The sequence below is a fragment of the Bradyrhizobium sp. 4 genome (assembly GCF_023100905.1).
Classification (GTDB): Bacteria; Pseudomonadota; Alphaproteobacteria; order Rhizobiales; family Xanthobacteraceae; genus Bradyrhizobium.
Window position 1 is genome coordinate 6,290,654 of sequence record NZ_CP064686.1, and the last position, 54,946, is coordinate 6,345,599.

The 54,946-nt window shown below is 64.3% G+C and carries 60 protein-coding genes and 1 tRNA gene (2 of these 61 cut by a window edge); 31 read left to right on the forward strand and 30 right to left on the reverse strand.

Annotation, left to right across the window (positions count from 1 at the left end; all coding sequences use genetic code 11):
* Nucleotides 1–179, forward strand: the 3' portion of a protein-coding gene (locus IVB45_RS30015) for a DUF72 domain-containing protein (RefSeq protein WP_247358333.1). Its footprint begins 235 nt before the window's first position; only the last 179 of its 414 coding nucleotides appear in the window; its start codon lies off the left edge, out of view; the stop codon is at nt 177–179.
* 101 nt (nt 180–280) lie between these two features.
* Here IVB45_RS30015 and IVB45_RS30020 read toward each other — a convergent pair whose 3' ends face one another.
* The 5 genes from IVB45_RS30020 to mnmA form a co-directional block, all read right to left on the reverse strand.
* Nucleotides 281–550: a hypothetical protein gene (locus tag IVB45_RS30020; RefSeq protein ID WP_247358332.1), complete on the reverse strand. Its 270-nt coding sequence runs from the start codon at nt 548–550 to the stop codon at nt 281–283.
* 251 nt (nt 551–801) lie between these two features.
* Nucleotides 802–878, reverse strand: a tRNA-Met gene (locus IVB45_RS30025).
* A gap of 314 nt (nt 879–1,192) precedes the next feature.
* Nucleotides 1,193–1,546, reverse strand: a complete 354-nt coding sequence (locus IVB45_RS30030; RefSeq protein ID WP_247358331.1) for a hypothetical protein — start codon at nt 1,544–1,546, stop codon at nt 1,193–1,195.
* Nucleotides 1,547–1,590: 44 nt separating this feature from the next.
* The gene (locus tag IVB45_RS30035; RefSeq protein ID WP_007614059.1) at nt 1,591–2,229 is read right to left on the reverse strand and encodes a class I SAM-dependent methyltransferase; all 639 of its coding nucleotides are present in this window, start codon (nt 2,227–2,229) and stop codon (nt 1,591–1,593) included.
* 21 nt (nt 2,230–2,250) lie between these two features.
* Nucleotides 2,251–3,432, reverse strand: a complete 1,182-nt coding sequence (gene mnmA, locus IVB45_RS30040; protein WP_247358330.1) for a tRNA 2-thiouridine(34) synthase MnmA — start codon at nt 3,430–3,432, stop codon at nt 2,251–2,253.
* Between the two features lie 347 nt (nt 3,433–3,779).
* Here mnmA and IVB45_RS30045 point away from each other — a divergent pair, with 347 nt between their 5' ends.
* The 9 genes from IVB45_RS30045 to IVB45_RS30085 all read left to right on the forward strand — a co-directional run bounded on the left by IVB45_RS30045 (nt 3,780) and on the right by IVB45_RS30085 (nt 13,461).
* Nucleotides 3,780–5,414 carry a flagellar hook-length control protein FliK gene (locus IVB45_RS30045; RefSeq protein ID WP_247358329.1) on the forward strand — a complete coding sequence of 545 codons (1,635 nt, stop codon included), beginning with the start codon at nt 3,780–3,782 and terminating at the stop codon, nt 5,412–5,414.
* Between the two features lie 13 nt (nt 5,415–5,427).
* Nucleotides 5,428–6,135: a flagellar hook capping FlgD N-terminal domain-containing protein gene (locus IVB45_RS30050; RefSeq protein WP_027570434.1), complete on the forward strand. Its 708-nt coding sequence runs from the start codon at nt 5,428–5,430 to the stop codon at nt 6,133–6,135.
* A gap of 372 nt (nt 6,136–6,507) precedes the next feature.
* Nucleotides 6,508–6,783, forward strand: a complete 276-nt coding sequence (locus tag IVB45_RS30055; protein WP_002714638.1) for a DUF1153 domain-containing protein — start codon at nt 6,508–6,510, stop codon at nt 6,781–6,783.
* 192 nt (nt 6,784–6,975) lie between these two features.
* Entirely contained in the window at nt 6,976–8,583 is a 1,608-nt protein-coding gene (gene fliF / locus IVB45_RS30060) for a flagellar basal-body MS-ring/collar protein FliF (protein ID WP_027570433.1), read from the forward strand.
* A gap of 17 nt (nt 8,584–8,600) precedes the next feature.
* Nucleotides 8,601–9,692 (forward strand): flagellar motor switch protein FliG, encoded by a 1,092-nt coding sequence (fliG, locus tag IVB45_RS30065; RefSeq protein WP_007614076.1) that lies wholly within the window; start codon nt 8,601–8,603, stop codon nt 9,690–9,692.
* Nucleotides 9,692–10,312 carry a FliH/SctL family protein gene (locus tag IVB45_RS30070; protein ID WP_007614077.1) on the forward strand — a complete coding sequence of 207 codons (621 nt, stop codon included), beginning with the start codon at nt 9,692–9,694 and terminating at the stop codon, nt 10,310–10,312. The genes fliG and IVB45_RS30070 overlap by 1 nt, the downstream gene beginning before the upstream one ends.
* Before the next feature lie 3 nt (nt 10,313–10,315).
* The gene (fliN, locus tag IVB45_RS30075; protein ID WP_007596160.1) at nt 10,316–10,666 is read left to right on the forward strand and encodes a flagellar motor switch protein FliN; all 351 of its coding nucleotides are present in this window, start codon (nt 10,316–10,318) and stop codon (nt 10,664–10,666) included.
* A gap of 44 nt (nt 10,667–10,710) precedes the next feature.
* Nucleotides 10,711–12,096, forward strand: coding sequence for a sigma-54 dependent transcriptional regulator (locus IVB45_RS30080; protein ID WP_247358328.1), 1,386 nt, complete (start codon nt 10,711–10,713; stop codon nt 12,094–12,096).
* A gap of 216 nt (nt 12,097–12,312) precedes the next feature.
* Nucleotides 12,313–13,461: a M20 family metallopeptidase gene (locus IVB45_RS30085; RefSeq protein WP_247358327.1), complete on the forward strand. Its 1,149-nt coding sequence runs from the start codon at nt 12,313–12,315 to the stop codon at nt 13,459–13,461.
* Nucleotides 13,462–13,571: 110 nt separating this feature from the next.
* Here the strand turns inward: IVB45_RS30085 and IVB45_RS30090 are convergent, their stop codons facing one another.
* The 13 genes from IVB45_RS30090 to IVB45_RS30150 all read right to left on the reverse strand — a co-directional run bounded on the left by IVB45_RS30090 (nt 13,572) and on the right by IVB45_RS30150 (nt 24,854).
* Complete coding sequence (locus IVB45_RS30090; protein WP_018453881.1) at nt 13,572–13,730, reverse strand: hypothetical protein; 159 nt, start codon at nt 13,728–13,730, stop codon at nt 13,572–13,574.
* Nucleotides 13,731–13,825: 95 nt separating this feature from the next.
* Entirely contained in the window at nt 13,826–14,407 is a 582-nt protein-coding gene (locus IVB45_RS30095; protein WP_247358326.1) for a flavin reductase family protein, read from the reverse strand.
* 32 nt (nt 14,408–14,439) lie between these two features.
* On the reverse strand, nt 14,440–15,276 hold the full coding sequence (locus IVB45_RS30100; protein WP_027570429.1) for an ATP-binding cassette domain-containing protein: 837 nt from the start codon (nt 15,274–15,276) through the stop codon (nt 14,440–14,442).
* 20 nt (nt 15,277–15,296) lie between these two features.
* Nucleotides 15,297–16,103, reverse strand: coding sequence for an aliphatic sulfonate ABC transporter permease SsuC (gene ssuC / locus IVB45_RS30105; protein ID WP_027519919.1), 807 nt, complete (start codon nt 16,101–16,103; stop codon nt 15,297–15,299).
* On the reverse strand, nt 16,100–17,275 hold the full coding sequence (ssuD, locus tag IVB45_RS30110; protein ID WP_247358325.1) for an FMNH2-dependent alkanesulfonate monooxygenase: 1,176 nt from the start codon (nt 17,273–17,275) through the stop codon (nt 16,100–16,102). The genes ssuC and ssuD overlap by 4 nt, the downstream gene beginning before the upstream one ends.
* Nucleotides 17,272–18,225, reverse strand: a complete 954-nt coding sequence (locus tag IVB45_RS30115; RefSeq protein ID WP_247287685.1) for a sulfonate ABC transporter substrate-binding protein — start codon at nt 18,223–18,225, stop codon at nt 17,272–17,274. Before IVB45_RS30115 ends, ssuD begins: the two co-directional genes overlap by 4 nt.
* A gap of 38 nt (nt 18,226–18,263) precedes the next feature.
* Nucleotides 18,264–19,226 carry a sulfonate ABC transporter substrate-binding protein gene (locus IVB45_RS30120; protein WP_247358324.1) on the reverse strand — a complete coding sequence of 321 codons (963 nt, stop codon included), beginning with the start codon at nt 19,224–19,226 and terminating at the stop codon, nt 18,264–18,266.
* A 359-nt stretch (nt 19,227–19,585) separates the two neighbouring features.
* Nucleotides 19,586–20,752 (reverse strand): cytochrome P450, encoded by a 1,167-nt coding sequence (locus IVB45_RS30125; protein ID WP_247358323.1) that lies wholly within the window; start codon nt 20,750–20,752, stop codon nt 19,586–19,588.
* Between the two features lie 77 nt (nt 20,753–20,829).
* Nucleotides 20,830–21,618 carry a helix-turn-helix transcriptional regulator gene (locus IVB45_RS30130; protein WP_247358322.1) on the reverse strand — a complete coding sequence of 263 codons (789 nt, stop codon included), beginning with the start codon at nt 21,616–21,618 and terminating at the stop codon, nt 20,830–20,832.
* Between the two features lie 117 nt (nt 21,619–21,735).
* Nucleotides 21,736–22,095: a DUF2200 domain-containing protein gene (locus tag IVB45_RS30135; protein ID WP_247358321.1), complete on the reverse strand. Its 360-nt coding sequence runs from the start codon at nt 22,093–22,095 to the stop codon at nt 21,736–21,738.
* A 346-nt stretch (nt 22,096–22,441) separates the two neighbouring features.
* Nucleotides 22,442–23,149, reverse strand: coding sequence for a PRC-barrel domain-containing protein (locus tag IVB45_RS30140; protein WP_247358320.1), 708 nt, complete (start codon nt 23,147–23,149; stop codon nt 22,442–22,444).
* A 58-nt stretch (nt 23,150–23,207) separates the two neighbouring features.
* Nucleotides 23,208–23,585: a response regulator gene (locus tag IVB45_RS30145; protein WP_247358319.1), complete on the reverse strand. Its 378-nt coding sequence runs from the start codon at nt 23,583–23,585 to the stop codon at nt 23,208–23,210.
* A gap of 45 nt (nt 23,586–23,630) precedes the next feature.
* The gene (locus IVB45_RS30150) at nt 23,631–24,854 is read right to left on the reverse strand and encodes a histidine kinase dimerization/phosphoacceptor domain -containing protein (RefSeq protein ID WP_247358318.1); all 1,224 of its coding nucleotides are present in this window, start codon (nt 24,852–24,854) and stop codon (nt 23,631–23,633) included.
* 390 nt (nt 24,855–25,244) lie between these two features.
* Here IVB45_RS30150 and IVB45_RS30155 point away from each other — a divergent pair, with 390 nt between their 5' ends.
* A complete protein-coding gene (locus tag IVB45_RS30155) occupies nt 25,245–25,691 on the forward strand; it encodes a hypothetical protein (RefSeq protein WP_247358317.1) in 447 nt (148 codons plus the stop codon).
* A 164-nt stretch (nt 25,692–25,855) separates the two neighbouring features.
* Here the strand turns inward: IVB45_RS30155 and IVB45_RS30160 are convergent, their stop codons facing one another.
* The 3 genes from IVB45_RS30160 to IVB45_RS30170 form a co-directional block, all read right to left on the reverse strand.
* On the reverse strand, nt 25,856–27,061 hold the full coding sequence (locus IVB45_RS30160; RefSeq protein ID WP_247358316.1) for an LLM class flavin-dependent oxidoreductase: 1,206 nt from the start codon (nt 27,059–27,061) through the stop codon (nt 25,856–25,858).
* Nucleotides 27,062–27,142: 81 nt separating this feature from the next.
* Nucleotides 27,143–28,381 carry an acyltransferase family protein gene (locus tag IVB45_RS30165; RefSeq protein WP_247358315.1) on the reverse strand — a complete coding sequence of 413 codons (1,239 nt, stop codon included), beginning with the start codon at nt 28,379–28,381 and terminating at the stop codon, nt 27,143–27,145.
* An 87-nt stretch (nt 28,382–28,468) separates the two neighbouring features.
* Entirely contained in the window at nt 28,469–29,596 is a 1,128-nt protein-coding gene (locus IVB45_RS30170; RefSeq protein ID WP_247358314.1) for a helix-turn-helix domain-containing protein, read from the reverse strand.
* A 207-nt stretch (nt 29,597–29,803) separates the two neighbouring features.
* On the opposite strand from IVB45_RS30170, the gene napE reads away from it, so the two are divergent.
* From napE to IVB45_RS30200, 6 genes are all read left to right on the forward strand, one after another.
* Nucleotides 29,804–29,989 carry a periplasmic nitrate reductase, NapE protein gene (gene napE, locus IVB45_RS30175; RefSeq protein WP_007596178.1) on the forward strand — a complete coding sequence of 62 codons (186 nt, stop codon included), beginning with the start codon at nt 29,804–29,806 and terminating at the stop codon, nt 29,987–29,989.
* Nucleotides 29,990–30,016: 27 nt separating this feature from the next.
* Nucleotides 30,017–30,331, forward strand: coding sequence for a chaperone NapD (locus tag IVB45_RS30180; RefSeq protein ID WP_247358313.1), 315 nt, complete (start codon nt 30,017–30,019; stop codon nt 30,329–30,331).
* A 16-nt stretch (nt 30,332–30,347) separates the two neighbouring features.
* Complete coding sequence (gene napA, locus IVB45_RS30185; protein WP_027570414.1) at nt 30,348–32,861, forward strand: nitrate reductase catalytic subunit NapA; 2,514 nt, start codon at nt 30,348–30,350, stop codon at nt 32,859–32,861.
* Complete coding sequence (locus IVB45_RS30190; protein ID WP_247287669.1) at nt 32,858–33,328, forward strand: nitrate reductase cytochrome c-type subunit; 471 nt, start codon at nt 32,858–32,860, stop codon at nt 33,326–33,328. Before napA ends, IVB45_RS30190 begins: the two co-directional genes overlap by 4 nt.
* Nucleotides 33,325–33,978 (forward strand): NapC/NirT family cytochrome c, encoded by a 654-nt coding sequence (locus tag IVB45_RS30195; protein ID WP_247358312.1) that lies wholly within the window; start codon nt 33,325–33,327, stop codon nt 33,976–33,978. Before IVB45_RS30190 ends, IVB45_RS30195 begins: the two co-directional genes overlap by 4 nt.
* A gap of 88 nt (nt 33,979–34,066) precedes the next feature.
* Nucleotides 34,067–35,182 carry an ATP-dependent RecD-like DNA helicase gene (locus IVB45_RS30200; RefSeq protein ID WP_247358311.1) on the forward strand — a complete coding sequence of 372 codons (1,116 nt, stop codon included), beginning with the start codon at nt 34,067–34,069 and terminating at the stop codon, nt 35,180–35,182.
* A gap of 183 nt (nt 35,183–35,365) precedes the next feature.
* On the opposite strand, the gene IVB45_RS30205 is transcribed toward IVB45_RS30200, so the two are convergent.
* Complete coding sequence (locus IVB45_RS30205) at nt 35,366–37,063, reverse strand: caspase family protein (protein ID WP_247358310.1); 1,698 nt, start codon at nt 37,061–37,063, stop codon at nt 35,366–35,368.
* A 244-nt stretch (nt 37,064–37,307) separates the two neighbouring features.
* Between IVB45_RS30205 and msrA the strand changes: the two genes are divergently transcribed.
* The 4 genes from msrA to IVB45_RS30225 all read left to right on the forward strand — a co-directional run bounded on the left by msrA (nt 37,308) and on the right by IVB45_RS30225 (nt 39,251).
* The gene (msrA, locus tag IVB45_RS30210) at nt 37,308–38,012 is read left to right on the forward strand and encodes a peptide-methionine (S)-S-oxide reductase MsrA (protein ID WP_247287667.1); all 705 of its coding nucleotides are present in this window, start codon (nt 37,308–37,310) and stop codon (nt 38,010–38,012) included.
* Between the two features lie 43 nt (nt 38,013–38,055).
* Nucleotides 38,056–38,475, forward strand: coding sequence for a peptide-methionine (R)-S-oxide reductase MsrB (msrB, locus tag IVB45_RS30215; RefSeq protein ID WP_247287666.1), 420 nt, complete (start codon nt 38,056–38,058; stop codon nt 38,473–38,475).
* A gap of 106 nt (nt 38,476–38,581) precedes the next feature.
* Nucleotides 38,582–38,746, forward strand: a complete 165-nt coding sequence (locus tag IVB45_RS30220; protein WP_081747975.1) for a DUF3309 family protein — start codon at nt 38,582–38,584, stop codon at nt 38,744–38,746.
* A 211-nt stretch (nt 38,747–38,957) separates the two neighbouring features.
* Nucleotides 38,958–39,251 carry a hypothetical protein gene (locus IVB45_RS30225; protein ID WP_007596188.1) on the forward strand — a complete coding sequence of 98 codons (294 nt, stop codon included), beginning with the start codon at nt 38,958–38,960 and terminating at the stop codon, nt 39,249–39,251.
* Between the two features lie 71 nt (nt 39,252–39,322).
* Here the strand turns inward: IVB45_RS30225 and IVB45_RS30230 are convergent, their stop codons facing one another.
* Complete coding sequence (locus IVB45_RS30230; protein WP_247287665.1) at nt 39,323–39,880, reverse strand: DUF4112 domain-containing protein; 558 nt, start codon at nt 39,878–39,880, stop codon at nt 39,323–39,325.
* A gap of 61 nt (nt 39,881–39,941) precedes the next feature.
* The gene (locus tag IVB45_RS30235; RefSeq protein ID WP_027519939.1) at nt 39,942–40,367 is read right to left on the reverse strand and encodes a DUF5413 family protein; all 426 of its coding nucleotides are present in this window, start codon (nt 40,365–40,367) and stop codon (nt 39,942–39,944) included.
* A gap of 143 nt (nt 40,368–40,510) precedes the next feature.
* Here IVB45_RS30235 and IVB45_RS30240 point away from each other — a divergent pair, with 143 nt between their 5' ends.
* From IVB45_RS30240 to IVB45_RS30250, 3 genes are all read left to right on the forward strand, one after another.
* Nucleotides 40,511–40,756 (forward strand): hypothetical protein, encoded by a 246-nt coding sequence (locus IVB45_RS30240; RefSeq protein ID WP_247358309.1) that lies wholly within the window; start codon nt 40,511–40,513, stop codon nt 40,754–40,756.
* 37 nt (nt 40,757–40,793) lie between these two features.
* A complete protein-coding gene (locus IVB45_RS30245) occupies nt 40,794–41,021 on the forward strand; it encodes a hypothetical protein (RefSeq protein ID WP_007614124.1) in 228 nt (75 codons plus the stop codon).
* 259 nt (nt 41,022–41,280) lie between these two features.
* The gene (locus tag IVB45_RS30250; RefSeq protein ID WP_027519942.1) at nt 41,281–41,553 is read left to right on the forward strand and encodes a hypothetical protein; all 273 of its coding nucleotides are present in this window, start codon (nt 41,281–41,283) and stop codon (nt 41,551–41,553) included.
* Nucleotides 41,554–41,709: 156 nt separating this feature from the next.
* Here IVB45_RS30250 and IVB45_RS30255 read toward each other — a convergent pair whose 3' ends face one another.
* Nucleotides 41,710–43,335 carry a hypothetical protein gene (locus IVB45_RS30255; RefSeq protein WP_247358308.1) on the reverse strand — a complete coding sequence of 542 codons (1,626 nt, stop codon included), beginning with the start codon at nt 43,333–43,335 and terminating at the stop codon, nt 41,710–41,712.
* Between the two features lie 37 nt (nt 43,336–43,372).
* Nucleotides 43,373–44,665 (reverse strand): adenylosuccinate synthase, encoded by a 1,293-nt coding sequence (locus tag IVB45_RS30260; RefSeq protein ID WP_247358307.1) that lies wholly within the window; start codon nt 44,663–44,665, stop codon nt 43,373–43,375.
* A 365-nt stretch (nt 44,666–45,030) separates the two neighbouring features.
* Between IVB45_RS30260 and IVB45_RS30265 the strand changes: the two genes are divergently transcribed.
* Entirely contained in the window at nt 45,031–45,963 is a 933-nt protein-coding gene (locus tag IVB45_RS30265; protein ID WP_247359165.1) for a DMT family transporter, read from the forward strand.
* A 28-nt stretch (nt 45,964–45,991) separates the two neighbouring features.
* On the opposite strand, the gene IVB45_RS30270 is transcribed toward IVB45_RS30265, so the two are convergent.
* Both IVB45_RS30270 and IVB45_RS30275 read right to left on the reverse strand, forming a co-directional pair.
* Nucleotides 45,992–46,396 (reverse strand): VOC family protein, encoded by a 405-nt coding sequence (locus IVB45_RS30270; RefSeq protein ID WP_247358306.1) that lies wholly within the window; start codon nt 46,394–46,396, stop codon nt 45,992–45,994.
* Between the two features lie 85 nt (nt 46,397–46,481).
* Entirely contained in the window at nt 46,482–46,886 is a 405-nt protein-coding gene (locus IVB45_RS30275; protein WP_247358305.1) for a hypothetical protein, read from the reverse strand.
* Nucleotides 46,887–46,958: 72 nt separating this feature from the next.
* Between IVB45_RS30275 and IVB45_RS30280 the strand changes: the two genes are divergently transcribed.
* Nucleotides 46,959–47,591 (forward strand): TetR/AcrR family transcriptional regulator, encoded by a 633-nt coding sequence (locus IVB45_RS30280; RefSeq protein WP_247358304.1) that lies wholly within the window; start codon nt 46,959–46,961, stop codon nt 47,589–47,591.
* Between the two features lie 56 nt (nt 47,592–47,647).
* Here IVB45_RS30280 and IVB45_RS30285 read toward each other — a convergent pair whose 3' ends face one another.
* Nucleotides 47,648–48,049, reverse strand: a complete 402-nt coding sequence (locus tag IVB45_RS30285; protein ID WP_247358303.1) for a DUF1330 domain-containing protein — start codon at nt 48,047–48,049, stop codon at nt 47,648–47,650.
* Nucleotides 48,050–48,142: 93 nt separating this feature from the next.
* On the opposite strand from IVB45_RS30285, the gene IVB45_RS30290 reads away from it, so the two are divergent.
* Both IVB45_RS30290 and IVB45_RS30295 read left to right on the forward strand, forming a co-directional pair.
* The gene (locus tag IVB45_RS30290; RefSeq protein ID WP_007614154.1) at nt 48,143–49,078 is read left to right on the forward strand and encodes a DMT family transporter; all 936 of its coding nucleotides are present in this window, start codon (nt 48,143–48,145) and stop codon (nt 49,076–49,078) included.
* A 97-nt stretch (nt 49,079–49,175) separates the two neighbouring features.
* Nucleotides 49,176–50,153, forward strand: coding sequence for a tripartite tricarboxylate transporter substrate binding protein (locus IVB45_RS30295; RefSeq protein ID WP_247358302.1), 978 nt, complete (start codon nt 49,176–49,178; stop codon nt 50,151–50,153).
* Between the two features lie 120 nt (nt 50,154–50,273).
* Here the strand turns inward: IVB45_RS30295 and IVB45_RS30300 are convergent, their stop codons facing one another.
* The gene (locus tag IVB45_RS30300) at nt 50,274–51,959 is read right to left on the reverse strand and encodes a methyl-accepting chemotaxis protein (RefSeq protein WP_247358301.1); all 1,686 of its coding nucleotides are present in this window, start codon (nt 51,957–51,959) and stop codon (nt 50,274–50,276) included.
* 252 nt (nt 51,960–52,211) lie between these two features.
* Between IVB45_RS30300 and IVB45_RS30305 the strand changes: the two genes are divergently transcribed.
* The 3 genes from IVB45_RS30305 to IVB45_RS30315 all read left to right on the forward strand — a co-directional run.
* On the forward strand, nt 52,212–53,255 hold the full coding sequence (locus IVB45_RS30305; protein WP_247358300.1) for a C-terminal binding protein: 1,044 nt from the start codon (nt 52,212–52,214) through the stop codon (nt 53,253–53,255).
* An 88-nt stretch (nt 53,256–53,343) separates the two neighbouring features.
* Complete coding sequence (locus IVB45_RS30310) at nt 53,344–54,687, forward strand: extracellular solute-binding protein (RefSeq protein WP_247358299.1); 1,344 nt, start codon at nt 53,344–53,346, stop codon at nt 54,685–54,687.
* A 136-nt stretch (nt 54,688–54,823) separates the two neighbouring features.
* A protein-coding gene (locus tag IVB45_RS30315; protein ID WP_027570394.1) for a sugar ABC transporter permease crosses the window boundary here: on the forward strand, nt 54,824–54,946 show its 5' end (the start). 834 nt of this gene lie beyond the right edge of the window; only the first 123 of its 957 coding nucleotides appear in the window; its start codon is at nt 54,824–54,826; the stop codon falls past the right edge of the window.

The following is a 54,946-nucleotide window of genomic DNA, read 5'->3' on the forward strand; positions in this document are numbered from 1 at the left end:
TGCGCTATTTTCGACTGCATGGAGCGCCGCGCATTTACTACTCCGCTTACGACGGGGCGTTCCTGCGATCGCTGAAGGTGCGGCTCGGTGCTGCGTCGTCACCTAGTGAGACTTGGTGCATCTTCGACAACACCGCCGCCGGCGCAGCGATCGAGAACGCACTAGACTTGCTCGCTTGAAGGGCCTTTTAGCAAGCCCGCTCATATCCCTCACGTCCTCCACCCTTGTCGAAGGCCTTGAGGCTCGCGCGCGATCCGAGCGGCGCGATAGCGCAGGGGACCTAATCGGGACGTGGCGGGCACTCCGGGCACGTATCGCCGATCGAATGCAAAACCTCGCGCACTTGCCCGACGGCCTGATCCGGAGACAAGCCCTCGGGTGGCTCATGCCTGGCTATATCCAATGCGTGCTCGCGCGCATGCGGGTCGGCCCCGTCCTTCGCCCAGCCGTGCTCCTCGCATTCGTGGATGGCGCCCGCTTCCTGCAGCACGCTGAGCGCCCATCCGCGCAGCGTTCGGATCGCCGGTCGTCTTTCCTTCGTCATCAGCATCGAGCTTGCTCCTGCCGGAACGAATCCTCGGCCCGTCTTATCGTTCCGGCGGTTAGCACGCAGCAGGGATTCGTAGTCGGCAGAGCTGAGGTTTGTCCCCTTGTTCCGCGGCTCTGTGCACAAGCCGACTGCCGGCGCCGGCATGAGGCGCGCCCAGTGCTTCTGCAGGGTCGCGAATGGAGCCTAGAGCTCTCTCAAGGTGGCAGGCCGGACACGACGGCTCCCGAGCCTTGGATATCGCGTTGATTTTTTGGTAGCGGGAGAGGGACTCGAACCCCCGACCCCAGGATTATGATTCCCGTGCTCTAACCAGCTGAGCTACCCCGCCACAGGGTCGCGAGGGCCGAACAAGGCCATCTCGCGAACGCGCGGCATATAAGGAAGGGGGCGACGGGCTGTCAATCCGAGTTTGCTTCCGCTTTGGCTAAAGCTTCCGCCTGCGCCAAGGCTTCCGCCTTCGCTAAAGCTTCGGCGGGACATGTCGGCGGGGATTTGGGCCTTTTGGCGCTGAATCCGTCATGGCCGGGCTTGTCCCGGCCATCCACGGCCGTCGCGCGGCCACAAGAACGTGGATGCCCGGGACGAGCCCGGGCATGGGGATGCGGAACAGGCTCCGCCTACGCCAAGGCTTCGGCGCGACAGCTATTTCGGCCGTACCGTCGGGTCGCCGCCGGGACTGCCGGGGGGCGGGATGACGGGCATGGCGCCGTTCGTGCTGGGCGCCGGGGCGTGCATCTCGGGATCGACGCCGGAGGGCGGGCAGAGCACGCCATCCGATTTGGCCAATTTGTCGCCGAGCGGTTCCCGGGACTGGCCGGTGGTGCCGTCGGCTGAGCGGTTCGGCCGGTCCTGCGGCGTGCAACCGGTGGCGTGCTGCGGGGATGGCGGCGCGGTTTGTTGCGGCGGCGTCGCCGGGGCGGGCGGGGCCTGCGCGATCGCGCTGCCGGAGGCGGCGATCAGGAGGCTGGCCAGAATGATGTTTGATGTGGTGCGCATGGGAGGGAAACGCGCGGGTCAGCCCGCGTGTTCCGCGCCCCCGATCACGATTTGAGGTAGCGGATCAGCGAAAAGTGCCCCATCGGCGGCATCGGGCGGCGCTCAGCCAGGGTGACGCCGCCGTGTTTTGCGGCCCAGTCGACCAGGCGGGCCCACGGAAACTCCGGGCGCCAGCCGAGGCGGCGGGCCAAGGGCGCAAACGCCAGCTCGGACAGTTTGCGCAAACCCTTTTCGGCGCCGATGTGGTTGACCAGGATCAGCTCGCCGCCGGGCTTCAAGACGCGCACGAACTCGTCGAGCGTGCCTTCGGGATCGGGCACCGCCGTGATGACGTATTGTGCGACCACCGCGTCGAAGAAGTTTTCGGGGAAGGCGAGGTTTTTCGCGTCCATCACCGAGAGCACCTCGACATTGGACAGCCGCAAGCTCCGCACGCGCGATTGCGCCTTGCGCAGCATCGGCTCGGAGATGTCGACGCCGCAGATCTTGGTGGTGCGCGCATAGTCGGAGAGCGAAAGCCCGGTGCCGACGCCGACGTCGAGGATGCGGCCGCCGATGCGGTCGGCCTCGGCGATGGTCGACTGCCTTCCGGCGTCGAACACCTTGCCGAACACGAGATCATAGACCGGCGCCCAGCGGCCATAGGCCTTCTCGACCCCGGCCCGCGAGATGTCTGCTGCCATGCCCCTGCCCTATATATTTTTTTAGCCGCGGACCGCTTCTGCGAGCGGCCTCGTCGTGCTGCTTGCGGCCTTCGCGGCGGCGCTTTGAATGAAGCCGCCGCCGAGCACGCTGGCCTGACCACTGGCTGCGTCGTAAAACACGCAGGCCTGTCCCGGCGAAACGCCCTCTTCGCCGGCGACGAGCTCGACCTCGTAATGGCCGTTCGCGCCGCGCAGCCACGCCGGCTGGGGCGCGCGGGTCGAACGCACGCGCACGAACATTTCGAGGCCATTGCCGATGGCGCGGTCGATGTCGCCATCGCCGATCCAGTTGACGTCGCGCAACACGATGCGGTGCATCTTCAGCGCCTCGCGCGGGCCGACGACGACGCGGCGGTTGGCGGCCTCCAGCCGCACCACGAACAGCGGCGCGGCGGCTGCGATGCCGAGGCCGCGGCGCTGGCCGATGGTGAAATTGGCGATGCCGTTGTGCCGGCCGAGCACGCGGCCGTCGAGATCGACGATGTCGCCGGGGTCCATCGCGTTCGGCCGCAGGCGGGTGATGATGTCGGTGTAGCGGCCGGTGGGCACGAAGCAGATGTCCTGGCTGTCGTGCTTGTCGGCGACGGCAAGACCGAAGCGCCGCGCCAGCTCGCGCGTCTCGGGCTTGGTCATGTCGCCGAGCGGAAAGCGCAGATAATCGAGCTGCTCCTGCGTGGTCGCGAACAGGAAGTAGCTCTGGTCGCGCTCGGCGTCGGCGGAACACACCAGCGCGCGCGAGCCGTCGGCGCGGCGGCGCGAGGCGACGTAATGGCCGGTGGCGAGCGCGGTGGCGCCGAGTTCACGCGCGGTCTTCAAGAGGTCGCGAAACTTGACCGAGCGATTGCACTCGATGCAGGGCACCGGCGTCTCGCCGAGCGCGTAGCTGTCGGCGAAATTGTCGATGACGGACTCGCGAAAGCGGTCCTCGTAGTCGAGCACGTAATGGGGAATGCCGAGCTTGGCCGCGACGTCGCGGGCGTCGTGGATGTCCTGGCCGGCGCAGCAGGCGCCCTTGCGATGGGTGGCCGCACCGTGGTCGTAGAGCTGCAGCGTGATGCCGACGACGTCGTAGCCCTCCGCCTTCAAGAGCGCAGCCGTCGTCGATGAATCGACGCCGCCCGACATGGCAACGACGACCCTGGTATCCTCAGGACGGCCTTCGAGATCCAGACTGTTGAGCATGGGCCTTAAAGCGTTGTGGACGGCGGCGTTGGGCGATCCGCTGGGTGCATCCGGCGGGACAACGGCGACCCTGGGAACTGAGAGTTCCCGAATGGCGCGGCCTGCCCGGTCGGAAGCGGCTGAGAGCTGTCTCTTTAATATAGGCGGCCTTCCGGTGAAGCAATCACGGACCCCGCATGGTTTACGGCAATTCTTGCCGGGGAGGCAGAAATGGCGGGGCTTCGAGAGGCCTCGCGGCGGGAGCGCAAATTCGTCAAGCTATTGATTTAACTGAATAAAACTCCATCGCGCGAGGCTGGCCCGCTCCTTGCTACTTTTGATGGCGAAGATGTTTCAAGGGGTTGCCTGTGGTCGGTCGTACGTCAGATGTAGCGGCAAGCGTGCAAGTGCAGAGCGCGCAGCAAAAGCCTGCCCGGTCGCAAGCCCCGAAAGACAGCTCCGCCAACGATTCCTTCGGCTCGCTGGTGGACAGCAACACCCAGGCGATCAACGACAGCGCGGCGTCCTCCGCACAGGACACCCCGCGGCGGCCGGATTCATCGTCCTCCGCCTCGGACAAGAGCCCGCGCGATCGCGCGGCGGGCGACCAGTTCTCGCAGAGCAAGGCCAGCGACGACGCCGACAATTCCGCGTCCGCCAAAAACGACGCCAGGAACGACGCCAAGAACGACTCGACCGCCGATGCGGCCAAGGCTGATAGCAAGACCAAGGACAAGCCGAAGGCGTCCGACGCCAAATCGGCCGACAAGTCTGCGGACAAGTCCGACGAGACCAAAGCGGACAAGGCCGACGGCACCGATGGCCTCGCCGCCGCCGTCGATACCGCGGCCGCCGCGCAGATTGACGCGACGCAGGCCGCCGTGCCCGATCCGAATGCACTCGTGGTGGCCGTGCCGGTCGATCCCAACGCGACCGCGAACCAGGCCGCCGGCCCCGCCTCCTCGCCGCTGACGATTGCCGCCGCCGGCATCGCCGCCAGCGCATCCATCACGGCGCAGATCGCCGGCAGCAAGACCGATACCGCGACGCCGGGCGACAAGAGCGCCAAGACCGCGAGCGCCAAGGTCGATGCCGACACCTCGGCGACGCTGGCCGATGCCGCGACCGGCACGACCGATTCGACCGCGACCGATGCCAAGACCAATGGCGGCCTGATCGCCGCCGTCGACCAGGGCACGCCAAAAACCTCGTTCAAGGCCGCAGCCACTGCGCAAGGCGCGAGCGACGTCTCCCATATCGGTCAGGACACCGGCAAGGCGAACGCCGCGCAGATCTCGGCGACGGCAGCCTCCGCCACCACGGCGCATCCGCAAGCCGACAAGCCGCCGATCGACGCGAACGCGGCCGACACCAAGGCAGGGACTTCCGACCGCACCGCCGATGCCGCACCGGCGACGGCAACACCGCATGCCCACGCGGGCATGCAGGCCGCTATCCCCACCACCGACGCCAGCGCGCAGGCGGCCTCCGCCATCCAAGCGCCGCTGACCAATACCACTTCGGCCGCGACCGCTTCGACCGCGACGCTCACGGCGACCGCGGCGAATGCCAATGCCATACCGATCAGCGGCGTGCCGATCGAAATTGTCGCCGCCGCGCGCGCGGGCAAGACCCGGTTCGACATCAGCCTCGATCCGCTCGACCTCGGCCGCATCGACGTCCGCATCAATGTCGACCGCAACGGCCAGGTCACCTCGCATCTCACCGTCGAGAAGCCGGAGACGCTGCAGATGCTGCGGCAGGACGCGCCGCAATTGCAGCGCGCGCTCGACGATGCCGGCCTCAAGACCGGCAGCAACGGGCTGTCCTTCAGCCTGCGCGATCAGAATTCATCGGGCCAGAACTCCGGCCAGAACAACGACAATGGCGGCAATGCCCGCCGGCTGATCGTCAGCGACGAGGACGCAGTTCCCGCGGCCCCGGTCGGGCGCAGCTACGGCCGCATGCTCGGATCGAGCAGCGGCGTCGACATCAGAGTGTGAGGAGTATTCGATCATGACCACCACGAATGCCGCCACTGCCCCATCCGTCGTCTCCGGCACGACGGACCTGCCGAAATCCTCGTCGAACCCCGGCCTGGGCTCGACCACCGGCGCGACGCTCGCTGGCAACTTCCAGACCTTCCTGACGCTGCTGACGACGCAGCTGCAGAACCAGAACCCGCTCGATCCACTCGACACCAACCAGTTCACCCAGCAGCTGGTGCAGTTCGCCGGCGTCGAGCAGCAGCTCAAGACCAACGACTCGCTGTCCCAACTCGTCACCCTGCAACAGACCACTCAGGCGACCCAGGCGCTTGGCTTCGTCGGCAAGACCGCCCTGGTCGACGGCACCACCGGGACCATGACGAATTCGTCGGCGACCTGGCATCTCAACGTGCCGAGCGACGCCACCGTCGACATCACCATCGCCAATGCCAGCGGCCAGACCGTGTTCACCGGCAAATACACCGCCGGCGCGGGCACCGACGTCCCGTTCACCTGGAACGGAATGGGCAATGACGGCACGCAATGGCCCGACGGCAAGTACACGATCTCGGCCACGGGCAAGGATGTCGCCAACAACAATGTCGGCATCGCCGCGCAGGTGCAGGGCACGGTGTCATCCGTCGACCTGACCCAGTCGCCGCCGCTGCTGACCATCGACGGCTCCAGCTACACCTTGAGCCAGGTCAAGAGCATCATCGCGACGGCCAGCAATTAAAGGCGGAATGTCGCGACTGAATATTCGGTGTCGTCCTGGCGAAAGCCAGGACGCATAACCACCGCAAGTCGTTTTGGCGCGAGGACCTGACCCCGGGTCGTCGTAGCAACTCCTCCCTGGGTAATGGGTCCTGGCGTTCGCCAGGACGACAATTGGGGCCTTGCAGCGTCGCGCGCAGGCCTCGTTCGTTAGTAAAGTATTTACGAACACCCCCCTCGGCCCGCCTGGACGCACCGTCCCGCCGGTCGAGACGGCTGCGTTCCAGCCATTTTCAACGAGAATTGTATTGAAGCCTTAGGCTTAGCGGATTTTTAAGCCGGCGCGCGTAGGGTTCCTGAGTGAGTTCAGTGGTTGAGAGTTTGTGAGTACGCCATGACAGAACCCCATCGCCCGAGGGTAAAATACGTCATCGGGCCGGACGGTAGTCCGTTGACGATTGCGGATCTGCCTGCACCCGGCACCAAACGCTGGGTCATCCGCCGCAAGGCCGAGGTCGTCGCCGCAGTCCGTGGCGGTCTTCTCTCCCTTGAGGAGGCCTGCAGCCGTTATACCCTGACGGTTGACGAATTCCTCTCCTGGCAGTTTTCGATCGACCAGCATGGTCTGGCGGGACTTCGCACCACCCGTATCCAACAATATCGCCAGTAGGCAATCCGGAAATCTGCGGCTTTTGACGAAAATCGGCCTCGCCTTGCGAGGCCGATTTTTTTCATGTTTCGTTTTGGCGCGACTTTTGTCGCAGCTCTTAACCTTCGTTAACCATATCGAAACCATCACCTAGGCAATAATTGCCCAGTCGGCCTTTCCTGTGAAAGCAGCCGAATCTGTCGGGGCGGTTGCTTGCAAGGTCTTGCGGACTTTCTGAAGGGTATTGGAGCCGCCCGGTTCGGGGCGATGATCGCGGTCACCGCCGCGCTCGTCGGCTTCTTTGCGTTCGTCATCATGCGCGTCACCACGCCGCAGATGACGACGCTGTTCACCGACCTCAGCGTCGAGGACTCCTCGGGCATCATCAAGGACCTGGAGCGGCAGGGCATCCAGTTCGAGCTGCGCAACGAGGGCACCATCATCATGGTGCCCAAGGACAAGGTCACCCGCCTGCGGATGAAGCTCGCCGAGGGCGGCCTGCCCAAGGGCGGCGGCGTCGGCTACGAGGTGTTCGACAAGTCGGATGCGCTCGGCACCACCTCTTTCGTCCAGAACATCAACCATCTCCGCGCGTTGGAAGGCGAGCTCGCCCGCACCATCCGCGCCATCGACCGCATCCAGGCCGCCCGCGTCCATTTGGTGCTGCCCGAGCGCCCGCTGTTCTCGCGCGAGGCGCCGGAGCCGTCGGCCTCGATCGTGGTTCGGGTCCGCGGTGCGCTGGAAGCCCAGCAGATCCGCGCCATCCGCCACCTCGTGGCCTCGGCCGTGAACGGGCTGAAGCCGCAGCGGGTCTCGATCGTCGACGAGACTGGACAGCTGCTCGCCGACGGCGCGCAAACCGATCCGGACCAGCAGATCGGCGACGAGCGTCGCACCGCCTTCGAGAAGCGGATGCGCAAGCAGGTCGAGGACATCGTCTCGTCCGTGGTGGGGACGGGACGCGCCCGGGTCCAGCTCTCCGCCGATTTCGACTTCAACAAGATCACCCAGACCTCGGACAAGTACGACCCCGAAGGCCGCGTGCTGCGCTCGAGCCAGACCCGCGAAGAGCAGAGCATGACGGCCGACAACAACGGCCAGGTCACCGTCAACAACGAGTTGCCCGGCAACCAGCAGAACGGCGGCGTCGCGGCCAAGGACCAGAGCAAGAAGAGCGAAGAGACCAACAATTACGAGATCTCCCGCACCACCAAGACCGAGGTGACCGAGGCCGGCCGGGTCAACCGCATCTCGGTCGCGGTGCTGGTCGACGGCATCTACTCCAAGAACGAGAAGGGCGATCTGGCCTACCAGGACCGCACCAAGGAGCAGCTCGATCGGATCGCCACGCTGGTGCGCTCGGCGATCGGCTTCGACCAGAAGCGCGGCGACCAGGTCGAGGTCGTCAATCTGCGCTTTGCCGACGCCCCGTCCACCACCCCGATCGCGGAGCCGAGCGGCTTGCTCGGCATGCTCCAGTTCACCAAGGACGACGTCATGTACTTCGTCGAGCTTGGCGTGATGATGCTGCTCGGCCTGGTCGTGCTGTTCCTGGTCATCCGGCCGCTGGTCAAGCGCATCCTGGCATCGGACGAAGTCGCAGCCGCCATCTCCGGCGTCCTCACCGGTCCCGCGAGCGACGAGGCCGCGCCCGCCAGCCAGCCGCTCCTGCCGAGCGGCGCTGCGAGCGCGATCGACGTCGCCACCGTCCAGGGCCAGGTCCATGCCCAATCCGTCCATCGCGTCGGCGAACTCGCCGAGCGCAATCCCAACGAGACGGTCGCCATCATCCGCCAATGGCTGACCGAACCCGCGAAATAATCGAGAAGTGATCCGACATGGCCGCTGCCCTGCAAAACGCCAATTCCAACGACATCACCAGCGTGATCTCCACGCTCGGTCAGCGTGCCGTCGGCCGCGCGGGCGCCAAGACCGAAGCAGTACCGGGGCCGAAGCGCGCCGCGATCCTGATGCTGGCGCTCGGCGAGCAGTATGGCGGCAAGATCTGGGGCTTGCTCGACGACGACGAGGTGCGCCAGCTCTCCCTGGAGATGTCGACGCTCGGCACCGTCGAGGTCGACACGGTGGAGGACATGCTGCTCGAATTCGTCTCGCGGATGTCGGCCTCCGGCGCGCTGATGGGCAATTTCGACGCCACCGAGCGGCTGCTCCAGCAATACCTTGCCCCCGAGCGCGTCAACGGCATCATGGACGAAATCCGCGGCCCCGCCGGCCGTAACATGTGGGAGAAGCTCTCCAACGTGCAGGAAGAGGTGCTCGCCAACTATCTCAAGAACGAATATCCGCAGACCATCGCGGTGGTGCTGTCGAAGCTGAAGCCGGAACACGCCGCCCGCGTGCTCGGCATCTTCCCCGAGGATCTGGCGCTCGACGTCGTCAACCGCATGCTGAAGATGGAGGCGGTGCAGAAGGAGGTGATCGAGAGCGTGGAGAAGACGCTGCGGACCGAATTCATGTCCAATCTGTCCCAGACCCGCCGACGCGACGCCCACGAGGTGATGGCGGAAATCTTCAACAATTTCGACCGCCAGACCGAAACCCGCTTCATCACCTCGCTGGAAGAGGACAACCGCGAATCGGCCGAGCGCATCAAGGCGCTGATGTTCACCTTCGACGACCTCGTGAAGCTGGATTCCGGCTCCGCCCAGACCCTGATGCGCAACGTCGACAAGGACAAGCTCGGCGTCGCGCTCAAGAGCGCCAACGAGGACGTCCGCAACTTCTTCTTCGGCAACATGTCTTCTCGTGCGGCCAAAATGCTCCAGGACGACATGGCGGCGATGGGTCCGGTCCGCCTGCGCGACGTCGACGAGGCCCAGGCGCTGCTGGTCAATCTCGCCAAGGACCTCGCCGCCAAGGGCGAGATCATGCTGACCAAGAACCGCGCCGACGACGAGCTGGTGTATTGATGGCCGCTCCGGCAAAATTCCTGTTCGACAACGACTTCGCAGCGCCCGACCGGACGCGCGAGAAGGCCGCAACCGCGGCCGAGATCGCCCAGAAGGTCGCGGAAGCCGAGGCGCGCGCCTATCAGGACGGCTTCGCCGCTGGCCAGCGCGAGGCCAAGGCCGAGAGCGACCGCCGTGTCGCGCTCGCCATGGAAGAGATCAACATCGCCATCCGGGGCATCGCTTCGGGCATCGGCAACATCGAATCCAAGATGGAGACCGAGGCGGTCGACGTCGCGGTCGCGGTGGCGCGCAAGCTGTGCGCCGATCTGGTCGCCGCCGAGCCGCTCGGCGAGATCGTCGCGCTGGTCAAGGACTGCTTCTCGCATCTGGTCGCGACGCCGCATCTCGTCGTCCGCATCAACGACGCGCTCTACGATGCCGCGCGCGAGAACATCGAGCGGCTGGCCAGGCAGAACGGCTTCGAAGGCCGGCTGGTGATTCTGGCCGAGCCCGAGATTGCCACCGGCGACTGCCGGATCGAATGGGCCGATGGCGGCGTCGTGCTGGAGCGCGCCGCCATCGCGGCCAAGATCGACGAAATGGTGGGGCGCTACGTTGCGTCCCGCAGGGGGAGTTAAATCATGAGCGACACTGACGGACAGGTCCCGCTGCCCGATCTCAACGGCCCGATGCCGCCTACCGGCACCGACGTCGGCTACAACGAGGACGAATATGCGACGCGCGCCGCTGCCGACCTCGAGGCCGTATTCGACGTGCCGGTGCAGGTCTCGGCCGTGCTCGGCCGCTCCAAGATGGACGTCAGCGAGCTGTTGAAGCTCGGACCTGGGACCGTGCTCGAGCTCGACCGGCGCGTCGGCGAAGCCATCGACATCTACGTCAACAACAAGCTGGTCGCCCGCGGCGAAGTCGTCCTGGTGGAGGACAAGCTCGGCGTGACCATGACTGAAATCATCAAGACTGAACGCGCCTAAAGCGACGACGCGCGGCAGCGCGACCAGACGGACAGGAGACTGATATGCGGCTTCTCATCGTTGGCACATTGAAGGGCCAGCTCACCACCGCCACCAAGATCGCGATGGCGAACGGCGCTACCGTGACCCATGCCGAGGATCACGATCAGGCGATGCGCGTGCTGCGCGGCGGCAAGGGCGCCGACCTCCTGCTGGTCGACGTCGCCCTCGACATCCGCGATCTCGTGATGCGGCTGGAGGCCGAGCACATCCATGCGCCGATCGTCGCCTGCGGCATCACCAACGACGCCCGCGCCGCGGTCGCCGCGATCCGAGCCGGCGCCAAGGAATACATCCCGCTGCCGCCGGATCCGGAACTGATCGCTGCGGTGCTGGCCGCAGTCGCCAACGATTCCCGCGAGCTGGTCTATCGCGACGAGGCGATGGCCAAGGTGATCAAGCTCGCCCAGCAGATCGCGGGCTCGGACGCTTCGGTGATGATCACCGGCGAATCCGGGACAGGCAAGGAAGTGCTGGCTCGCTACGTCCACACCCGCTCGGGACGCGCCAAGCGCCCGTTCATCTCGATCAACTGCGCCGCGATCCCCGAGCATCTGCTGGAGTCCGAGCTGTTCGGCCACGAGAAGGGCGCCTTCACCGGGGCGATCGCCCGCCGCATCGGCAAGTTCGAGGAGGCGACCGGCGGCACGCTGCTGCTCGACGAAATCTCGGAGATGGACGTCCGCCTGCAATCGAAACTGCTCCGCGCCATCCAGGAGCGCGTGATCGACCGCGTCGGCGGCACCAAGCCGGTCCCGGTGGACATCCGCATCATCGCGACCTCGAACCGCAACCTGGTCGAGGCCGTGCGCGAGGGCGCGTTCCGCGAGGACCTCTTGTTCCGGCTCAACGTCGTGAATCTGAAGATCCCGCCGCTGCGCGAGCGTCCCCTCGACATTCTCGAGCTCGCCCAGCACTTCGTGAAGAAATACGCCGAAGCCAACGGCGTGCCGATGCGCCCGATCTCGGCGGAAGCGCGCCGCGTGCTCTCCACCAACCGCTGGCAGGGCAATGTCCGCGAACTCGAAAACACCATGCACCGGTCAGTCCTGATGGCACAGGGCGACGAGATCGGCGCCGATGCGATCCTCACGCCCGACGGCGACCGCCTCGACCTCGCCAAAACCGTGCCGGCCGTGGCGCATGCCACCATGGCCGCCGAGCAGGTGACGCGGGCCCTGGTCGGCCGCACCGTCGCCGATGTGGAGCGCGACCTGATCCTGGAGACGCTGAAGCACTGCCTCGGCAACCGGACCCATGCCGCCAATATCCTGGGCATCTCGATCCGGACGCTGCGCAACAAGCTCAACGAATATTCCGACGGCGGCATTCCGATCACGCCAGCCGGCACCCCGGGGGAGTATCCGCGCATGCCGATGGTAGGGGCGTAAGATCCACGCCGATTGAGAGAATGCGAATGCCCGGGATCAATCCCGGGCATTTTTGTTTGAGATAGAACGTCACCGCGCGCCACGCCCCAGTGTCGTCCCGGCGAAGGTGGAGAGATATCCCGCCTTGAACCGCGGCATGGCCGCACCGCATCCGGCGACTAGGTCAAGCCCCCACAAGGCCCTATAACCCCGCGTGAGAACCACGCGAGGGTCAACATGTCTCAAGCTCAAATCACGGACTGGCTGGCGACGCAGCGGCAGGCGATGATCGACCTGCTGCGCGATGTCGTGAACATCGATTCCGGATCCTATGACAAGGAAGGCGTCGATGCGGTCGGGGCGCGGTTCGAGCGGCATTTTGCCGAGCATGGCATTCCGTTCCGGCGCGAAAGCCACGGCACTTTCGGCGATGCGATCCACGCCGAGGTGGCAAAGCCCGGCAGCAACGAGAAGCCGGTGCTGTTGATGGGACATCGCGACACCGTGTTCGGCAAAGGCGAGGCCGCGCGGCGTCCGTTCACGATTCAAGACAAGCGCGCCTATGGTCCTGGTGTTGCGGACATGAAGTCCGGCGTCGTCATGAACATATTCGTGGCAACCGCCTTCCACAAATTCGGCGGCAATCCGCACCCGATCAAGCTGCTGATCACCTCGGACGAGGAGATCGGATCGCCCTCCTCACGGCCGGTGATCGAGCGCGAAGGACGCGCCGCGCGCGCCGTGTTCAATTCCGAGCCAGGCCGCCCGACCGGCAATATCGTCACCGGCCGCAAGGGCGGCATCTTCATGCATTTCGCCATCATCGGCAAAGCCGCGCATTCCGGCGCCAATTTCGCCGCCGGCGTCAGCGCAATCGGCGAGCTCGCGCACAAGATCGTGCATATCCACGCGCTGACTGATCTCGACAAGGGCATCACGCTCAATGTCGGCCTTGTCTCGGGCGGGCAGTCCGTCAACACGACCGCGCCTTACGCTGAAGGGCAGATCGACCTGCGCTACGTCGATCCGGCGGACCGCGCGAGGGTGATGGCCGCGATCGAGACCATCATCGCGACACCTTACGTGCCCGGCACCAGCGCGACGCTGACGGTCAAGGGCGAATTCGTGCCGGTGGTGCAGAGCGCCGATTCAAAGGCGTTGTTCGAGAACTATCAGGCCGCCGCAAAGCAGGCCGGCCTCACCACGCTCGAAGGCGAGTTCTCCGGCGGCTGCGCCGATTCCGGCTTCACCGCCGCGGTCGGAACGCCGACCATCTGCGGACTAGGCCCGGTCGGCGGGCTCGCGCACACGCCGGAGGAATATCTCGAGCTCGACAGCATCGTGCCGCGCGCGCAGGCGCTGGCGCTGGCGATCTCGCGGGGGTAGTCGCCACGCACTCCGCCGTCATGCCCGGGCTTGTCCCATCCACGTCTCTCCGGGAAGCGCGGCGGCGCGTGGATGGCCGGGCCAAGCCCGGCCATGACGAGGAGAGAACCTCACGAATAGCTCGGCGCATCCGGCCTGCGGAAGATCTGGATGGGGTCGCCCGGCACGATCGGATGGCCGCTGAACATCGCATAGGCATAGAGCGCGAGATAGGCGATCGCGAGCGCGCCGACCGCATAGAAAGCCCAGGTCGCGACGCGTTTCATCATTGCGCTCCATTGCTGTCCCGGCGGGAGGCTCAGGCAGCGCTTCTAGAGCGATGACGGGGAAAAGGCCAGCCTGCACGGCCTGTGGCCGGCGGCGATCAAACGCCGCGCCGGACCTGGGTGGGAACGCTGACGTCCGCAAGCCGGAGTGCGTCTTCGTCCTGATCCACCGCCACGTACTGGCCGTGCCAATAGGCCAGCGCAGCATTGCGGGTCGAATTCCTGACGTCTCGCACCCGCCCGATGATGATCCCATGCGAATGGCGCTCGAAGATCTCCTCGACTTCGCAATCGACGGCGGACAATGCGCCGACCAGCAGCGGAACACCCGAGACCGCCGTCACCCATCTGGCGCCCGCGAAACGATCGGCGCCCTTGAGCCCGCCCTTGCCGGCAAAGCGCTCGGCGATGTCGAGCTGATCGGCCGCGAGGATGTTCACGCCGAAAGCGCCGTGGCGCCGGATCAGCGGGAAGGAGGAGGCGTCGCGGTTGATGCTGACGATCAGCGTCGGCGGATCGACCGAGAACGAGCTGACCGAGGTGACGGTCATGCCGGTGATGTCCTTGCCCCGTCCGGCGGTGATGACGCTGACGCCGCCGGTGAGATGGCGCATGGCGCCGCGGAAATCGGCGGAGGAGACGACATTTTCGGTCATGAGATCGCGGGGCACTACATTCATGGCATCGTCCCCAAGCGGGGGTCCCTGTCTATCTAGGTACGATCGTCCGCCGACAAAAGGTGGCTCAGGATCGAGCCTTCGAGACCCGCGAGCTCGGCCGAGCCACGTTCGCGCGGCCGGGCCGTGTTAACCACGACGTCGTGGGCGATCCGCCCTTCCTCGATCACCAGCACCCGGTCGGCCAGCGCGACCGCCTCGGCGACATCGTGGGTTACCAGGATCGCGGTAAAGCCCTGGTCGCGCCAGACGCGCTCCAGCAACCGCTGCATCGAGATGCGGGTCAACGCGTCCAGCGCGCCAAGCGGCTCGTCGAAGGCGAGCACACGGGGACGCGAGACCAGCGCGCGGGCAAGAGCTACGCGCTGCTTCTGGCCGCCCGACAGTACCGAGGGCCACTGGTCGCGCTTGTCGGTCAGTCCGACTTCGGTCAACGCCTTATCGGCGCGTGTATGCGCATCACTGGATGAACGATCGCGACCGAGGCCGACCTCGACATTGGAGAGAACGCGGGCCCAAGGCAACAGCCGCGGCTCCTGGAACATCACGCGGATATCCTCGGGCTTCACGGCGTCGCCGAGCGAGATGCTGCCGGCGTCGAACTTCTCCAGGCCCGCGATGAGGCGCAGCAGCGTGCTCTTGCCGCAGCCGCTCTTGCCCACAATCGCGACGAACTGGCCGGCGGGGATGTGCAGGTCGATGCCGCGCAGCACCTCGTTGTCGCCGTAGGATTTGCGCAAGCCGCGGATGCTGAGCGGCAGGCCAGATGTCTGCACCGGGCGCTCCTCGCGCACGACGCGGGCGTGAGGCGCGAAATGGGCGCGGCTGGCGAGTTCGGTGTCCGGAAGGGAGGTACGAAGGGCTGTCTGCATGTGATTCCCAGTATGTCTGCTCAGCGTTTCCAATAAGCGGGGTGCCAGGAGAGCGTCAGGCGCTCCAGCACGCGGGAGGCGCTGTCGGCGAGCTTGCCGAGCAGCGCGTAGATCAGGATCGAGAGCACCACGACGTCGATCAGCATGAACTCGCGCGCCTGCATCGCCATGTAACCGAGGCCCGAGGACGCCGCGATGGTCTCGGCGACGATCAAGGTCAGCCACATGATGCCGAGCGCAAAACGGATGCCGACGAAGATCGAGGGCAGCGCGCCCGGAAAGATCACCCGGCGGAACAGCTCGCCGTCGGTCATGCCGTAAATGCGGCCCATCTCGATCAGCTGCGGGTCGACGGTGCGGATGCCGTGCAGCGTGTTGAGGTAGATCGGGAAGAACACGCCGAGCGCGACCAAAAACAGCTTCGCGCTCTCGTCGATGCCGAACCACAAAATGACAAGCGGGATCAGCGCCAGATGCGGCACGTTGCGCACCATCTGCAGCGTGGTATCGGTGAGCTTTGACGACAGTTGCGACAGGCCGTTGGCGAGGCCGAAGGCAAAGCCGATGCTGCCGCCGATCAGGAAGCCGATCGAGGCGCGCCAGAACGAGACCCAGATGTTGCGAACGAGCTCGCCGGAGAGCAGCAGCTTCCAGCCCGCAAGCAACACGTCGCTCGGCGCCGGCAGCACCCGCGTCGGCACGAAGCCGGTGACGCTGGCGACCTGCCAGATCGCGATGATGGCGAGCGGCACGATCCACTGAATCAGGCCGTCGACGCGCGGCAGGCGCAAACCGCGGGGAAGCGAAACGCTGTCGATCAGGCTCATGATTGCGACACCTGCTGCTGCGGACGATAATCGCTGCCGACCGTTTCACCAAAAGGGCCACCGTTGAAGTGAAGCCTGGTCACGTTGCTGGGCTGCTCCATCGAGAGCAGCGGGAACACCAGCTCGGCGAAACGATAGGCTTCCTCCAGATGCGGGTAGCCCGACATGATGAAGGTATCGATGCCGATGTCCTGATACTCCTTGATGCGGGCCGCGACCGTCTGGGCGTCACCGACCAGCGCCGTGCCGGCGCCGCCACGCACGAGACCGACACCGGCCCACAGATTCGGAGCGATCTCGAGCTTGTCGCGCTTGCCGCCATGGAGCTGCGCCATGCGCTGCTGGCCGACCGAATCCATCCGCTCAAAGTTCTTCTGCGCGGTCGCGATGGTCTCGTCGCTGACATGCTTGATCAGCTCATTCGCCGCACGCCAAGCCGCGTCGCTGGTCTCGCGGACAATCACGTGGAGCCGGATGCCGAAGGATAGTTTTCGACCGCGAGCCGCTGCGACTTCCCTCACCTTCGCGATCTTCTCCGCGACCAAGGCCGGCGGCTCGCCCCAGGTCAGATATTTGTCGACGGTATCGACGGCGACGTCGATGCCGGCATCCGACGAGCCGCCGAAATAGAGCGGCGGACGCGGCGACTGCACCGGAGGAAACAGCAGCTTGCCGCCTTCGACATGGATGTGCTTGCCCTCGACATTGACGGTCTTGCCAGCAAGCAGCTCGCTATAGACGCTGAGGAACTCGCGGGTGACCTCGTAGCGCTCGTCATGGGCGAGGAAGATGCCGTCGCCCTTGTTCTCGACGGGATCGCCGCCGGTGACGACGTTGACCAGGAGCCGGCCGTTGGTGATGCGGTCGAGCGTCGCGGTCATGCGCGCGGCTACGCTCGGCGATTGCAGGCCGGGCCTGACCGCCACGAGATAGCGCAGCCGCTCGGTGAACGGCGCGACCGAGGAGGCGACGATCCATGAATCCTCGCAAGACCGCCCGGTCGGCAGCAGCACGCCGAAATAGCCGAGCTGGTCGGCAGCCTGCGCGATCTGGCGCAGATAGTTGAAATTGACCTCGCGGCCGCCGATGCCGGTGCCGAGATAGCGGCCGTCGCCGTGGGTCGGCAGGAACCAGAGGATGTTGGCGTTCGCTTGCTTGCTGTGCGTGCTCATGATCCTGGCCTCCGCGCTACGTCGGAAATCTTGATGGATTTGGGGATCAGGTTGAGCGCGAAGAACGCGTCCGCAACCTGCTGCTGATCGGCGATGACGGCATCGGTCAGCGGCTTGATGCCGTAGGATTGCCGCTTCAGCGCGACCTCGACCACCGGGACTGACAAGCCGATCGACGGCGCCAGCTGCTCGGCAACCGCGTGGATATCACCCTTGGCCCAATCGTCGACCGCGCCCAGCTCGGCCAGCACAGCATCGACGATCTCAGGATGGGCTTCGAGGAATTTCTTCGAGGAGAAATAGAACTGGTAGTTCGCGACAATGTTCGTGCCGTCAGCGAGCGTGCGGGCGCCGGTCGCCGCTTCCGCGGCGGCCTGGAACGGATCCCAGATCACCCAGGCATCGACCGCGCCGCGCTCGAAGGCGGCGCGCGCATCGGCTGGCGCGAGAAACACAGGCTCGATCTCGGAATATTTGACGCCGACTTTCTCTAGCGCCTTGACCAGGAGGTAATGGACATTGGAGCCCTTGTTGAGCGCGACCTTCTTGCCTTTGAGGTCGGCGACCGATTTCAGCGGGCTATCCTTCGGCACCAGGATCGCCTCGCCCTTCGGCGCCGGCGGCTCGTAGGCGACATACTGGATCGGCGCGCCGGCAGCCTGCGCGAAGATCGGCGGGGCTTCGCCGGTGTTGCCGAAATCGATCGCGCCGACATTGAGCGCCTCGAGCAGCGGCGGGCCGGAGGGGAATTCGGTCCACACCACCTTGTAGCCGTCGGCCGCTAGCTTCGGCTCCAGCGTACCCTTGCTCTTGAGCAGCACCAGCTTGCCGTATTTCTGGTAGCCGATGCGAACGACCTTGTCCTGTCCGTAGGAGGTGCCGACCGCGGCGGCGACGATGCCGATCGACAGCACGATGGCCGCGATCAGACGCTGGATGATACGCCTCATGTTCAAACCCTTGGAGGTGGGGAGATTGGTGGGCACGATCAGGCCGCCGGGTTGCGCCAGACGATATCGCGGATCACGATCGGCTTCGGGATCAGCCCAAGCTTGTGGAAGCGGTCGGCGACACCCTGCTGGGTCGTGACGACGTCGTCGGTGACCGGGCCGACCACGAAATTCGCGCGATTGGCGGCGAGGGTCTGGATGTCCAACGGGACGCCGGTGATCGCGGCGAGCGATTTGGCGACCTCGTCGCGGTGCTGCTCGGCCCATTGACCGGCCGCGGTCGTCACATCGATGATCTGTTGCAGGACGGCGCCGTGATTCCTGGCGAACTCGCGGTTGGCGATGAAGAAGGAATTTGTCTTGGTGACGTCGCGCGCATTGATCAGGATGCGGCCGCCCTGCTTGGTCTCGCCGATCGCGAAATACGGATCCCAGATCGCCCAGGCTTCGATGCTGCCATTGGCAAAGGCGGGCCCGGCATCCGGCGGCGTCAGATAGACCGGCGTGATGTCGGCATAAGTGAGGCCGGCTTTCTCCAGCGTCTGCACCACGATGTTGTGGGCGCTGGAGCCCTTGGTGAAGCCGACGCGCTTGCCCTTCAGGTCGGCGATTGAGCGGATCGGCGAGTCCTTCGGCACCAGGATGCCCTGTCCGTTGGTGATGGGCTGGCCGGCGGCATAGACGATCGCCGCGCCCGCGGCCTGGGCGAACACCGGCGGAGAATCGCCGACCGCGCCGAAATCGACGCTGCCGACATTCATCGCCTCCATCATCGGAGGTCCCGACGAAAACTCGACCCATTTCACGTCGACGCCCAAGGGCGCGAAATGTTTTTCCAGGGCGGCCTGCTGACGCGTGATAACCAGCACGCCGGTCTTCTGGTAGCCGACACGAATTTCCTTTACCGCGCCTTGTGACGTTCCTTGCGCGTTGGCGCGCGAAGCGAATGCGGCGACTGCCGCAGTTCCAACGGATAGTTTGAGAAAGTCCCGACGTTGCATCCGACACTCCCGGCCGCGTGCGGCCGTCCTTCATTCGTGCTCGGGAATGATGGTGCGGCTGATCGAAGGTGTCGAGACGCGCGGAAAAATAGCGATGCAAGCACTGCGCGCATGGCGGAGCGCATGATTAATCTTTCAATCGGCGGAGCGAATGCAGGGGATATTTTTCCGCACGCGAATGTGAAAAACGCACGCGCCCGGCCAAGATTTAAAAAATCGCGAAAACAACCCCATGCACAGTAGCCGGGGCGTGCGAAAACAATGACTTACGCCTTATCCGAAATTGCTTTGACTCGTCGGGCAAAACAGGAGCAGGATGGCATCATGGCGGCGTTGCGGATGGACCGGTCCCTGCCGGACTAATGCAGCCATCTCACGGGCAGATTTTGCAGCCCGCGAAAGGCCCAGCCGCCGATCCGCACCGGTTCGTCGTCGGCGATCTCGAGCCGGCCGGCACGGGCGAACAAGGTCGGCAGTGCGACGTCGGCAATCATGGCGCGCGAGGCCCAGGCACCGGCGCAGAAATGCGGACCGGCGCCGAACGCGACGCTCTTGGCCGTATCACGCCGCACGTCGAACTGGTCGGCGCGCTCAAAATGCTTCTCGTCGCGGTTGGCGGAGCCGAACATGAGGAATACGCGTTCATCGGTTTCGAACGCGACGTCGCGGATCGTCCACGGCTTTGCGATGCGCCGCGGCGACATGCCGATCGGCGAGATCCAGCGGGCATATTCCTCGAAGGCCTGGAGCCACGTCACCTCGCCCTTGCGCACGAGATCGAGCTGGTCGGGATGGCTCAGCAGCGCCCATACCGTGCCGGCGATCGCCTTGCGCGGCTCGTTCTGGCCGCCTGAGATCGCGAGTTTGACGTTGGCGCGCACGCTCTCCATCGCCATGCCCGACGCGAGCAGCACGCCGAGGATGCTCTGGTCGGGATGCTTGCGCATCACAGGCAGGATGTCGTCGATGGCGGCATCGATGCCCGACGTCGCCGCATGGCAACGCGCCTCGACGGCTGCGTCGCCGCTGTAGTTGGCGATACCCTCGATCATGCCCTGTGACCAGGCGTCCATATCCGCAAAGCCGATATTGGTGAGGCCGGTAATCGACTTCAGGCATTCGCCGGAGAACGGCAACGCGAAGTCGCGCATGAAATCGATCCGCCCGGGCTCGATCGCGTCGATGATGCGATCGGCATGGGCCTGGAACAGCGCGGCCCAGTGCGCCTTTACCGTCTTCGGCGACACCGTCGGAAACATCGCGCGGCGCTCGACCTGATGCGCCTCGCCGTCCTTGCGCATCATGTTGTGGCCCATCAGCCGGTTCATCAGGCCCGCGGGCTGGTGCGAGGAGAACACGTCGATCTGCTTCTCGGAGATCGAGATATCGTCGCGGCTCGTCAGCAGCGTCGAGCCGAGCTGCGGCACTAAGGCGATTGGCGCCTCCTTGCGCATTGTCGCGAGCATCGGGTACGGGTCGGCCCAGAACGCGACAGGGTCGATGTCGATGCGCGGCGCGGTGCTCAAGCTTCGCTCCATTGCTGATCACCGCCAACGTTAGCGGCTTCAGGAGGCGCCGTCTGTCCCCAGCGATTGGGACAGCTTCAGTTCAGGCCGCGCGGGCCGGCGAGCAGGCGCAGCACGATCGCAAACAGCTCGCTCTGTGACGAGATGCCGAGCCGCTCATAGGCCCGTTTGCGATAGGTCAGGGTCGAATGCAGGCTGATGCCGAGCGCCTGCGAGATCGCCTCGGAGCTGAAGCCCGAGAGGATGCGCCGGCAAACGTCCTGCTCGCGCGGGGTGAGGCTGGCGAGCGGCGCGCGCGTCGCGAAGAGCGCGGCGAGAGACTGCTCGGTCGTCGCCGCCGAGCCGTGCTGGAAATGGCGTGCCACGCTCGCACTGATGGCCGGCGCGATGGCCTCAAGCCGCGCACGCTGGGCGTCGCTGAAGCGGCCCTGGACAGCGATGCGATAGAAATTGACGTAGAAACAGGTATCGTCGACCCAGATCGCGGTCGCGCATTTGTCGACGATGCCGGAATCCACAAAGAACATTTTGCGGTAGCGGGCGCCGTACATGCGCGGCGCGAAGGCGGGCAGCACGAGCGTCGCGCGGGCCTCGCCTTCGAACAACGCATCGCGGTTGGGATCGGATTGGTGGAACTGCCCGGCATAGGCCGCGCCGAGATCGCCGCCGATCGGGATGTTGCCGGCATCGAGCAGGCAGTGTGCGGCGCCGGCACGGCTCAACGCGAACACCATGCAATGGCCGACGCCGGCCTCCCGGCGCAGTGTATCGATCAGGATATCAGGGAAATCCGGGCGACCGATGGCAAGCACCGCGGGCGTGACATCCCCAACTGCCGGATTTGCGGGCGTCCCGCGAGGGCGCATCGTTTTCTCCCCATCGCCTTTTGACGAAATTTATCAGCAATGGCCGCGCAGCGAAAGGCGGGTGTCGCCGGATATCTGCCGTAACGTCGCCAAGCCAGGCGGACGAAGGATGCCCCCTTAGTCAGCACTTTTGCGCAAAATCTTGTCCATCGCTTTTCCCTTGGCCAGCTCATCGATCAGCTTGTCCAGGTAGCGGATCTCTCGCATCGTCGGCTCTTTGACATCCTCGACCCGGACGCCGCAAACCACGCCCTTGATCAGGGCTCGCGAAGGATTGAGTGTGGGGGCCTTCGCAAAGAAGGTCTCAAAGTCCGTCCGCTGTTCCAGTTGAGCTTCCAGCTCCTTCTGACCATAGCCAGTCAACCAGGAGATGACCTGATCGACCTCTGCTTTGGTGCGTCCTTTCTTCTCCGCCTTCGCAACGTAGAGCGGGTAAACGCTTGCGAAGCTCGTCGTATAGATCCGATGTTTTGCCATGACCGCTCCAGGGCATCGCTCATCAGGAACGTAGAGGCTTGAGACTATACCGTAATCCTTCGCCACCACATCCGCCGACGGTGGCCGACAGAGACCTGCCATCGATGGAGTTTGCCTGTAGAAGCTCTGACTGGAAAGTCCGTGGAACGAAAATGCTGCAAAACTTCCCCGTGCCACGATCGCTGTCGACGCCGCCAGTTCAGGTCACATGGTTCTCTACGGGACGGGCGGTGGTCTCAACCTGTCCGCTTTCGCCCTCACCGACGCAACGCTCTGCATGTGGAAGTGAACGAAGCTCTGGGCTAGCTAGTGATGCGCCGTTGCGTAAAAACGCGCCGCCGGTCGGCTACGGCTTTTCAAACAAGGCATCGTTATTGGCGCGCCAAGCCGGGTCGGAGAGCCACTTGTATTCCTGGTCAGGCATCACAGGCACCGTTTTCATGACTTCCTTCCCAATGGGAAGAAAGAAGCTTGATCGATCCTGCGTAACCTTCAGAGATCGGATCGGCACCACGATGCTATCCTTTCCAGTGGTGAAAAATCCGCCCGAGGCGACGATCGCGTAGTCCCTTCCATCTTTTGTGCCAAAGACGATGTTACGCACCTCGCCGACGATCTTGTCATCGGAACTGCGGACCTCCGCCCCAATCATCTCGTCGGTCCTCAAACCGGGCGTAAGTTGGTCGATCCTTATCAACGGTTTGGCGTCTTTCTTGTCACGGCTGCCTAAAGTCGCTCCGCGTCTGATTTTCGGTTCACGAGCAGCAATTTGCTTATCGGCCTCTTCCTCATCGTTGTCTCCCAACGACCCCATCGGCGGCCCCGCGATGAGTTCGCGAATGTTGGCGAGGAGACGCTCACAGTCGTCATGCCGTCCATAAGATCGAAGCGTGAAAGCGGCATCTCTTAGACTCCGAAGGTCGCGCACGGCCTGACTGTTGGCTGGTCCTCGAAACCGGGGATTTTGCTGAATGGCCTCCTCCAGCCTTGCGTCAGCAATTTGGCACTCAGCCAGCGCCTGGGTGACACCCCCGGCAACGATCAGCGCAGCCATGAACAAGGTCCGCATGGTCTTCATTGCAACTTACCTTCTTGGCAACTGGGGTAGTTCATTACGCCGCGCTGGTCAGCTCGCGGATCGCGTCGATGATTTGCACCGGCTGGTAGGGCTTGGGGATAAACCGGGCGTCCGCCGGAAGATCACCGGCTCGTATTTTGACGTGGCCCGAGGTTGCAACGATCCTGACTGGCGGCCAGCGGTCCCTGACAGCCGCCGCCAATTTCAAACCGTTCATTGAACCCGGCATATCGATGTCCGTGAATACAAGGCGGACATCAGAGTTGCGTTCGAGCATCTGAATGGCCTCGTCGGCGCCGGGTGCCTCTAGCACTTCAAATCCGGCCGCGCGGAGCACGTCAACTACGTCCATACGAATGAATGTTTCATCTTCGACAACAAGGACTCGGATGGTTGAAGTAGCCAACGCCATGTAAATAACTCTCAAGACTTCAAATGCCGAAACCCAGGATAGGATTCAGCTCGCATTGAGCGATTGTTCGGGCAGGTCAAGAGGGAGCCGGATTGTGAATAGCGCTCCCCTCGGTATATTTGTTGAGATCGTAAGCTCGCCCATCAACTGCCTGACCAGGCCGCTGACGACCCGGAATCCGAGACTCTTCCGCGGCTGGTTGATGTCAAACCCGTCGGGTAGCCCTGCGCCCTGATCGGAGATTTCGACCAGCAGATGTCCGTCGATCTCGCGGGCGTCTACAGCGATGACACCCGGCCCATCGACATAGGCATATTTAATCGCGTTTGTGACGAGCTCGTTCACCAGCAAGCCCAGAGGAATGGCCTTGTCCGCGGATATGACGATGGGATCCGAACGATATTGAAGCCTGTGTTCCGGCGCCGAACTCTGAAGATTTCTGCAAAGATGCTCGACGAAATCGGCAAGATCGACGAATCCGACCTTGCTGCCGCGCCAGAGATGATCATGCACTTCCGCGATCGAAGCGACGCGCATGGCGGCGTTTTCCAATGCGTGCTTCACATCGACGGAATCCGACCCACGTGCTTGCACACGTAGCAGGCCAACGACTGAGGTGAGGCTGTTCTTGACGCGATGACTCATCTCACGCGTGAGCAATGCTTCGTGCTCAAGAGCTTCCTGAAGCTTGGCGTCGGCGTGTTGGCGCTCAATCGCGATGCCGAGCAGGCCTGCGAAACCAGCCAGGAAATCCGCATCAGCGTCGTCGAATTGTCCGGGATCGTGACTATCGGCCTCGAGAACACCGAACGGCACGTCGCCCTCGCCACCTCGCCTGATAAGCACGTTGATCGCACGTTTGATGCCATGCTTGGCCAGAAGCGCCGGCGTCCGGAAACGTGTCTCTTCCTGCAAGTGATTGGAGATGACCGATTGGCCGGTCTGGTAGGCAAAGCCCGCGGGCGATTCGATATCAGCACCGAGCGTTACGTGATCTACTGTCCTCGCGGGCCAGCCGATCCCGGCACGCACGATCAAACGCTTCTCGTCGGGAAGATATTCCAGAACCTTGGCGTATGAGCATCCCAGACCGCGAGCACTGAGTTCTGCCGCATGCTGAAGAATTTGCCTGAAGTCACGGGTTTGCAGTGCAGCCGTACCGAACTCCCTGAGGAGAGCCTGTTGGCGGCGACGGTATGGAAGCTCATCCTGGCGATCGAGGGAGGCATCGGAGGCCATTCCTGAAACCAGCCTCGGTTCGGAGGGCATTAAACCGCCAATTCTGGATTGCGTCTTTCGCAGAAGCGCGGCGATACGCGGTGGCTTGAAGAAGCGCCGACCAATTCCTACAACGCCGCAAGCGGTTCTTTGTTCCCCCGGAGCAATCAATCGAGCTCGAAATGACTCGATGGCGGTTTCGAGGCTTTGGAAGGAACCCCCCAGCGGCCGTGTCAACCGCCACCGCGCAAGCCGTCTCAAAGCTTCGCTTTCCGCTCACAGAATACGCGGGAGTGTTTGGTGGCACACGTTGCCAACCCGCAGTGAAAGAAGCATCGCCATTCGCTCTGATGAATCCATTGAAACAAAAGGCTGACGATAAGCCTTAACAATGTCTTATGAGCTCCAACATCATTGGGGCCAGGTTTGATTGGAACGAAAATGGACGCCGAGCAGCTCGCCGAGAAGTTCCGACAGAAATTATCCGCAGCCGTCGTCGAAAAGGAGAGGCAGACGACTATCGCCGCGGAGAACAAGGACAAGCGAACCGCCGACATCGAGTACTGCAAGCAGGCGATGGAGCGCGAGGTAATACCTTTCCTGGAGGAGCTGAAGCATCATTTCGGCGAAGACCAATTCTCCTTTTCTCCTCAGATCGAGCGGCATGATCACCGTCCCGTCGGAGTTACTTTTACCGTGGGCAATGGTGCTCCAACGAGCATCTCAACTGCATTTGGCAACATCGTTGTGACTCGCATCGGCGGCAGCGGAACTAAGAAGGGTGTCCCCTTTGTGTATGCGCCGGATGTCGAGCCCTACATTTCAAACTCGGGTGATCTGACGCGGGACAAAATAGCGAAGCTGGTTGAGATGGTGATCGACGATTAGGCGAACACCAACACGGCTTTATGTTTAAGACACCATGGCTGTAGAAGGATGCGGACAGCGTCTTGAGAAAATCGCCGCCGAAAGCTCGTGCGCCGGCAGGTTGATGGTGCGGAGGCGCACTCGACTTCGTGGTCGTCCCTACCGCGGTGCCGCAACACGCTGCCCTACCCCGCCGCCGCCTTCGCCGGCCCCACGCTGACCGCGAGCTTGCCGTAGCGGTCGGTGAAGGCCTCGGTGTCGATTTCCTCGAGCTTGATCTCGCCGCTCATGACGCCCTGCTTCCAGGCCGCCTGCGCCGGATCATTCTGGAATTCCGGCATCACCTCGCGGCCGAACAGCTCCAGCGATTCGCAGATGTGCTCGTGGCTGTTCTTGCCCGCTTGGTTGAGCAAAATGACCTGGTCGATATGCGAGCCCTGGAAACGCTTCAGCTTCTTGCGGATGGTCTCGGGCGAGCCGATCAGGCCGCCGCGCAGCGCCGCCTCCTGCGCCTCCGGGTTGTCGCGTTTCCACTTGTTGTACTCGTCCCACATGTTGACGGTGTAGGGCGCCGGACGCTGGCGGTTCTGTGAGGCGCCGTAGAAGCGCAACGCGAACTGGAAGAAGGTGGCGCCGTCGGCGCGGGCGCGGGCCTCCTCGTCCGTCTTCGCGCACATGAAGAACGACACCAGCGCCATGTTCGGGTTGATCTCGTAGTCGGCGAGCTTGGCGAGACGCTTGGTCATGGCGTTGTAATAGGCGTGCACCCAGGCATGCGCGGCATCCGCGCTGACGAACTGGAAGCCGAGCGCGCCAAAGCCGTGGCGGCCGGCGCGCTCGATGGTCTGTAGTTGCGAGCAGGCCATCCACAATGGCGGATGCGGCTTCTGCACCGGTTTCGGCACGACGTTGCGCAAGGGGATGTCGAAATACTTGCCGTGATGCTCGCTGCCCGCGTCCTTGAACATCGGGAAGATCGCGGCGACGGCCTCCTCGAACACCTCTTTCTTGGTCTCCATGTCGCGGCCGAACGGTGTGAGCTCGGTGATGGATGCGCTCTCGCCCATGCCGAATTCGCAGCGCCCGTTCGAGAGCAGGTCGAGCACCGCGACGCGCTCGGCGACCCGCGCCGGATGGTTGGTGGTGAGCTGGAGGATGCCGTGGCCGAGCCGGATGTTCCTGGTGCGCTGGCTTGCGGCTGCGAGAAACGATTCCGGCGAGGGCGAGTGCGAGTACTCTTCGAGGAAGTGATGCTCGACGACCCAGGCGTGGTCGTAGCCGAGCTGGTCGGCCAGTTCCATCTGCGAGAGCGCGTTCTGGTAGAGGCTGAGCTCGTCGCCGGCGACCCACGGACGTGGCAGTTGCAGCTCATAGAAGATGCCGAACTTCATGACGCCTCTCCCAAGTTTTCTTGAGTATTCTTGCCGCTCATATTTTTGTTGCGGGCATCTTAATGGGTGGGGCGGCGCTGTCTACGCAGTCGCAATTCCGCCTTGCGGGAGAAGCCGCTTTTCGGCGCGGCGGCCATACAGGACCACACCGATAAAGGTGAAGCGCACCAGCAGATGATAGCTCGCAAGCATCGGAGGAAGCGCGACAAGGAGAATGATCGCGAACTTGGTCAGCCCGGGCCAGTCGAGCTGCGACAGCGCGACCTGCAGCGCCATCACGATCGGCAGGTGGATCAGATAGAGCCAGTAGGATGCATCGGCGAGGTAGCGCCACGTCCGACTGAAGCCTGACATGAAGCGGAGGGCGAGGCCGAGGACCGCGAATGTGGAAACCCAAATCGCCGATGCATAGAGGATGGCGGAGATCAGCCTGAGCGTGGCGAAGCTGACCGGCAGTTTCGGCGCGACAGGCAACGACAGCATCACGCCTGACACCGCGAAGCTGACCAGGATCAGGAAGAGCGCGAGCAGGACATGCGTCAGCCAGCGTCGCTCGATGAGCCGCAGCAGATCGACCTGCCGATGCAGGAGCCAGCCGATGCCGAATGCGGTGCCGAAGCCGATCCAGGCCTGCGCGTTGGTGACGAGCGATTGATCCGGCGTCCTCACGCCCATCACGTTGATCCATCGTGGATCGAGGCAGAAGGCGATGCCGATCGGTATTGCCAGAACCAGGGGAGCCAGCGGATTTCGCATGATCCGCGCGAAGACACGGTCAAACACCATGCGCAGCGTCCCTGATACATCAAGCCAGACCATTGCACTGCGCAGCAGCAGCGTCGCGACATAGAGCTCCAGCAGCACATACAGAAACCAGAGGTGGGTCAGGGGGAACTTAGGCAATGCCGGCAGCCAGCCGGACGTGGGGTGGATCGGACCGCCATTTGGAAAGTGAGATGCCCAGATCACGATCAGAGCTATCGGCATGAACACGAGCGGCCAGCCGATCACCAACGGCAGGCCGATCCGCTGCAGCCTGTCCCTGACGAAGCCCCAGCTCCCCCGGCGGTGAAAGCTCATGCGGGCAAAGAAGCCGGCCATCAGGAAGAAGGTCGTCATCCGGAAGACGTGGATGGTAAAGGACAGCAGACCCAGAGTAACGCTTGGATGGGTATCCTGAATGATCCAGAACCGGGGCGAGGCCGGCACAAACGACAATGTCGCGTGCAGGACGATGCCGAGCAGCAGCGCGCCACCCCTGACTGCGTCCAGAGCATGGAGCCTCTCCGACACAGGGGCGGCGGCGGTCGAGTGGGACATGGACAGGCTCATTCCGCTGGATGGGAGTTTATGCTTGGACCGTCTAACCAATCGGCGCAGGGTGTTCTCGCCTGATCCAAAAATCGGCTAGCCGATTTCGCGGCGCGGTTGGCTGAGTTCAGCGCTCTCGGGCCGGCTCAGCGCCTCGCGCCGGAATTCGGTCGGGGTCATGCCGGTTTCGGCCTTGAACGCGCGATTGAAAGGTCCGATCGACTGGAAGCCCGCATCCATGGCGATGGTCAGCACCGGGACATCCCGCTGCGTCACGTCGGACAGCGCCAGCCTGGCGTCCTCGATACGGTAGCGGTTGAGGAACGCATTGAAGTTGCGATGGCCCAGCCCTTCGTTGATCGCCTGGCGCAGCCGATGCTCGGGAACATCGAGCCGCGCCGCAAGCGCTCCGATCGCGAGGCCTTCCTGGCGGTAGCTTCGCTCCACCGTCATCAGATGGTCGAGGCGCCGCAGCAGGATCGGGTCGACGACGACCCGCCCCGCGGCGGCGCGGTCGGCGGCCGGGGCTTGCCTCCCCGCCTCGCCGGATGCGATCGCGGCCGTGGCGTCATCGACGGCCATCGCCGGCGCGCTGAACAGGCCGAGGCCGGCAAGCATGGCCACCACGAACAGCCCGAGCGCGGTCGGGAGACTGCCGGGCGCACCGGGAACCGCGACGGGAATTGCGGCGAAGCCGGCGACGCCGACGGTCGCGATGAGCACGACATTGATCGCAAGCATCGCCAGCCGCAGTCGGCGTCGCCGCGCGACCAGATCGGCGCGCCAGGTCTTGACCGTCTGAACCGCGGCAGCGAGGGCCAACACCAGGGTGGCCAAAGCCAGGACTCGCCCGCCTGCGCCGGCTAAAGCGGGCCAGTTCGCCCAGCCCAGCGTGATCGCAAACCCGAAAGCCACGATGCTCAGCCACAGGGCGCCGTGCCAACGCCTCAGCACGAAATCGTCGTCGAACGCCGCGCGCGCCCACAGCCAGAAGACCGCAGGCTGCGCGGACAGGATCGGTAATACCCACCACCAAGCCGTTTTGGGGAGGTTGGGCGCCGTCGCGATCGCATAGAACATGCCGCCTGCGCACATCGCGATGCCCAGCAAAGCCTGTTGGCCGATCGCACGACGCAGCAAGGCCACGAGAACGATCAACAGGAACACGCCGCTCGCTGCGCCGCGAAGTCCGAGATCGATCGCCGACAGCCCTGTCGCAGTCACAGCTCGTATCCCCGTTCGATGCCAAATTGTCGCATCGCCTTCGCACGGGTACAACCCAAACTTGTGCTTGTGGGTCTGGCGGCAGTCAGCATCGCGACTGGACGGATTGATACAGATCAAGGCGTCAGCAGCCCTGATGCATCTAAAGTGCGGCAAGGCAACGGCCCGGATGCCGTCCCAATCCCCACATTTCAGACGAGACCGAATATGTCGGCCCCTGACGACGCGACTTCGCGCGTGCGCCGTAAGCGCATGGAGATTTTCGCTTTCCTGTTCCTGACCGCGATCGTGATGCCCGTCCTCGCGGTCGGAACGGTCGGCTCCTACGGGCTCGGCGTCTGGATCTACCAGATGTTCGCCGGCCCTCCCGGCCCGCCGCCCTCCCCGCATTGATCCCCCGAAAAGCGAAAGACAGGCATCATGGCCGAATCCAAACTCAACCGCCGCGCACTGATCACCGGCCGGGTACTCAGCGCCGAGCGCGTCATCTCGCCGCCCGGTTGCGAAATCGCCAGCATCATCGTGCAGGCGCGCCCCGAGCGGCTCGCCGCACTCGAGGCCGCGATCACCGCCCTTGCCGGCTGCGAGATTCACGGCCGCGACCCGCGCGGCAAGCTCATCGTCGTGACCGAGGCGCCTGATTCCGGCAGCCTCGGCACCCTGCTCAACACCATCCAGTCGCTGCCCGACGTCTATTCCGCGGCGCTGGTCTTTCACGCCATCGAAACGGCTTAGGGCCGGGAGAGTCGTCATGACATCGCCAAAGCTCGACCGCCGCCAGATGCTGAAGCTCGAGGCCGCCGCCATCGCGGCCGCCGCTGCGGGCATGCCGGCACCGGCGCTCGCCGCGAATCTCGTCGCCGAGCGCGACGTCGCCGAACTGAAATGGGACAAGGCCGCCTGCCGCTTCTGCGGTACCGGCTGCTCCGTGATGGTTGCGACCAAGAACAATCGCGTCGTCGCCACCCACGGCGACATCAAGGCCGAGGTCAACCGCGGCCTCAACTGCGTCAAGGGCTACTTCCTCTCCAAGATCATGTACGGCCACGACCGCCTGACCCAGCCGATGCTGCGCAAGACGGCCGGCAAATACGACAAGAACGGCGAATTCACGCCCATCTCCTGGACCGAAGCCTTCGACATCATGGAGGTGAAGTGGAAGGAGGCGATCAAGAAGCGCGGGCCCAACGGCGTCGCCATGTTCGGCTCCGGCCAGTGGACGGTCTGGGAGGGCTATGCGGCCGTGAAGCTGTTCAAGGCCGGCTTCCGCACCAACAACATCGATCCCAATGCGCGCCACTGCATGGCCTCCGCCGTGGCCGGCATGATGCGCACCTTCGGCATCGACGAGCCGGCCGGCTGCTATGACGACATCGAGGCCACCGATGCTTTCGTGCTGTGGGGCTCCAACATGGCGGAGATGCATCCGATCCTGTGGACGCGCCTTGCCGACCGCCGGCTCTCCGCGCCGCATGTTCGCGTCGCCGTGCTCTCGACCTTCGAGCACCGCTCGTTCGACCTCGCCGACATCGGCATGGTGTTCAAGCCGCAGACCGACCTCTACATCCTCAACGCCATCGCCAACCACATCATCAAGACGGGCCGAGTCAACAAGGACTTCGTTGCCGCGCATACCATCTTCAGGCGCGGCCAGACCGACATTGGTTATGGCTTGCGGCCCGAGCATCCGCTGCAGAAGAAGGCGACGGGCGCGGCGAAGGCCAATGATTCCACCGAGATGAGCTATGACGAGTACGTCAAGTTCGTCTCGGAGTACACGCTGGAGAAGGCGGCCGAGATGTCGGGCGTGCCGCTCAACCGGCTGGAGGCGCTGGCCGAGCTCTATGCCGACCCCAAGACCAAGGTGGTCTCGTTCTGGACCATGGGCTTCAACCAGCACACTCGCGGCGTCTGGTGCAACAACCTCGTCTACAACATCCATCTGTTGACCGGAAAGATTTCCTCGCCCGGCAACAGCCCGTTCTCGCTGACCGGCCAGCCCTCGGCCTGCGGCACCGCGCGCGAGGTCGGCACCTTCTCGCACCGCCTGCCGGCCGACATGGTCGTCACCAACAAGGAGCACCGCACCAAGGCCGAGCACATCTGGCTGCTGCCCGAGGGCACCATTCCCGACAAGCCCGGCGCGCACGCCGTGCTGCAAAGCCGGATGCTGAAGGACGGCCTGATCAACGCCTATTGGGTGCAGGTCAACAACAACCTCCAGGCTGGTCCCAACGCCAACGAGGAGACCTATCCGGGCTTCCGCAACCCCGACAATTTCATCGTAGTCTCGGACGCCTATCCGTCGGTGACGGCGCTCGCCGCCGATTTGATCCTGCCGACCGCGATGTGGGTGGAGAAGGAAGGCGCTTACGGCAACGCCGAGCGGCGCACGCAGTTCTGGCATCAGCTCGTCCCCGCGCCCGGCGAGTCGAAGTCCGACCTCTGGCAGCTCATGGAATTCTCCAAGCGCTTCAAGATCGAAGAGGTCTGGCCGGAGGAGCTGATCGCCAAGAAGCCGGACGTGCGCGGCAAGACGCTGTTCGACGTGCTCTACAAGAATGGCCAGGTCGATAAATTCCCGACGTCGGAGATCGAGGAAGGCTACGCCAACGAGGAGTCCAAGGCGTTCGGCTTCTACGTGCAGAAGGGCCTGTTCGAGGAATATGCCGCGTTCGGCCGCGGCCACGGCCACGACCTCGCGCCGTTCGACGCCTATCACCGCGAGCGCGGCCTGCGCTGGCCCGTCGTCAACGGCCAGGAAACGAAATGGCGTTTCCGCGAAGGCAGCGACCCCTACGTCAAGCAGGGCACCGACGTGCAGTTCTACGGCTATCCCGACGGCAAGGCGCGCATCTTCGCCCTTCCTTACGAGCCGCCGGCGGAATCGCCCGACAACGAATATCCCTACTGGCTCTCCACCGGCCGCGTGCTGGAGCACTGGCATTCCGGCACCATGACGCGCCGGGTCCCCGAGCTCTACAAGGCCTTCCCCGAGGCCGTGTGCTTCATGCATCCTGACGACGCGCAGGAGGCGAAGATCCGCCGCGGCGACGAGGTGAAGGTGGTCTCCCGCCGCGGCTTCATCCGTGTCCGCGTCGAGACCCGCGGCCGCGATCGGCCGCCGCGTGGCCTCGTATTCGTGCCGTGGTTCGACGAATCCAAGCTGATCAACAAGGTGACGCTGGACGCCACCGATCCGATCTCGCTGCAAACCGATTACAAGAAGTGCGCCGTGCGCATCGAGCGGGTGAACGTGTCATGATGAAACGATTTGGAGTAGCGCTGCTCGCGGTCGCGATCGCGGCCGGCGCGAGCTCGCTGACCGCGCAGACGGTGACGTCAGGCCTGCGCGGCCCGACGCCGCTCAACGACGAAGGTCCGGCGCCGCCGATGCTGCCGAACCGCAACACCTCCGAAAGGGAAGTGCGCAACTATCCGGAGCAGCCGCCGGTGATCCCGCATGCGATCGACGGCTATCAGGTCGATCTCAACGGCAACAAGTGCCTGTCCTGCCATGCGCGGGCGCGCATCGCGGAATCGCAGGCGCCGATGGTCTCGATCACCCACTTCATGGATCGCGACGGCCAGTTCCTGGCTTCGATCTCGCCGCGCCGCTTCTTCTGCACGGAATGCCACGTGCCGCAGAACACCGCCAATCCGCCGGTCAGCAACGACTTCACCGACATCGACACGCTGCTGTCGCGCGCAAGCCCCGGTGGCCGCCGATGACGACGACCGCTGATGAGCCCGACGAGGGAATGAAGGCCAAACACGGCTTCGTCGCGCGAAGCTTGGACTTTGCGCGCGAGCTCTGGCAGGTGCTGATCCGGCCGAGCTCGGTGTTCGGGCTCGGCGTGCTGGTGCTGGCGGGCTTCATGGCCGGCGTGATCTTCTGGGGCGGCTTCAACACCGCGCTGGAATTGACCAACACCGAAAAATTTTGCACCGGCTGCCACGAGATGAAGGACAACGTCTATGCCGAGCTGAAGTCGACCATCCACTTCGCCAATCGCTCCGGCGTGCGCGCGACCTGTCCGGACTGCCACGTGCCGCACAACTGGACCGACAAGATCGCCCGCAAGATGCAGGCCTCCAAGGAGGTCTGGGGCAAGATCTTCGGCACGATCGACACCCGCGAGAAATTCCAGGATCACCGGCTCGAGCTGGCGGCGCATGAATGGGCGCGCTTCAAGTCCAACGATTCGCTGGAATGCCGCAACTGCCACAGCGCCGATTCCATGGACATCACCAAGCAGTCGCCGCGGGCCTCGGTCGCGCACCAGCGCTTCCTCTTCACCAAGGAAAAGACCTGCATCGACTGCCACAAGGGCATCGCTCACCATCTGCCCGACATGCGCGGCGTTCCCGGCTGGCAGTAGGGCGCCCCGCCCGGCTTGAACCGGCGGTGCGAATGGTTAGTTTTGGGGCTGGCGAATCGCTCCGTTTCGCCCCCTCCTCAAGACAGACATGGCCACATTCACCCCGCATCAGGATGCCGCGCTCAAGGCCGTTGGCGATTGGCTCAAGGCCAAGCCCGGCCGCAACGGTACGCCGCCGGTGTTCCGCCTGTTCGGCTATGCCGGCACCGGCAAGACCACGCTGGCGCGGCACATCGCCGACGGCGTCGACGGCGAGGTGAAGTTCGCCGCCTTCACCGGCAAGGCGGCGCTGGTCATGCGCAACAAGGGCTGCGACGAAGCCTCCACCATCCATTCGCTGATCTACCGCACCCGCGAATCCGGCGAGGAGCAGCCGAGCTTCGAGCTGTGGGACGACGCCCCGGCGTCCAAAGCCAAGCTGATCGTGATCGACGAATGCTCGATGGTCGATGTCGAATTGGGCCGCGACCTGATGTCGTTCGACTGCCCGCTGCTGGTGCTGGGCGATCCCGCGCAGTTGCCGCCGATCCAGGGCGGCGGCTTCTTCACCAATACCGAGCCGGACGCGATGCTGACCGAGGTGCACCGCCAGGCCCAGGACGATCCGATCGTGCGGATGTCGATGGACGTCCGCGAGGGACGCGAGCTCAACATCGGGCGCTACGGCGAGAGCGAGGTGGTGTCGCGCAAGGAGCTCGATCCTGATCGCGTCATGGCCGCCGACCAGGTCCTGGTCGGACGCAACAACACGCGGCGCGCGTACAATATGCGGGTGCGTCAGCGCCAGAACATCGAGGACGTCTTCCCCGTCGCCGGCGACAAGCTCGTCTGCCTGCGCAACAATCGCAAGAAGGGCCTGTTCAACGGCGGGCTGTGGCGCGTGAAGTCGCGCAACACCTCGCGCTCGAAATCCCGCATTCTCAGCATGAGGCTGTCGCCGGACGAGGATCTCGGCCACAAGGTGACGAAGGTCTCGGTGCGTGCCGATTGCTTCGAGGGCGGCGTCGAGGCGATCGCCTGGGAGCAGCGCAAGCCCTATGACGAGTTCGACTACGGCTACGTGCTGACCGTGCACAAGTCGCAGGGCTCGCAATGGGACGACGTCGTGCTGTTCGACGAGAGCTTTGCGTTTCAGGAGAGCCGCGCGCGGTGGCTGTACACGGGCATCACGCGGGCGGCGAAGCGGCTGAGCATTGTGGTTTAGCCGTCGTCCCGGCGAAGGCCGGGACCCATACCGCGTCATCTATCCGTATTCGGCGGTCTTGGTACCGAGGAAGGTTCGATCACTGTCAGTCTTCGCCAAACCACGCCCTGTGGCTATGGATCCCGGCCTCTGCCGGGACGACACCTAATGTGAGGGGACGAAGATGCGCCCCATAAGCAGCCTTCACTTCCCCGCGACGAAATAAAAATCCTCGCGGCCCGGCGGCGAGCCGTAGGAAAACGGCTGCTGCACGTGCTTGGTCACAAGCCAGACGTCGTCGCGGACGATGTCGAACAGTTTTCGGATCTCGACGCGCGGCATCTTGATTTCGCGAGCGAGCGCGGTGGCGAACGGACTGTCGGCGCCGCCGTCGCCGTCCATCGCGGTCTCGCCGTGCTTGGCGGCGTAGACCACCATGAAGCCGGCGCCGGGCTCGATGTTGGAAAAGCCCTTGTCCACCAGCTTGAGCGACAGCGTGCGCTGCATGGTCGGCGCGAACGGATTGTCGCGGCAGGCATCCAGCATGACCAGACGCACTTTTCGCGCAGCGCCCACCGCCGCGATCACCTGCTCCAGCGCAACCGCCTGGGTCTCGGCGTCCTTGTCGGCGGCGAGCTTGGCATCGACGGGAACGAGATAATTGACGCCGCCGATCTCGAACCCGTGGCCGGCGTAATAGACCACCGCCCAATCGGCCTTCTCTGCCTCGGCCGCAAACGTCTGCAACGCTTCGAAGAACTTGTCGCGGGTGAGGTCGCTGACGGATATCACGGTCTGAAAGCCGACATCGCGTAGCGCGGCTGCGATCATTTTCGAGTCGCGTGGCGGATTGGGCAAGGTGTGGACGTTCTTGTAGGCGCCGTTCCCGATCACCAGCGCCACACGGCGCCCCGTAGATCCGGCTGGCGCCTGCGGGGTCAGTGCGGCCAATCGCTCCTGCGCGATCGCGCGGGCACGCGCGACGTCGAGCTCGTCGAACTTCGTCAGCGAATAGGCCGCCGCACGATAGTCGACACGAGCCTGGGCGAGGTCCTTCTTGCGCTCGTAGATCTGGCCGCGACCCGAATGTGCCCGGACATTGTTCGGGTTGATCTGGATCGCAATGTTGTAGTCCTTCAGCGCAGCGTCGAGATCGCCCTTCAGCATGTTGACGTCGGCGCGATTGTTGATCGCGTACACGTTCTTCGGTTGCTTCTCGATCAGGCCGTTGCAGTCGGCGAAGGCCTGGTCGTACTTGCCCATCATGCCGTAGGTGATGCAGCGGTTGGCGGTGATCTGCTGCGCGCCCGGTTCGATCTTCTCTGCCTCCGCGAAATCGGCGATCGCGCCGTCAAAATCCTGCATCAGCGTGCGCACGCGGGCGCGGTTGGTGTAGCCGAGCAGGAATTTTGGCGCGTATTTGATCGACAGGTTGAAATCGTCGAGCGCGCTTTGCAGCGCCCCCCGGCGCAACTGGATGATGCCGCGGTTGTTGTAGGGGACACCGTAGGTCGGGCGCTTCTGGAGCGCGAGGTTGTAGTCCGTCATCGCATGGTCGTCCTGGCCCGTCCGCTCATAGGCGAGGCCGCGCAAATTGAGCGTGACGACGTTGTCGGGATCGAGGTCGACGGCCATGGACAAGGTCTCGATGGCATGGACGTAGTCGCGCTTGTTGATCAGCGTATTGCCGCGCACGGAAAGCGCGACGGCCTTGTCCTTGCCGATGAGGCGGTCGGCGTTGAGCAAATTGTCGCAGGCTTGCGCCCTCGCCTGCGCATCCGCCTGGCGGTCGCGGCAAATGGCAAGGTCGTCGCCGGGTTTCGGATCGGCCGCCGCGATCGAGCTCCAGCCGGCCAGGATGGCGAGCACGGCGACGAGGGTCAGGGATACGACGCGCAGCATGTTGTCAGGTCAGCTCCAGCCATCATTCTTTAGGTCGATCACCGATCGCGCCGGTTCATCTAGCGCGGAGTTCCTATCCTCGCCAAGCCGGGCCGCTCCAGGCGGCGCGTTTCACAGACTCGTGTCCGTCCGGCCGTAACAATCGCCCGGCCGGCCCGTATCTCGAATGTCCGAAAATGCCGGGCAGGCTGTTCGCCCGGCCCCAACCGCCCTAGACTGTCAGACCTTCCGAAAGAGGATCGCCATGCGCCGACCTGCCATCCTGTCCCTGCTCGCCGCAACCACCGCCCTGACGCTGGCCTTTGCCGCGCCGACCCGGGCCGCAGAGGATGCGGTCGTGATCCCCGCTCCCGCCGTTGACGCGGCGCCCGCAAGCGGGATCCAGACCGCCGTGATCGCCGGCGGCTGCTTCTGGGGCGTGCAGGGCGTGTTCCAGCACACCGCAGGCGTCGTCAACGCGGTCTCCGGCTATGCCGGCGGCACCAAGGCGACGGCCGACTACCAGACCGTCTCGAGCGGCCGGACCGGCCACGCGGAATCGGTCGAGATCAAATACGACCCGAAGAAGATCTCCTACGGCAAGATCCTGCAGATCTACTTCTCGGTGGCGCACGACCCGACCCAGCTCAACCGGCAGGGCCCCGACTCCGGCACGCAATATCGCTCGGCGATCTTCACCACCTCCGACGAGCAGAAGAAGGTGGCCGAGGCCTATATCACCCAGCTCAACGGCGCCAAGGTCTTCAATAAGCCGATCGCGACCAAGGTCGGCGCGCTGGAGGCGTTCTATCCGGCGGAGGCCTATCACCAGGATTATCTGACGCTGCACCCGAACCAGCCCTACATCGCCTACAACGACCTTCCGAAGGTCGAGAACCTGAAAAAGCTGTTCGCGGATAACTATATCGAGAAACCGACGCTGGTGAGCGCCAGCAAGGCAACCAACTGATCGCAAGATCACTGAACAAGATCATCGAAAAAACGGGAGACCCATGCCCGACACCAAGACGAAAACCACGGACGACAAGGTCATCAAGAGCGAACAGCAATGGCGCAGCGAGTTGTCGCCGATGCAATACGCAGTGCTGCGCGAGAAGGCGACCGAGCGTCCCTTCTCCGGCGAATATGAGCAGGACCACCGCGCCGGCACCTATACCTGCGCCGGCTGCGGCAATGTGCTGTTCGAGTCCGACGCGAAGTTCGATTCCGGCTGCGGCTGGCCCAGCTTCACCCAGCCCGCCGTCGAGGGCCATATCGACGAGGAGCGGGACGTCAGCCACGGCATGGTCCGCACCGAGGTGCTGTGCGCCAAGTGCAGCGGCCATCTCGGCCATGTCTTCCCCGACGGCCCGGGGCCGACGGGCTTGCGTTACTGCATCAATTCCGCGGCGCTGAAGCTCGAACCTAAATAAACCTTGCGCGCCGCCGGGTTCCGTCATGGAACCCGGCGGCGCGATGTGCTTTTCTTACCTCGTGGTGCGGCCGGCTGGCGTTGCCGCGGCCGCCAGGGAGGATGCCATGACGCTTGGGACCATCCTGATCATCCTGGTGATCATTTATCTCGTCGGCGGCCTGTCGGGCCGCGTCGGTGGCTACGGCTACGGAATGGGTCATTCCGGCATGGGGATCGGCGGCCTTGTCCTGGTGGTGCTGCTCGTGCTGCTGCTCCTTGGCAAGCTGTAAACCATTCAAGCCACTGACATTGTTGTCATTTTCGGCCCTGCGGAGCTGCCATGCGCGGATTCATCATCTCGCATCGCGGGGGTCGCAATTTTGTCAAAACGGGCTATATTAGAGGACGAAAATGACATGTGCGGCGCCCACTCAATCGTGGCCTCTGCCCGTCCCAACCCCACGCGCTTAAAGCCCCAGAGAGATCACGAGGTCTTTGACCATGCGTCCACTGCGTCCGTTCAACTTCAACACTTCCGCCGAACTCTTCCCCGCTGCGATCCGCAAGAAGAAGCGTGCAGGCTTCACCTATCGCCGGTTCGGCACCGCGGCCGAAGCCGTGCAGTTCGCGATGGAGCAGTTGCCGACGGATTCGCTGAACGGCGCCTATCTCCAGGTCGAGGAAGCGCGCTTCGATCAGAACGGTATCCGCTCGCTTTATGAGAGCGAAGCCTTCCCGCTGCCCCGTCACCGCAAGCCGGTGGAAGCCAGCACCGACGCTGCCGACGCGGCGTAAGTTTTCGCTCCGATGTGCGCTGAGAGCGCGACGGCCGAAAGGCTGTCGCGCTTTTTGCGTTTTGGGGCGCGTCAGATGCGCGGCTGCTTGTCGAGCCAGCGGCGGAGCAGACGCACGTTGCGCATGTTGGCACGGAACATGACGTCAAAGGCGTCGCCCGCGAACGGCACGATGCCGACGACGCCGTCGAGGGCGACATTGCCGAGCATGCGCGCGGTGATGTACCAGGGCGCCCCGAGCGCCCTCGCCTCTCGCACCAGCCAGAGCGAGATCGCGGTGGTGATGATGTCGCCGACGACGGGGATCAGTCCGATCAAGCCGTCGATGCCATAGCGGATATTGGTTCCGGGCAGTACGAAGGCGACGTCGAGCAGCTTTGCGATCGCCTCGATCCGCGCGATCCGCTGCTCGCGCGTCAGATTGCCGAACGGGTTGCCGGCGAAGGGACTGTCCTTCCCGAACTCGAAGCGAAACTCGCGAAAGCCCTGCTCGAGCGTTTCGGGCCGGATCTCGTGACCATCCTGATCGATGATCGGCCCACGCCCCTCGGTGCCCGAAGAGGCCGGACCCGGGCGGCTTCCCGAACGGGAGCGACGCGGAGCAAGAATATCGTCATCGGACATGGTCATGGCCTGTAGGGAACGCGCCAGCGCGGCGGAGGTTGCTGCGGCGTGATCGAAGGTCGCGCCCTCAAGTCTGTGCTGCCGCCGGCTGCGGCTCCGCGACATATCTATGCACGAGCCAGGATGAAATCACCGCCGGCACGAACCCGACGAGGCCGTACAGGATGAACTGCACCGCGCCCGAGTCCGGACCGCGCGAGCTGTAGGTCAGCGAGGCCAGGATGAAGGCGAACACGCCGACCAGCAGCATCCGCAGCACCGGGCCGATCCGGCGGATGTGGACCAGGATATCGTCGACTGCACCGATCATCAGCGAGGGCAGGAAGCCGAACAGATAACTGTATTGCAGGGATTTGAAGAACACCGCGAACAGCTTGCCGACTTCAGCGAGACTGGTCTGGGTCCAATAGCCGGACTGATAGGTCGTCGTCAGCAGCAGCAGGAACCCGCCCACGAACGGGCCGACCAGCGCAAACACGAGATAGCGTTTCATCAGGCACCCTCATCCTTCGCCCCGTTATAGCAGCGCCGCGGGAACCTTGAATAGCGGGGGGACGGGCTCTGCGCTGGGAACAAGCGGCATAGCGACGAGTTCAGACAGGACTTGAAACTCACCTGTCAGATTTGGAGCCGCCGATGTCCCGCAAACTGTTCTTCCTGGCGACGATCGCACTGACGGCCGTGAGCGGCCTGTCGAACGCGCCCGCCCTCGCACAAGGCCATATGGGTTCACCGCAGGAGCAGAAGGCCTGTTCGCGGGACGCCTCGCGCTTCTGCCGCAAGGACCTCGGCAACGACATGGCGGTGCAAGGCTGCTTGCAAGCCAACAGGGCCAAGCTGTCGCGGTCTTGCAGCAAGGTGTTTCAGAGCCACGGCATGTGAGGACCGGAACCATCCCCGGCGAACGGAGAGTGAAGCCATGTTGCGCGACGAACAGCTCTCGATCCTGAGGGACATCAGCCAATCCATCGCCTTTGCCGACGACCGGCACGGCAAGATAGGCGAGCTGATCGCCGACGGTTACGTGATGAAGGACGGCGATCTGTTCGAGCTCACGGCAAAGGGCGTTACGGCTGTCGAGGAGCACGCGGCGCTTGGCGCAAGCGATGCGGAACAAGCGAGCGTATCCTCCGATCGGTTGATCTGATCGCACGCGAGTCGCATTGTGCGTGACGTGCGCGCAACAATTGCGAATTCCTTTTCGCCTGCCATTGCGGCCGCGTGACAATGGCGCATACTTGATTCGGGCGGCGCAGCACTTTTCGATTCGAACATCACGAGAGATCGAGCGACCACATGCGGGATTGAGGTCCCGGCGTGAAGGCTGTGACATGCGGCAGGTCAAGCCGCGTGCGGCGCCCCAAAACCAAGTGGCTCAACCCACGGAACTCGGGGACGCATTCCGCATGACACGCTACCAGACCATCGCAACTCTCTTCGCCGTCACAACCGCAGCCATCGCATTCCAGACATCGCCCGGCCTTTCCTTCTCGTCCGAAGCGCAGCAGATGTGCTCCGGCGATGCCATGCGGCTGTGCTCCAGTGAGATCCCCGACATCCCCAGGATCAGGGCCTGCATGGTGCAGAAGAAAGCTCAGGTCAGCCCGGGCTGTCGCGCCGTAATGGACCGCGAGCACGCCGCCGCGACATCGCGCAAGCGGGAAGCGACGGCGCAGTAGAGACAGCGTAGCCGGCCGTCCTTCGAGACGCCCGCCCAAGGGCGGGCCCTCAGGATGAGGTCTCGTTTCGCGGCGAGATATCAAACCCTCATGGTGAGGAGCCCGCCAAGGCGGGCGTCTCGAACCATGCGGGCCGAGGTCTCACGGAGCAGAGATCTAGTCGCCCCACTGCGCAAAGGCGTCGTTGAAGGCGCGCTCGCCGGGAGCGCCCTTCTCGATGGCGATGATGGCGCGGCGCTGGTTGGCGTAGACCAGGGGCACGTCGAACCAGGAGCGCTCCTTGAGGAGCTGGACGTTGCGGCTGCGGTCGGCGTCGACGTTGGAGAGGCCGACCAGGAAGAAGCCGTCGGTGACCTTGACCGCGAGGCCTGCGAGCGGCGTGCCGCGTGCCTGCTCGTTCGACTTCATCAGGATGCCCGGCACGTTGGCGACGCCGCCGCCCGAAAAGTCCGCCGGCAGGACGAAGGTCAACTCCGCGGTGTGGCTCGCCGGCAGCGAGGAGTCGGTGTTGCGGCGGAACGACATCGTCATCTTGAACTTGCGGTCGGGGATCTCGATGTCGGCGCGCACGGCGACATCGGCCTTCTGGTTGCCCGACGCCTTGATCGGCTCGAGCCGCCACACCACCGAGCCGACATATTGCTTGCCCTTCGGATCGGACGGATCCTCGTCATAGAGCACGACCTTCTGCGCCACTGGCGCGACCGGCTGGTCGCTGGCCGAGGGCTGGCCGACGCGATCCGGAATCTTGGGCCTGCTCTGCGGCTGCGACGAATCCCTGGGCGCCTCCACCACCTGCGTCGGCGAAGACTTCAACAGGTTGGTCGCGGTCTGAACCAGCTGCTTGCCCCAGAGGATGCCGGCACCGACCAGGATCAGCACGATGCCGACGGCGATCGCGCTCTTGAACGGAAACACGGAGCCGGTGCGGGCGCGCTTCTTCTTGGGTTCACGGTCGAGAACGGGGATGTGCGGACGTTGCGACGGCGGCTGCGACTGCGGCGCGTAGCGCTCGGCCTCCTCGATCGATTCGTCGTAGGAGTAGGGCGCGTCCGTCCCGGCAGCGCGATTTTCCAGGCTCGGCTCGAGCCGGTCGAATTCCGGCGAGGGCGAAGGCACGTTGGCGTAGGTGCGGCGCGCGGCGCGGTTGGCCTGCGCGGCGGCGCCGCCGAGATCGTTGGCGTCGGCCGTGATGTCGCGGAAGCCGCGCACGCCCGGTGCCGGCGGCAGCGGCGGCGGGGGTCCCATGTCCGGCGGGCGGCGCCCACCGGCGCGATCACGTCCGGCCGGCGGCGGCTCCGGCATCGACGGCGGTGCCGACGGACCCTGCGGCCGCGGCGCGTCGAAACGCGGAGCCCGCGGCGCACGTGGGGCCTCGCCCTGGTCATCGACGTTGAAGGAGGGCCGGTCGGCGCGCGGCGGCGGCGGAGCCGGACGGGCGCGTGGCGGGGCAGAAGTTTGGGGCGCGGGCGCGTTGCCCTCGGTGGCGCGGGTGCTGGCGCGGCGGAAGGCATCGCCGCTGCCGCTGCTGCGCGCGCCGCCACCGGGGCGCGAGGCCTCGCGGGCACGCTGGGCGGCCTCTGATTCGACCTTACGGACGGCCTCTTCCAGCGAGAGCCGCTCGCGGGTGATCTCGGATTCGGAGAGCGGCGGCTGCACGCTGCGGAGCTGCGCGATCAGCGCCGTGCGCGCCCGCTCGTAGAGCGCGCGACGGCTCTCGCCAGGAGCGTTGGGGTCCAGGGCGGCAATAGCGCGGGCGATCAGCGGATAGTAATCAGCCATTTCTACTCAATTATACGCGCGTCCCGGTAAGAGATCGTTAAGCCTCAAACGGATTTTGTACCAGGATAGTATCCTCGCGTTCGGGGCTGGTGGAAAGCAGTGCGACCGGGCACCCCACCAATTCCTCGATCCGGCGGACATATTTGATCGCCTGGGCCGGCAGCTGGGCCCAGGACCGCGCATTGGCGGTCGGCTCCTTCCAGCCTTCGATGGTCTCGTAGATCGGCTCGACCCGGGCCTGGGCGCCCTCGCCCGCCGGGAAATGATCGATCTCCTTGCCGTCGAGCTTGTAGCCGGTGCAGACCTCGATCGTGTCGAAGCCGTCGAGAATGTCGAGCTTGGTCAGCGCCAGACCGTTGATGCCGCAGGTCCGGACCGCCTGGCGGACCAGAACCGCATCGAACCAGCCGCAGCGGCGCGGACGCCCGGTATTGGTGCCGAACTCGCGGCCGCGCTCGCCGATCTTGCGGCCGGTCGGGTTGTCCTGCTCGGTCGGGAACGGGCCCTGGCCGACGCGGGTCGTATAGGCTTTGCAGAGGCCGAGCACATAGCCGACCGCGGCGGGGCCGAGGCCCGAACCGGTCGCGGCCTGCGCCGCCACCGTGTTGGACGAGGTGACGTAAGGGTACGTGCCGTGATCGACGTCGAGCAGCGCGCCTTGCGCGCCCTCGAACAGCATGCGCTTGCCCTCGCGCCGCTTGATGTCGAGCAGCCGCCACACCGTCTCGGCATAGGGCAAGAGCTGCGGCGCCAGCGCGGTCAATTCCTTCAGGATCTCCTTGCCGTCGAACTCCGGCAGGCCCAGTCCGCGGCGCAATGCATTGTGATGCGCCAGCAGCCGGTCGATCTTGTGCGGCAGCGTATCGAGATCGGCAAGGTCCATCAGGCGGATGGCGCGGCGGCCGACCTTGTCCTCGTAGGCCGGGCCGATGCCGCGGCGAGTGGTGCCGATCGCGGTCGCCGCATTGGCGGATTCGCGATGCGCGTCGAGTTCGCGATGCAGCGGCAGGATCAGGGTGACGTTCTCGGCGACCCGCAAGTTTTCCGGGCTGATGGCGACGCCCTGTGCACGCAGCTTGGTGACCTCGTCGAGGAAGGCGGCGGGATCGAACACCACGCCGTTGCCGATCACCGACAGCTTCTGCTCGCGCAGCACGCCCGAGGGCAGCAGCGCCAGCTTGTAGGTCTTGCCGTTGATCACCAGCGTGTGGCCGGCGTTATGGCCGCCCTGGAAACGGACGACGATGTCCGCCTGCTCCGACAACCAGTCGACGATCTTGCCCTTTCCTTCGTCGCCCCACTGGGCGCCGACGACGACAACATTGGCCATTCGCGGGTAATCCCTATGCAATCTGTTAGATGCGCCCAGCCCAATCGCGGCCGGGGCCGCTCGAACGCGAGGCAGCCAACCGGATAAAGGATGCAGCCTCTCTAGGCAAGCAAGAACGGGACTTTTTCGAGGCCGCGAGCGTACTCCAAGCCTTTGATATCCCCTGAAAATCCAGAAACCTTCGCGACCGGTGCAATGCTTCGACCAAAGCGTGAGAGGCTGCTTCCGCCGCTGCATGGTCGCGATGCATCCGCCCCCCGTTGATGCAACCTCGATTTCCGTGTCTTTGAACGGGCCGGGTCCGAACCGGCCCGGGTGCCGCCGGGCTGGAGGCTTGGCGCATGACGCGGGGCCACAACAATCCAATGTCCGCCACCGACGAGACCACCGGCGCCGCCACGTCCGGCCAGAACTGGATCGCCAACCAGCCTTACCTGCTGCTCAGCATCACCGCGCTGTGCTGGGCCGGCAATGCCATCGTCGGGCGGCTGGCCGCCGGTCACATCCCGCCGGTGACGCTGTCGTTCCTGCGCTGGTTCTTCGCCTTCCTGCTGGTGCTGCCGTTCGCCTGGAAACACCTTGCGCAGGACTGGCCCGCGATCCGCGGCAAGCTCGGCCTGATGGTCACGCTCTCGATCACCGGCATCGGCGCCTTCAACACGCTGCAATATTGGGCGCTGGAGCATACGCAGGCGCTCAACACTCTCCTGTTGCAATCCGCCGCGCCGCTGGTCGTGGCGCTGTGGTCGCTCGCCATCCTTGGCGTGCGGCTCACCGCGGCGCAGGCTTTCGGCGTGCTGCTGTCGATGTGCGGCGTGCTGATCATCCTGCTGCATGGCGACTTCACCACGCTGTCGAACATCGATTTCAACAAGGGCGATCTCATCTTCGTCGTCGCGCTGATCATCTTCGCGCTCTATTCGGTGCTGACCTTGAAGCGACCGCCGATGCACGGCCTGTCGTTCCTCGCCTTCACCTTCGGCTGCGGTGCTGCCTGTCTCATTCCGCTGGAGATCTGGGAATTGTCCGCGCGTCCCGTGATGAAGCTCGACGGGCCGAACCTCCTGACCCTGTTCTATGTCGCGGTGTTCCCCTCGACGCTCGCCTATCTCTGCTTCAACCGTGGCGTCCGCCTGATCGGCGCCAACCGCGCCGCGCCCTTCTTCCATGTCGTGCCGGTGTTCGGCTCGATCATGGCAATGGCGTTTCTGGGCGAGCACCCACAGCCGTTCCACTTCATCGGCTTCGCGCTGGTGCTGGCCGGCGTGTTCGTGGCGTCACGGAAGCAGGCGAGCTAGGCTTGGGGCCCGGTTCGATCGGCTGCGATCAAGCGTTTGCCGACGGGTTCATCCACACCATCTCCCAAACATAGCCATCCGGGTCTTCAATGTGTCGGTTGTACATGAAGCCGAGATCCTGCGCCGGATTGGGATCGGCGCGACCGCCCGCAGCCACCCCGCGGGCCAGCGTTGCATCGACGGCATCGCGCTCGTCGAGCCTCAGAGCGAACATGGCCTGGCTGTGGCGCCGCGCGTCACCGATCTCGCGTTGGGTGAATTCACGATACTGGTCGTGGGTCAGCAGCATCACGCCGATCGCGTCCGTGAACATGAGCGAGGTCGAAATTGCTCCAGAGAATTGAGGATTCACCGCGCCACCCAGCGCTACGTAGAATGCTGTCGATGCGGCGAGGTCGCGCACAGGCAGGTTGATCAGAATCATCTTGGACATTGCTTTTCCTTCGAAAGCGGCTGGAAGCCGCGCCAGGGTCTGACATTGGAAACAGAGAGCTCTCAACACCCCTCCTGAACTGCATTCAAATGTAGCGCGCGGTGCCCATGCAGAGCGCGGCGATGCCCAGCAGGCCCGCCGCCGCACGTTGGGCGGCGGCGATACGTGCACGGAGGTCCTCCGGCTTGCCGGTGCCACGACGCAGGGCCACGAGCGCGCGGGGACCGATGACAGCCTGAATACCGGCCGCGAGCAGTGCGCAGACAGCACCGACCGCGAGCACCTGCTCGGTCTTGCCGAAGCTGTGGGAATGAACGAGATGCCCGAGATAGCCGCCGGTCAGGATGGCAATCGTCGCCGCGCCGAGTTGTGGAAAGACCAGTTGCTCACCGCCAACTCCGCCGATGCGGGCCAGCGCAAAGCTTGATCCCGCCCAGAACACGGACGACAACACATGAAGTGACAAGGCGATCACGAGGGCAGTTTGCATGGCAGCTCCGAACCGGCTTCTGAATTAGATATACTATGTGTATAGTCAATACGTCAACAGAATGGCAAGGCCATGCCTAAGCGCAGTTATGTGAGCTCCGCGCGGGCTTCTGCGGCCGCGGCGACGCGCGAGCGCATCATCGCCGCCGGCGCGCGACTCCTGCGCCAGGACGCGAGCATTGCGAACTTCTCCCTTGACGTCGTCGCCAAGGCAGCCGGAGTCACGCGGTTGACCGTCTACAACCAGTTCGGATCGCGGCGGGGATTGCTGGAGGCCGTGTTCGACGACATCGCGCACCAGGGCGGACTGTTCGAACTGGCCGAGGTCATGACAATGGCGGATCCGCGCGCCGCGCTCGACCGCGTCATCGAAATCTTCTGTACCTTCTGGGGGCGCGATCCCGCCATCGGCGGGCTCAACCAGGCCATCGCGACCGATCCGCAATTCGGCGAGGCGCTGATCGAGCGTAACGAGCGCCGCCGGGAACTGCTGACCGCGCTGCTGTCGCGGATCGTCGGCAAGCACGCAGCAAAGCGCGCCATGCGGGACACCGTCGATCTGATCTTCGTGCTGACGAGTTACCCGACTTTTGCAGCGCTGAGCCGGCAGCGATCGACGGAGGAGGTCTGTCGCTTGCTGCAGACGGCGTGTCACGCGGCTGTAGACGCACTGGATAAGGGCGACAAGCGGGAGCGGAAGAAGTAAGAGCTTCGCGACGCCTTCTTCCTTCTCCCCTTGCGGGAGAGGGAAAGAGCATGCGCCTACTTCACTTCAAACTTGCTGTACGCTTCGTTCATCGCAATGATGACGTGCTCGGCGCAGGCGTTGACGCGATGCGGATCAGCCTCCGTCTCGTAGGCCTCCGATGTCATCATGTCGATGAAGGCCGTGACGGTGGGATAATAGACCAGCGCCGCGAAATCCCAGTCGTTGCCCTGTTGCGGGCCGAGCGCCACCGTCTTGGCGTCGCCGGTCCAGAGCAGCGTGCCGCCGCGCGCCTTGATCATCGGCACCGTGACGGCGCTGTAGCGCAAATAGGCGTCCCAGCCGGAACCGTCGCCGTCGCCGGAGCGCGCGTGGAAGCGCATCAGGTTCAGCATCACCACCGCTGCATGCCGATCGAGCCGCTCCAGGCCGTCGATGTTCAACATATTAACCGCCAATGCCGCCTCCTCTGGTCACGCCTGCATTGTAGCATTGCGGCGGCGTGACTTGTGTCACGACGTAAATCCGGCGCAAGCTCGCATCCAACGCCAATGACGATCGCTTCGCCCGCGCCACCGGCCTCCAATCCGGCCAGTTGGCTCAACAACCAGCCTTATCTGCTGCTCAGCCTGAGCTCGCTGTTCTGGGCCGGCAACATCGTGCTCGCGCGCCACGTCGGCGCGCATGTGCCGCCGCTGACGGTGACCACGATCCGCTGGTTCGGCGTGTTCCTGATCCTGCTGCCGTTCGCCTGGCCGCACCTGAAGCGCGACTGGCCGAATCTGCGCAAGAGCCTGCCGCTGATGCTGTTCCTGTCGCTGGTGGGCTTTGCCTTCAACAACGCGATCTCGTACTGGGCGATGCAGTACACGGAAGCGCTGAACGCGCTGCTGATCCAGTCGGCCGGACCGCTGTTCGTGGCGCTGTGGTCGCTGGTGCTGTTCGGCGTGCGGCTGACCGGTGCGCAGCTCGCCGGCATCGGGATCTCGCTTCTCGGGGTGCTGATCATCATTCTGCGCGGCGATCTCGCCGCGCTCGCGAGCATCAGCTTCAACAGGGGCGACATCATGTTCGCCTCATCGCTGGTGGCGTTCGGGATCTACTCTGCCTTCATCCCGCGGCGACCGAAGATCCACCAACTCTCCTTTCTCTCCTTCACCACCTGCTGCGGCGCGACGATGCTGCTGCCGACCGCGATCTGGGAGGCCTGGAGCGGCCGCGTCCTGCAACTCGATGGGGTGACGCTGGCGACGCTGGGCTACATCCTGATCTTTCCCTCGACATTGGCCTATCTGTTCTTCAACCGGGGCGTGGCGCTGATCGGCCCGAACCGCGCCGCGCCGTTCTTCCATCTGGTGCCGGTGTTCGGCTCGGCGATGGCGATCCTGCTGCTCGGCGAAAAGATCCAGCCATTCCACCTGATCGGCTATCTGCTGGTGCTCGCCGGTGTCGTGATCGCCTCGCGCCAGGGCTCTGCGGTGAAGTAATTCCGCACCGCGAGACGAGGCGACAAACTCGCGCCTTCCGATTTCGACGAGGAGACGCTAGGTTCCCCGCCAACGAAAAAAGAGGGAACGAACCGACATGCTTTCAGCGTTGATCCGAAACCTGCGTGCCATCGGCACGGCCTCCCTTTGTCTCGCCGCCGCATCCGCTGCGCAGGCCGACAACTATCCGAGCCGCAATATCACGCTGGTGCTGCCGTTCGCGGCCGGCAGCGGCACCGACACCACGACGCGGCTGATCTCGCAGCATTTGTCGCAGGCACTCGGCGTCGGCATCGTCATCGAGAACAAGGCGGGCGCCAACGGCATGATCGCCGCCACCTATGTCGCGCGCGCCGCGCCCGACGGCTACACGCTGCTGGTGACCACCAACACCACGCATTCGGCCAATCCCTATCTGCTCAAAAGCCTGACCTACGATCCGGTCAAGGACTTCACCCCGATCGCGCGCACCGGCGACCTGCCCTTCATGCTGGTGATCCACCCGGAGGTGCCGGCCAAGACCGTCGGCGAACTCATCGCCTACGGCAAGGCCAATCCGGGCAAGCTGAGCTACGCCTCGGGCTCGTCCTCGGCGATCGTGTCTGGCGCGACGTTCGCGCATAATGCCGGGCTCGACCTCCTGCACGTGCCCTACAAGAGTTCGCCCCCGGCGCTCAACGACGTCATGGGCGGCCGCGTCTCGATGATGTTCGTGGACATCCTGACCGGCCTGCCGCATGTCCAGGGCAACGCGCTACGTGCGCTCGCCGTCACGACGAAGGACCGCTCGTCGCTGGTGCCGAACCTGCCCTCGATGCAGGAGGCCGGCGTGCCGGACTTCGACATCTCGTCTTGGCAGGGCTATTTCGGCCCCGCCGGCATGCCCAAGGAGATCATGACGCGGCTCAATGCCGAGATCCGGAAGATCGTCGAGAAGCCGGAGATCAAGGCCCAGCTCGCCACTCTCGGCATGGACGCGTTTTCAGGCACGCCGGAGCAGCTCGGCACGTTCGTGAACGAACAGCTGGTGTTGTGGGAAAAGCTGATCCGCGAGGCGGGAATCGAGAAGCAGTAGTGCGGTCTCGTAGGGTGCGCAAAGCGAAGCGTGCCCACCGAGAAGTTACCGCGACCTCAAAAGAAAAGGTGGGCACGACGCTTCGCGTCTTTGCCCACCCTACGCATTCAGTGCAAGAACTTACGCCGCGCGCACCTTGGCGAGGAAGCCGTCGACTGCGCTTCGCAGCGCGCCGGACTGGCTGTCGAGCTCGCGGGCGTTGGTGAGCACGTCGCTTGCCGCCGTGCCGGTCGCTTCCGCGGCCGAGGTGACGCTGCCGATATTGGCGTTGATCTCGTTCGATCCGGCCGCGACCGACTGAATGTTGCGGGCGATCTCGCGGGTCGCCTCGCCCTGCTGCTCGATCGACGCGGAAATGCCCGCGGTGATCTCGCTCATCTCCGCGATGGTCTGGGTGATACCGCCGATCGCGGCGACCGCATCGCTGGTCGAGGTCTGCATCGCCGCGACCTGGGCGGAGATTTCCTCGGTGGCCTTGGCGGTCTGGTTGGCAAGCGCTTTGACCTCGGAAGCGACAACCGCGAAGCCGCGGCCGGACTCACCGGCACGCGCCGCCTCGATGGTGGCGTTCAGCGCGAGCAGATTGGTCTGTGCCGCGATCGAGTGGATCAACTTGACCACCTCGCCGATCTTCTCGGCGCCGGTGGAGAGCTCCTGCACCGTGGCATTGGTGCGCTCGGCGTCGTTGACGGCGCGGCTCGCCACTTCGGTCGAGCGGGTGACCTGGCGCGAGATTTCCGCAACCGAGCTTGACAGCTCTTCGGCAGCGGCGGCAACCGTGCCGACATTGCCAGACGCTCTCTGCGAGGCCGCGCCGACGGTCGCCGCACGCGAAGAGGCGTCGCTGGCGGTCGCGGTCATCGATTGAGCGGTGGCTTGCATGCCCGTCGCGGCCGAGGAGACCGAGCGGACGATGCCGTTGACGCTGCGTTCGAAGTCGCTGGCGATGCCCTCCATCGCGCTGCGACGTTCCGCCGCGACACGATCCTTCGCGTCGGCTTCGGTCTTCTCGAGGTCGCGGATGCGCAGTGCGTTGTCCTTGAATATCTGGACGGTCGACGCCATCGCGCCGACCTCGTCGCCACGGCCGACGCCGGGAATGTCACCCTCGAGCTTGCCCTCGGCGAGATCCTTCATGCGGGCGCCGAGCAGAACCAGCGGACCGCTGATGCTGCGGCCGAGCAGCCAGGCGATGCTTCCGGCGACGATGACGATGCCGAACATGGCGAGACCGAGCAGCCAGTAGACCGGGCCCATCTTTGCGTCGATGTCGTCGAGATAGGCGCCGGTGCCGAGATACATCTCGAGTTCGGGGACCGCCACCGCGTAGCCCATCTTCCGGATCAAGCCTTCCTGGCCCGGTTTCGCGTATTCATAGGTCAAAAGGATCGAACCGTTGGCCTTCGCGCCGTTCATCAGCTCCCAAGACAGTTTGCGGCCATTGGTCAGAACTTCCATGCGGTTGCTGCCGATCTGCTTCGGATCTGGCGCCAGCTGCGTGATACCGTCATAGGACGTTCCGAAGAGATAACCAGCGCCTTTGTCATAGGTCATCGCGTTGCCGTAGCGACGAAGATCAGCCATCGCGGCGTCCTTCGTCATCTCGCCCGCATCCACCCGCTTCTTCAGCGCCACCGCATAGTTGCGGCCCATGTCGACGATGGCCTTGGCCTGCTCGATGCGCGCGTTCACCATTTCCTGCTTCATCAGGTACCCGGAGAGGACCCCGGAAATGCACAAGCCGAACAAGGTGACGCCGACAAGGATGCCGAGCTTGGGGGCGATCTTCATATTGCTCAATTTCACGGGATGCTCCGGCAACGAAGGGATAAGGACGCGCGAGTGAATCGATCGAAATCAAATTAACTTTTAGGGGGTGACCCCTTAGCAAGCTGTTACGGGGCGCCCCGTAAAAGCCCGGAGAAGACGTCGAAGCAGTCGTATAAATCGCCTCAACGACAACCTGGAATTGTACGCGACGTCCCAGATTTCGCGTAAAAGACGCAAAGGCCCGCGCGAAGTCCGGGTCACAACAAGAAACCAAATCGGGAGCAGGACATGCCGAAATACAGGATCGTGACGCCGAAGGGCGCGAGCTTCACGGTCGCGAGCAGCGATTATTCCTACGAGCGCGAGGCGCTCGATCCGATCGACGCCGAGATCGTCGAGGCGCCGGCCGATGAGGCCGGGTTCATCGCCGCCGCGAAGACAGCGGACGCCATCTACGCGAAGGGGATCCCGATCACCAAGACCATCATCGACGCGCTGGAGAGCTGCAAGGTCATTACGCTCGGCTCGGTCGGCGTCGACAGCGTCGACATCAAAGCCGCAACCGCGCGCGGCATTCCCGTCACCAACATCCCCGACACCTTCATCGAGGAGGTCGCCGACCATGCCATGATGCTGCTGCTCGCAGGCTTCCGCCGGCTGGTCGAACAGGACCGGATGGTGCGCAGCGGCCGCTGGGCGGAGGGCCGGCCGGCGTTGTCGAAGATTCCGCGGCTGATGGGCCAGACGCTCGGCTTCATCTCGTTCGGCCGCGTCGCGCGTGCAGTTGCGAAACGCGCAGCTCCGTTCGGCCTGCGGATGATGGCCTACGATCCGTTCATCCAGGAAACGCTGATGTCCGACCACGGCGTAATTCCGGCGACGCTGAACGAGGTGTTGTCGCAATCCGACTTCGTCTCGATGCACGCCCCCGCCCGGCCCGAGGTGCATCACATGCTCACCGAGAAGCACTTCCGGCAGATGAAGAAAGGCTCGGTCTTCATCAACACAGGCCGCGGCGCCACCGTGGACGAGGAAAGCCTGATCAAGGCGCTTCAGGAGGGCTGGATCGCCCATGCCGCCCTCGACGTGCTGGAGAAGGAGCCGCCCTCGCACAACAACCCCATCCTCAGCATGGAGAATGTGACCCTGACCGCCCATGTCGCCTCCGCCTCGGCACGGTTTGACGAGGCGCGCAAGCGCCGGGTGGGCTACGAATTGTCACTGGTGCTTCAGGGCATGTGGCCGGTAAGCTGCGTCAATCCGTCGGTGCTGCAAGACACCGCGCTCCGCCGCTGGCAGCCTGTCAGCATGGACCGCGGCCCGAACAGCTAGGCGGGACGGCCGCGAAGGCGCGCCGGCAACCGGAAAGACCCTTCACCGGCGATCAACGCCGGGAAGGGAAACACATAGGGAGGAACCGATGAGGAACGACATCACACGTCGTGATGCCTTGGCGCTGGGCCTGTCCGCTGCGGCAATCGCGGCAACCGGTGCTCCGGCGAATGCCCAATCCGCGATCAAGGCCGCGGACGTCCCCACACCGAAACTGCCGATCGAGAAAGGCGCATCCCTGCGCATGCTGCGACCGGTACGTTTCGTCCAGGCCGACGAGGATGTGTTCCGCGCCAATGCAGCAAAATTCACCAAGGAGACCGGCGTCGAGGTCAAGGTCGATTTCGTCGGCTGGGAGGACATCAACCAGCAGACTGCGGTGACCTCGAATTCCGGCGCCGGTCCCGATATCATCATCGGCTTCTCCGATGCGCCGCACATCTATGTCGACAAGCTGGTCGAGCTGACCGACGTCGCCGATTATCTCGGCAAACGGTACGGTGGTTGGCTGCCGCTGGCGCAGCGCTACGGCAAGAAGAACAAGAGCCCCATTTGGATCGGGCTGCCGTTCGGAGCCACTGCGGGTCCCGTGATCTACCGCAAGTCGATCCTGCAATCGGTCGGCTTCGACAAGGTGCCGGAAGACCATGCCGGAATCCTCGACCTGTGCCAGAAGCTCCAGAAGGCCGGCAAGCCGGCGGGCTTCGCCCTCGGCAATGCCAAGGGGGACGGCAACGGGTTCGCAAGCTGGGCGCTATGGTCGCACAACGCAGCCCTGCTCGACGAAGAGGGCAACGTCATCATCAACAGCAAGGAGACGATCGCCGCGCTGAACTGGGTCAAGCAGCTCTACCCGACCTTCATCGCCGGCACGACGTCCTGGAATGACGTCAGCAACAACCGCGCCTACGCGGCGCAGGAGATCGCGCTGACCGCGAACGGCGTCTCGCTGTATTTCTCGCTGAAGAACGATCCGGCGACCAAGGCGATCGCCGACGACAGCGAGCATCAGTTGCTGCCGAAGGGCTTGGCCAAGGTCTCGCCGATGGCGGGCCTGACGCTGAACGCCATGGTGTTCAAGCACAGCCAGTACCCCAACGCCGCGAAGGCCTTCCTGCAATACATGCTGGAAAAGGACCAATACGAGCCTTGGCTCAACGCCAATTCCGGCTACTGGTCCCAGCCGCTGGCCGCCTATGCCGAGGCTGCCGTGTGGTCGCAGGACCCCAAGGTGAAGCTGTTCAAGGACACGATGAACAGCACCTATTACGACGGCTATGCGGGTCCGATCTCGACCGCGACCGGTGCCGTCAGCGCCGACTACGTGCTGATCCAGATGTTCGCATCCGTCGCGACCGGCGCTGCCACACCGGAAGCCGCGGCCGCGGAAGCGGAGCAGCGCTGCAAGCGGTACTTCCGGCGGCAGAAGTAACGCTGGACAGAAGCGCGTCATTGCGAGCGAAGCGAAGCAATCCAGCCTGTCTCCGCGGTTACGGCCTGGATTGCTTCGTCGCTTCGCTCCTCGCAATGACGGGCGTGGAGACTTTCACAGACAGGACAAAGACCCGATGTCCGTGACCACACTTCCCACTCTCGCCCTCGCACGACGGCAGCCCTCCTGGCTGGTGCGCCTGTTCGACTACAAGCCGTTCCTGATCGTGATGTGCCTCGCACCTGCGATCGGGCTGCTT

Coding starts and splice junctions, on each gene's coding strand:
- IVB45_RS30020 (WP_247358332.1), bottom strand. CDS start 550: ATGCTGATGACGAAGGAAAGACGACCGGCGATCCGAACGCTGCGCGGA.
- IVB45_RS30030 (WP_247358331.1), bottom strand. CDS start 1,546: ATGCGCACCACATCAAACATCATTCTGGCCAGCCTCCTGATCGCCGCC.
- IVB45_RS30035 (WP_007614059.1), bottom strand. CDS start 2,229: ATGGCAGCAGACATCTCGCGGGCCGGGGTCGAGAAGGCCTATGGCCGC.
- mnmA (WP_247358330.1), bottom strand. CDS start 3,432: ATGCTCAACAGTCTGGATCTCGAAGGCCGTCCTGAGGATACCAGGGTC.
- IVB45_RS30050 (WP_027570434.1), top strand. CDS start 5,428: ATGACCACCACGAATGCCGCCACTGCCCCATCCGTCGTCTCCGGCACG.
- IVB45_RS30055 (WP_002714638.1), top strand. CDS start 6,508: ATGACAGAACCCCATCGCCCGAGGGTAAAATACGTCATCGGGCCGGAC.
- fliG (WP_007614076.1), top strand. CDS start 8,601: ATGGCCGCTGCCCTGCAAAACGCCAATTCCAACGACATCACCAGCGTG.
- IVB45_RS30070 (WP_007614077.1), top strand. CDS start 9,692: ATGGCCGCTCCGGCAAAATTCCTGTTCGACAACGACTTCGCAGCGCCC.
- fliN (WP_007596160.1), top strand. CDS start 10,316: ATGAGCGACACTGACGGACAGGTCCCGCTGCCCGATCTCAACGGCCCG.
- IVB45_RS30080 (WP_247358328.1), top strand. CDS start 10,711: ATGCGGCTTCTCATCGTTGGCACATTGAAGGGCCAGCTCACCACCGCC.
- IVB45_RS30085 (WP_247358327.1), top strand. CDS start 12,313: ATGTCTCAAGCTCAAATCACGGACTGGCTGGCGACGCAGCGGCAGGCG.
- IVB45_RS30090 (WP_018453881.1), bottom strand. CDS start 13,730: ATGATGAAACGCGTCGCGACCTGGGCTTTCTATGCGGTCGGCGCGCTC.
- IVB45_RS30095 (WP_247358326.1), bottom strand. CDS start 14,407: ATGAATGTAGTGCCCCGCGATCTCATGACCGAAAATGTCGTCTCCTCC.
- IVB45_RS30100 (WP_027570429.1), bottom strand. CDS start 15,276: ATGCAGACAGCCCTTCGTACCTCCCTTCCGGACACCGAACTCGCCAGC.
- ssuC (WP_027519919.1), bottom strand. CDS start 16,103: ATGAGCCTGATCGACAGCGTTTCGCTTCCCCGCGGTTTGCGCCTGCCG.
- ssuD (WP_247358325.1), bottom strand. CDS start 17,275: ATGAGCACGCACAGCAAGCAAGCGAACGCCAACATCCTCTGGTTCCTG.
- IVB45_RS30115 (WP_247287685.1), bottom strand. CDS start 18,225: ATGAGGCGTATCATCCAGCGTCTGATCGCGGCCATCGTGCTGTCGATC.
- IVB45_RS30120 (WP_247358324.1), bottom strand. CDS start 19,226: ATGCAACGTCGGGACTTTCTCAAACTATCCGTTGGAACTGCGGCAGTC.
- IVB45_RS30130 (WP_247358322.1), bottom strand. CDS start 21,618: ATGCGCCCTCGCGGGACGCCCGCAAATCCGGCAGTTGGGGATGTCACG.
- IVB45_RS30135 (WP_247358321.1), bottom strand. CDS start 22,095: ATGGCAAAACATCGGATCTATACGACGAGCTTCGCAAGCGTTTACCCG.
- IVB45_RS30140 (WP_247358320.1), bottom strand. CDS start 23,149: ATGGCTGCGCTGATCGTTGCCGGGGGTGTCACCCAGGCGCTGGCTGAG.
- IVB45_RS30145 (WP_247358319.1), bottom strand. CDS start 23,585: ATGGCGTTGGCTACTTCAACCATCCGAGTCCTTGTTGTCGAAGATGAA.
- IVB45_RS30150 (WP_247358318.1), bottom strand. CDS start 24,854: ATGCCCTCCGAACCGAGGCTGGTTTCAGGAATGGCCTCCGATGCCTCC.
- IVB45_RS30155 (WP_247358317.1), top strand. CDS start 25,245: ATGGACGCCGAGCAGCTCGCCGAGAAGTTCCGACAGAAATTATCCGCA.
- IVB45_RS30160 (WP_247358316.1), bottom strand. CDS start 27,061: ATGAAGTTCGGCATCTTCTATGAGCTGCAACTGCCACGTCCGTGGGTC.
- IVB45_RS30165 (WP_247358315.1), bottom strand. CDS start 28,381: ATGTCCCACTCGACCGCCGCCGCCCCTGTGTCGGAGAGGCTCCATGCT.
- napE (WP_007596178.1), top strand. CDS start 29,804: ATGTCGGCCCCTGACGACGCGACTTCGCGCGTGCGCCGTAAGCGCATG.
- IVB45_RS30180 (WP_247358313.1), top strand. CDS start 30,017: ATGGCCGAATCCAAACTCAACCGCCGCGCACTGATCACCGGCCGGGTA.
- napA (WP_027570414.1), top strand. CDS start 30,348: ATGACATCGCCAAAGCTCGACCGCCGCCAGATGCTGAAGCTCGAGGCC.
- IVB45_RS30190 (WP_247287669.1), top strand. CDS start 32,858: ATGATGAAACGATTTGGAGTAGCGCTGCTCGCGGTCGCGATCGCGGCC.
- IVB45_RS30195 (WP_247358312.1), top strand. CDS start 33,325: ATGACGACGACCGCTGATGAGCCCGACGAGGGAATGAAGGCCAAACAC.
- IVB45_RS30200 (WP_247358311.1), top strand. CDS start 34,067: ATGGCCACATTCACCCCGCATCAGGATGCCGCGCTCAAGGCCGTTGGC.
- IVB45_RS30205 (WP_247358310.1), bottom strand. CDS start 37,063: ATGCTGCGCGTCGTATCCCTGACCCTCGTCGCCGTGCTCGCCATCCTG.
- msrA (WP_247287667.1), top strand. CDS start 37,308: ATGCGCCGACCTGCCATCCTGTCCCTGCTCGCCGCAACCACCGCCCTG.
- msrB (WP_247287666.1), top strand. CDS start 38,056: ATGCCCGACACCAAGACGAAAACCACGGACGACAAGGTCATCAAGAGC.
- IVB45_RS30220 (WP_081747975.1), top strand. CDS start 38,582: ATGACGCTTGGGACCATCCTGATCATCCTGGTGATCATTTATCTCGTC.
- IVB45_RS30225 (WP_007596188.1), top strand. CDS start 38,958: ATGCGTCCACTGCGTCCGTTCAACTTCAACACTTCCGCCGAACTCTTC.
- IVB45_RS30230 (WP_247287665.1), bottom strand. CDS start 39,880: ATGACCATGTCCGATGACGATATTCTTGCTCCGCGTCGCTCCCGTTCG.
- IVB45_RS30235 (WP_027519939.1), bottom strand. CDS start 40,367: ATGAAACGCTATCTCGTGTTTGCGCTGGTCGGCCCGTTCGTGGGCGGG.
- IVB45_RS30240 (WP_247358309.1), top strand. CDS start 40,511: ATGTCCCGCAAACTGTTCTTCCTGGCGACGATCGCACTGACGGCCGTG.
- IVB45_RS30245 (WP_007614124.1), top strand. CDS start 40,794: ATGTTGCGCGACGAACAGCTCTCGATCCTGAGGGACATCAGCCAATCC.
- IVB45_RS30250 (WP_027519942.1), top strand. CDS start 41,281: ATGACACGCTACCAGACCATCGCAACTCTCTTCGCCGTCACAACCGCA.
- IVB45_RS30255 (WP_247358308.1), bottom strand. CDS start 43,335: ATGGCTGATTACTATCCGCTGATCGCCCGCGCTATTGCCGCCCTGGAC.
- IVB45_RS30260 (WP_247358307.1), bottom strand. CDS start 44,665: ATGGCCAATGTTGTCGTCGTCGGCGCCCAGTGGGGCGACGAAGGAAAG.
- IVB45_RS30265 (WP_247359165.1), top strand. CDS start 45,031: ATGTCCGCCACCGACGAGACCACCGGCGCCGCCACGTCCGGCCAGAAC.
- IVB45_RS30270 (WP_247358306.1), bottom strand. CDS start 46,396: ATGTCCAAGATGATTCTGATCAACCTGCCTGTGCGCGACCTCGCCGCA.
- IVB45_RS30275 (WP_247358305.1), bottom strand. CDS start 46,886: ATGCAAACTGCCCTCGTGATCGCCTTGTCACTTCATGTGTTGTCGTCC.
- IVB45_RS30280 (WP_247358304.1), top strand. CDS start 46,959: ATGCCTAAGCGCAGTTATGTGAGCTCCGCGCGGGCTTCTGCGGCCGCG.
- IVB45_RS30290 (WP_007614154.1), top strand. CDS start 48,143: ATGACGATCGCTTCGCCCGCGCCACCGGCCTCCAATCCGGCCAGTTGG.
- IVB45_RS30295 (WP_247358302.1), top strand. CDS start 49,176: ATGCTTTCAGCGTTGATCCGAAACCTGCGTGCCATCGGCACGGCCTCC.
- IVB45_RS30305 (WP_247358300.1), top strand. CDS start 52,212: ATGCCGAAATACAGGATCGTGACGCCGAAGGGCGCGAGCTTCACGGTC.
- IVB45_RS30310 (WP_247358299.1), top strand. CDS start 53,344: ATGAGGAACGACATCACACGTCGTGATGCCTTGGCGCTGGGCCTGTCC.